Annotated in this window: 55 protein-coding genes, 3 tRNA genes and 1 pseudogene (1 of these 59 cut by a window edge); 17 read left to right on the forward strand and 42 right to left on the reverse strand. The window is 41.3% G+C overall.

The window, feature by feature from the left end; all coding sequences use genetic code 11:
- The 6 genes and pseudogenes from G327_RS27010 to G327_RS0101370 all read left to right on the forward strand — a co-directional run.
- A pseudogene (locus G327_RS27010) lies at positions 1–318 on the forward strand (hypothetical protein); the annotation flags it as partial.
- Positions 318–2015, forward strand: coding sequence for a BatD family protein (locus G327_RS0101350; RefSeq protein ID WP_019612964.1), 1698 nt, complete (start codon positions 318–320; stop codon positions 2013–2015). The pseudogene G327_RS27010 and the gene G327_RS0101350, both read left to right, overlap by 1 nt.
- Positions 2016–2248: 233 nt before the next feature.
- Positions 2249–3262, forward strand: a complete 1014-nt coding sequence (locus G327_RS0101355) for an amino acid ABC transporter substrate-binding protein (RefSeq protein WP_019612965.1) — start codon at positions 2249–2251, stop codon at positions 3260–3262.
- 42 nt (positions 3263–3304) lie between these two features.
- A complete protein-coding gene (locus G327_RS23830) occupies positions 3305–4489 on the forward strand; it encodes an amino acid ABC transporter permease (protein ID WP_019612966.1) in 1185 nt (394 codons plus the stop codon).
- A gap of 1 nt (position 4490) precedes the next feature.
- Positions 4491–5570 (forward strand): amino acid ABC transporter permease, encoded by a 1080-nt coding sequence (locus tag G327_RS0101365; RefSeq protein WP_019612967.1) that lies wholly within the window; start codon positions 4491–4493, stop codon positions 5568–5570.
- 11 nt (positions 5571–5581) lie between these two features.
- Entirely contained in the window at positions 5582–6328 is a 747-nt protein-coding gene (locus G327_RS0101370; protein ID WP_019612968.1) for an ATP-binding cassette domain-containing protein, read from the forward strand.
- Between the two features lie 70 nt (positions 6329–6398).
- Here G327_RS0101370 and G327_RS0101375 read toward each other — a convergent pair whose 3' ends face one another.
- From G327_RS0101375 to G327_RS0101395, 5 genes are all read right to left on the reverse strand, one after another.
- Complete coding sequence (locus G327_RS0101375) at positions 6399–6926, reverse strand: NADPH-dependent FMN reductase (RefSeq protein ID WP_019612969.1); 528 nt, start codon at positions 6924–6926, stop codon at positions 6399–6401.
- 137 nt (positions 6927–7063) lie between these two features.
- Positions 7064–7738: an ABC transporter permease gene (locus G327_RS0101380; RefSeq protein WP_019612970.1), complete on the reverse strand. Its 675-nt coding sequence runs from the start codon at positions 7736–7738 to the stop codon at positions 7064–7066.
- A gap of 2 nt (positions 7739–7740) precedes the next feature.
- Positions 7741–8481, reverse strand: a complete 741-nt coding sequence (locus tag G327_RS0101385; protein ID WP_019612971.1) for an ABC transporter permease — start codon at positions 8479–8481, stop codon at positions 7741–7743.
- A 72-nt stretch (positions 8482–8553) separates the two neighbouring features.
- A complete protein-coding gene (locus G327_RS0101390; RefSeq protein ID WP_019612972.1) occupies positions 8554–9330 on the reverse strand; it encodes an ABC transporter substrate-binding protein in 777 nt (258 codons plus the stop codon).
- Between the two features lie 43 nt (positions 9331–9373).
- Positions 9374–10141: an ABC transporter ATP-binding protein gene (locus tag G327_RS0101395; protein ID WP_019612973.1), complete on the reverse strand. Its 768-nt coding sequence runs from the start codon at positions 10139–10141 to the stop codon at positions 9374–9376.
- A 268-nt stretch (positions 10142–10409) separates the two neighbouring features.
- Here G327_RS0101395 and G327_RS0101400 point away from each other — a divergent pair, with 268 nt between their 5' ends.
- Positions 10410–10988, forward strand: a complete 579-nt coding sequence (locus G327_RS0101400; protein ID WP_019612974.1) for an acetate uptake transporter — start codon at positions 10410–10412, stop codon at positions 10986–10988.
- Between the two features lie 128 nt (positions 10989–11116).
- Here G327_RS0101400 and G327_RS0101405 read toward each other — a convergent pair whose 3' ends face one another.
- The 3 genes from G327_RS0101405 to rpsO all read right to left on the reverse strand — a co-directional run bounded on the left by G327_RS0101405 (position 11117) and on the right by rpsO (position 15853).
- Positions 11117–12574 carry a DUF3360 family protein gene (locus tag G327_RS0101405; RefSeq protein ID WP_019612975.1) on the reverse strand — a complete coding sequence of 486 codons (1458 nt, stop codon included), beginning with the start codon at positions 12572–12574 and terminating at the stop codon, positions 11117–11119.
- Between the two features lie 743 nt (positions 12575–13317).
- A complete protein-coding gene (gene pnp, locus G327_RS0101410; RefSeq protein WP_019612976.1) occupies positions 13318–15423 on the reverse strand; it encodes a polyribonucleotide nucleotidyltransferase in 2106 nt (701 codons plus the stop codon).
- Positions 15424–15583: 160 nt separating this feature from the next.
- Positions 15584–15853, reverse strand: coding sequence for a 30S ribosomal protein S15 (gene rpsO / locus G327_RS0101415; protein ID WP_019612977.1), 270 nt, complete (start codon positions 15851–15853; stop codon positions 15584–15586).
- A gap of 349 nt (positions 15854–16202) precedes the next feature.
- Here rpsO and G327_RS25870 point away from each other — a divergent pair, with 349 nt between their 5' ends.
- Together G327_RS25870 and G327_RS0101425 are read left to right on the forward strand one after the other, a co-directional pair.
- Complete coding sequence (locus G327_RS25870; RefSeq protein WP_019612978.1) at positions 16203–16907, forward strand: winged helix-turn-helix domain-containing protein; 705 nt, start codon at positions 16203–16205, stop codon at positions 16905–16907.
- A complete protein-coding gene (locus tag G327_RS0101425; protein ID WP_019612979.1) occupies positions 16897–17367 on the forward strand; it encodes a hypothetical protein in 471 nt (156 codons plus the stop codon). Before G327_RS25870 ends, G327_RS0101425 begins: the two co-directional genes overlap by 11 nt.
- 74 nt (positions 17368–17441) lie before the next feature.
- Here G327_RS0101425 and G327_RS0101430 read toward each other — a convergent pair whose 3' ends face one another.
- Positions 17442–18680 carry a TPM domain-containing protein gene (locus tag G327_RS0101430; protein WP_019612980.1) on the reverse strand — a complete coding sequence of 413 codons (1239 nt, stop codon included), beginning with the start codon at positions 18678–18680 and terminating at the stop codon, positions 17442–17444.
- Between the two features lie 335 nt (positions 18681–19015).
- On the opposite strand from G327_RS0101430, the gene G327_RS0101435 reads away from it, so the two are divergent.
- Complete coding sequence (locus G327_RS0101435) at positions 19016–20623, forward strand: putative bifunctional diguanylate cyclase/phosphodiesterase (protein ID WP_019612981.1); 1608 nt, start codon at positions 19016–19018, stop codon at positions 20621–20623.
- 49 nt (positions 20624–20672) lie between these two features.
- On the opposite strand, the gene G327_RS0101440 is transcribed toward G327_RS0101435, so the two are convergent.
- From G327_RS0101440 to rlmE, 14 genes are all read right to left on the reverse strand, one after another.
- Positions 20673–20882 carry a hypothetical protein gene (locus G327_RS0101440; protein ID WP_019612982.1) on the reverse strand — a complete coding sequence of 70 codons (210 nt, stop codon included), beginning with the start codon at positions 20880–20882 and terminating at the stop codon, positions 20673–20675.
- Between the two features lie 74 nt (positions 20883–20956).
- Positions 20957–21889, reverse strand: a complete 933-nt coding sequence (gene truB / locus G327_RS0101445) for a tRNA pseudouridine(55) synthase TruB (RefSeq protein WP_019612983.1) — start codon at positions 21887–21889, stop codon at positions 20957–20959.
- The gene (gene rbfA / locus G327_RS0101450) at positions 21889–22290 is read right to left on the reverse strand and encodes a 30S ribosome-binding factor RbfA (RefSeq protein ID WP_019612984.1); all 402 of its coding nucleotides are present in this window, start codon (positions 22288–22290) and stop codon (positions 21889–21891) included. Before rbfA ends, truB begins: the two co-directional genes overlap by 1 nt.
- A 93-nt stretch (positions 22291–22383) precedes the next feature.
- On the reverse strand, positions 22384–25020 hold the full coding sequence (gene infB / locus G327_RS0101455) for a translation initiation factor IF-2 (protein ID WP_019612985.1): 2637 nt from the start codon (positions 25018–25020) through the stop codon (positions 22384–22386).
- A gap of 22 nt (positions 25021–25042) precedes the next feature.
- A complete protein-coding gene (gene nusA, locus G327_RS0101460) occupies positions 25043–26542 on the reverse strand; it encodes a transcription termination factor NusA (RefSeq protein WP_019612986.1) in 1500 nt (499 codons plus the stop codon).
- A gap of 11 nt (positions 26543–26553) precedes the next feature.
- Positions 26554–27015 carry a ribosome maturation factor RimP gene (rimP, locus tag G327_RS0101465; RefSeq protein WP_019612987.1) on the reverse strand — a complete coding sequence of 154 codons (462 nt, stop codon included), beginning with the start codon at positions 27013–27015 and terminating at the stop codon, positions 26554–26556.
- Positions 27016–27396: 381 nt separating this feature from the next.
- Positions 27397–27473: transfer RNA gene (locus G327_RS0101470), tRNA-Met, on the reverse strand.
- A 35-nt stretch (positions 27474–27508) separates the two neighbouring features.
- Positions 27509–27585: transfer RNA gene (locus G327_RS0101475), tRNA-Met, on the reverse strand.
- 133 nt (positions 27586–27718) lie between these two features.
- Positions 27719–27803, reverse strand: a tRNA-Leu gene (locus G327_RS0101480).
- A gap of 8 nt (positions 27804–27811) precedes the next feature.
- A complete protein-coding gene (gene secG / locus G327_RS0101485) occupies positions 27812–28135 on the reverse strand; it encodes a preprotein translocase subunit SecG (protein WP_019612988.1) in 324 nt (107 codons plus the stop codon).
- A gap of 283 nt (positions 28136–28418) precedes the next feature.
- Positions 28419–29750 (reverse strand): phosphoglucosamine mutase, encoded by a 1332-nt coding sequence (gene glmM / locus G327_RS0101490; RefSeq protein WP_019612989.1) that lies wholly within the window; start codon positions 29748–29750, stop codon positions 28419–28421.
- Between the two features lie 26 nt (positions 29751–29776).
- A complete protein-coding gene (folP, locus tag G327_RS0101495) occupies positions 29777–30607 on the reverse strand; it encodes a dihydropteroate synthase (protein ID WP_019612990.1) in 831 nt (276 codons plus the stop codon).
- A gap of 69 nt (positions 30608–30676) precedes the next feature.
- The gene (gene ftsH / locus G327_RS0101500; protein ID WP_026339128.1) at positions 30677–32587 is read right to left on the reverse strand and encodes an ATP-dependent zinc metalloprotease FtsH; all 1911 of its coding nucleotides are present in this window, start codon (positions 32585–32587) and stop codon (positions 30677–30679) included.
- A gap of 178 nt (positions 32588–32765) precedes the next feature.
- Positions 32766–33419: a 23S rRNA (uridine(2552)-2'-O)-methyltransferase RlmE gene (rlmE, locus tag G327_RS0101505; RefSeq protein ID WP_019612992.1), complete on the reverse strand. Its 654-nt coding sequence runs from the start codon at positions 33417–33419 to the stop codon at positions 32766–32768.
- 215 nt (positions 33420–33634) lie between these two features.
- On the opposite strand from rlmE, the gene yhbY reads away from it, so the two are divergent.
- Positions 33635–33931 carry a ribosome assembly RNA-binding protein YhbY gene (gene yhbY / locus G327_RS0101510; RefSeq protein WP_019612993.1) on the forward strand — a complete coding sequence of 99 codons (297 nt, stop codon included), beginning with the start codon at positions 33635–33637 and terminating at the stop codon, positions 33929–33931.
- A 126-nt stretch (positions 33932–34057) separates the two neighbouring features.
- On the opposite strand, the gene greA is transcribed toward yhbY, so the two are convergent.
- The 3 genes from greA to prfC form a co-directional block, all read right to left on the reverse strand.
- Positions 34058–34537 (reverse strand): transcription elongation factor GreA, encoded by a 480-nt coding sequence (gene greA, locus G327_RS0101515; RefSeq protein ID WP_019612994.1) that lies wholly within the window; start codon positions 34535–34537, stop codon positions 34058–34060.
- Positions 34538–34603: 66 nt separating this feature from the next.
- Complete coding sequence (locus tag G327_RS0101520; RefSeq protein WP_019612995.1) at positions 34604–35434, reverse strand: TatD family hydrolase; 831 nt, start codon at positions 35432–35434, stop codon at positions 34604–34606.
- A 15-nt stretch (positions 35435–35449) separates the two neighbouring features.
- On the reverse strand, positions 35450–37036 hold the full coding sequence (gene prfC, locus G327_RS0101525; RefSeq protein WP_019612996.1) for a peptide chain release factor 3: 1587 nt from the start codon (positions 37034–37036) through the stop codon (positions 35450–35452).
- Between the two features lie 291 nt (positions 37037–37327).
- Here prfC and G327_RS0101535 point away from each other — a divergent pair, with 291 nt between their 5' ends.
- A complete protein-coding gene (locus G327_RS0101535) occupies positions 37328–37510 on the forward strand; it encodes a hypothetical protein (protein ID WP_019612998.1) in 183 nt (60 codons plus the stop codon).
- 92 nt (positions 37511–37602) lie between these two features.
- Here the strand turns inward: G327_RS0101535 and G327_RS0101540 are convergent, their stop codons facing one another.
- Together G327_RS0101540 and G327_RS0101545 are read right to left on the reverse strand one after the other, a co-directional pair.
- Positions 37603–37935, reverse strand: coding sequence for a hypothetical protein (locus tag G327_RS0101540; RefSeq protein WP_019612999.1), 333 nt, complete (start codon positions 37933–37935; stop codon positions 37603–37605).
- Between the two features lie 455 nt (positions 37936–38390).
- The gene (locus G327_RS0101545; RefSeq protein WP_019613000.1) at positions 38391–39866 is read right to left on the reverse strand and encodes a coiled-coil domain-containing protein; all 1476 of its coding nucleotides are present in this window, start codon (positions 39864–39866) and stop codon (positions 38391–38393) included.
- A gap of 469 nt (positions 39867–40335) precedes the next feature.
- Here G327_RS0101545 and G327_RS0101550 point away from each other — a divergent pair, with 469 nt between their 5' ends.
- A complete protein-coding gene (locus G327_RS0101550; protein WP_019613001.1) occupies positions 40336–40761 on the forward strand; it encodes an RNA recognition motif domain-containing protein in 426 nt (141 codons plus the stop codon).
- Between the two features lie 35 nt (positions 40762–40796).
- Here G327_RS0101550 and G327_RS0101555 read toward each other — a convergent pair whose 3' ends face one another.
- Both G327_RS0101555 and G327_RS0101560 read right to left on the reverse strand, forming a co-directional pair.
- Positions 40797–41162, reverse strand: a complete 366-nt coding sequence (locus G327_RS0101555; RefSeq protein WP_019613002.1) for a hypothetical protein — start codon at positions 41160–41162, stop codon at positions 40797–40799.
- A gap of 94 nt (positions 41163–41256) precedes the next feature.
- The gene (locus G327_RS0101560; protein ID WP_019613003.1) at positions 41257–42483 is read right to left on the reverse strand and encodes a cystathionine gamma-synthase family protein; all 1227 of its coding nucleotides are present in this window, start codon (positions 42481–42483) and stop codon (positions 41257–41259) included.
- Between the two features lie 377 nt (positions 42484–42860).
- On the opposite strand from G327_RS0101560, the gene G327_RS25875 reads away from it, so the two are divergent.
- Positions 42861–44447, forward strand: coding sequence for a sensor histidine kinase (locus G327_RS25875; RefSeq protein ID WP_019613004.1), 1587 nt, complete (start codon positions 42861–42863; stop codon positions 44445–44447).
- Positions 44448–44488: 41 nt separating this feature from the next.
- Here G327_RS25875 and dcd read toward each other — a convergent pair whose 3' ends face one another.
- Both dcd and cspE read right to left on the reverse strand, forming a co-directional pair.
- The gene (gene dcd, locus G327_RS0101570; RefSeq protein ID WP_019613005.1) at positions 44489–45073 is read right to left on the reverse strand and encodes a dCTP deaminase; all 585 of its coding nucleotides are present in this window, start codon (positions 45071–45073) and stop codon (positions 44489–44491) included.
- Positions 45074–45286: 213 nt separating this feature from the next.
- Entirely contained in the window at positions 45287–45493 is a 207-nt protein-coding gene (gene cspE / locus G327_RS0101575) for a transcription antiterminator/RNA stability regulator CspE (RefSeq protein ID WP_019613006.1), read from the reverse strand.
- A gap of 496 nt (positions 45494–45989) precedes the next feature.
- Between cspE and G327_RS0101580 the strand changes: the two genes are divergently transcribed.
- Positions 45990–46439, forward strand: coding sequence for a YaiI/YqxD family protein (locus G327_RS0101580; protein ID WP_019613007.1), 450 nt, complete (start codon positions 45990–45992; stop codon positions 46437–46439).
- Positions 46440–46482: 43 nt separating this feature from the next.
- On the opposite strand, the gene nqrM is transcribed toward G327_RS0101580, so the two are convergent.
- The 9 genes from nqrM to G327_RS0101625 all read right to left on the reverse strand — a co-directional run bounded on the left by nqrM (position 46483) and on the right by G327_RS0101625 (position 54237).
- Positions 46483–46707 (reverse strand): (Na+)-NQR maturation NqrM, encoded by a 225-nt coding sequence (nqrM, locus tag G327_RS0101585; RefSeq protein WP_019613008.1) that lies wholly within the window; start codon positions 46705–46707, stop codon positions 46483–46485.
- Complete coding sequence (locus G327_RS0101590) at positions 46707–47738, reverse strand: FAD:protein FMN transferase (RefSeq protein ID WP_019613009.1); 1032 nt, start codon at positions 47736–47738, stop codon at positions 46707–46709. Before G327_RS0101590 ends, nqrM begins: the two co-directional genes overlap by 1 nt.
- A 5-nt stretch (positions 47739–47743) precedes the next feature.
- Positions 47744–48964, reverse strand: coding sequence for an NADH:ubiquinone reductase (Na(+)-transporting) subunit F (gene nqrF, locus G327_RS0101595; RefSeq protein WP_019613010.1), 1221 nt, complete (start codon positions 48962–48964; stop codon positions 47744–47746).
- A gap of 66 nt (positions 48965–49030) precedes the next feature.
- Positions 49031–49639, reverse strand: coding sequence for an NADH:ubiquinone reductase (Na(+)-transporting) subunit E (nqrE, locus tag G327_RS0101600; protein ID WP_019613011.1), 609 nt, complete (start codon positions 49637–49639; stop codon positions 49031–49033).
- 4 nt (positions 49640–49643) lie between these two features.
- On the reverse strand, positions 49644–50276 hold the full coding sequence (locus G327_RS0101605) for an NADH:ubiquinone reductase (Na(+)-transporting) subunit D (RefSeq protein WP_019613012.1): 633 nt from the start codon (positions 50274–50276) through the stop codon (positions 49644–49646).
- A complete protein-coding gene (locus G327_RS0101610) occupies positions 50269–51048 on the reverse strand; it encodes a Na(+)-translocating NADH-quinone reductase subunit C (protein ID WP_019613013.1) in 780 nt (259 codons plus the stop codon). Before G327_RS0101610 ends, G327_RS0101605 begins: the two co-directional genes overlap by 8 nt.
- Positions 51041–52249: an NADH:ubiquinone reductase (Na(+)-transporting) subunit B gene (locus G327_RS0101615; protein WP_019613014.1), complete on the reverse strand. Its 1209-nt coding sequence runs from the start codon at positions 52247–52249 to the stop codon at positions 51041–51043. Before G327_RS0101615 ends, G327_RS0101610 begins: the two co-directional genes overlap by 8 nt.
- 2 nt (positions 52250–52251) lie before the next feature.
- Entirely contained in the window at positions 52252–53592 is a 1341-nt protein-coding gene (locus G327_RS0101620; protein WP_019613015.1) for a Na(+)-translocating NADH-quinone reductase subunit A, read from the reverse strand.
- Between the two features lie 333 nt (positions 53593–53925).
- Positions 53926–54237, reverse strand: coding sequence for a BolA family protein (locus tag G327_RS0101625; protein ID WP_019613016.1), 312 nt, complete (start codon positions 54235–54237; stop codon positions 53926–53928).
- A 143-nt stretch (positions 54238–54380) separates the two neighbouring features.
- On the opposite strand from G327_RS0101625, the gene G327_RS0101630 reads away from it, so the two are divergent.
- Both G327_RS0101630 and infA read left to right on the forward strand, forming a co-directional pair.
- The gene (locus G327_RS0101630; RefSeq protein WP_033297711.1) at positions 54381–55109 is read left to right on the forward strand and encodes an arginyltransferase; all 729 of its coding nucleotides are present in this window, start codon (positions 54381–54383) and stop codon (positions 55107–55109) included.
- Between the two features lie 121 nt (positions 55110–55230).
- Positions 55231–55449: a translation initiation factor IF-1 gene (infA, locus tag G327_RS0101635; protein ID WP_019613018.1), complete on the forward strand. Its 219-nt coding sequence runs from the start codon at positions 55231–55233 to the stop codon at positions 55447–55449.
- Between the two features lie 101 nt (positions 55450–55550).
- Here infA and clpA read toward each other — a convergent pair whose 3' ends face one another.
- A protein-coding gene (gene clpA / locus G327_RS0101640) for an ATP-dependent Clp protease ATP-binding subunit ClpA (protein ID WP_019613019.1) crosses the window boundary here: on the reverse strand, positions 55551–57671 show its 3' portion. It continues 141 nt past the right edge of the window; only the last 2121 of its 2262 coding nucleotides appear in the window; the start codon falls outside the window, past its right edge; the stop codon is at positions 55551–55553.

The raw sequence follows: 57671 nt of genomic DNA on the forward strand, positions 1-57671 counted from the left end.
GAACAGCAAAGCAGCGAACAGCAAAGCAGCGAACAGCAAAGCAGCGAACAAAAAAGCAGCGAACAGCAGGAAGCAAAAACACAGCAGGAGCTTTCACAAGCACAGGCTGAACAGGAAAAAGAACAGCAGGCGCAGCTGCAGAGTAGTCAGTTACAGGAAACAGATGAAGTTAACCAAGAATTAGAGCAGTTACCAAACTGGCTGAAAAATATGCCCGATGATCCCTCTTTATTACTTAAAAACAAAATGCGTGCTGAATATCGAAAAAGAGCTTTATCACAGCCGGTAGAACAAGAAAATAACGGAGTTACCTGGTAATGAAAATATTATTTACAATTATGACAAGTCTATTTTTATCACTATTTATTAATCAAAGTGTGTCAGCAGCGGCAGTGCAGGTGCAGACCTCTGTTAGTGATAACGTAGTATATTTAGGCGATATGTTTACCTTAACGATTGAAATCAATGACAGCAGTTCAGACTATCAGCTGGACACTCGCCCTTTAGAGAAAGACTTTACCGTTTATCGTCCCTCTAGAAGTCAAAAAAGTGAATTAATTAATGGTAAGTTTAGTCAGCGCACAGAATGGCAGGTCACCTTACAGGCAAAAGCCGTCGGCACCTTTACCATACCCGCGTTAAAAATCGGCTCACTAAACAGCAAAGCAATCGTGGTCAGCGTTGAGAAGCCTTCAGCAGAGGCCACAAAAAGTCAGGATAATGCCGTATTTATAGAAAACAGCGTCGATAGAGAGACGCTTTACCTAGGTCAGCCGCTGATATTTACCAGCAAGATTTTTCTGTCACAAAACAGCAATGAATTGAACCTGCTGGACCCGACCTTAAAGGGGGCTGATATTGAAGTTTACGGCGAAGATAAAAACGGCCAGACAATCCGTAACGGTATCCGTTATAAAACCATTACCCGCAAATACCAGATAAACGCAAATACAGCCGGCAATGTAACCATAAACTCGCCTCTTTTAACCGGCAGCTTACGTAAAACGGTTCGTATCAGTGACTGGCAGAACCGGGTTATTGCCGATCCCATTAATATTCGCGGTGACAGCCTGAAAGTGACCATTAAAGAAAAACCAGCCGACTACCAGGGAGAGTGGCTGATCAGCGATGATGTTCGCCTGATTGAAAATCAAAGTATTGACGGCCAGAGTTTTCGTGTAGGGGAGCCGATTACCCGAAGCATTTCGCTGCAGGTCGCTTCCATTAATAAAGACAAGCTGCCGGTGGTTAATTTCAATTATCCGAAAAGTCTGCGTTTTTACCCGGATCAGGATGAATTAATAGAGGGGCAGGCAAACGATCTTATTTATGCACAGCGCACCCTGCGTCATGCAATCATCCCTGATCAAGCAGGCAGCCTAACCCTGCCGGAAATTAAAATTCCATGGTGGAACAGCCTCACAGACAAACAGGAGTTTGCTGTTTTACCCGCACAGACATTAACCATTCTGGCAGCCGAAAAAACACATTCCAGTGCAGCAGACACGGAGGCGCCACAAACTATTCCTACTGCAGCAGCTCCACAAGAAGCACCTGCGGCAGCAGCCGCTGATAACAGTGCTTTAATTATGTGGCAGGTCATTTCCGCTATACTGTTATTTTCACTTATCGTATTAGCTGCTTACCATTACTCTTATCGACGAAAATCCGCTGCGGAGAAAATTTCATCCCCTCTTATTGCTCCCTTAAAACAGGAACTTGTGACTCTGAATAATGCGCTGCACAAGCAGGATGCAGGTCTCATTTACCAGGCACTGTTAAGCTATGCTCAGAGTGAATACCATCTGCTGAAAAGCTTGTCACAGCTGCCCGACTGCGTAAATTTAAATGAACAGGATAAACAGCTGTTAGCCGCTGAAATTAAAAAATTAGAAAACCGCTGCTGCAATCCGTCTAGTGCTTGGAATGCAGAGCAGTTAAGTCAGCTGATAAAAAAACATCAGCAGCATAACCCCGCCAGCAGCGGTAATAATATTATGGACATCAACCCGTAGTTATAAATATTTTCCAGCAGAACACATAATTTTGTATGTTTACTGCTGGAAAATCACACTTTTCGCTCATTTAGCGAACGATATTGTGAGAGAACTCTTGTAAACGTTAACAATCTCGTAACAAACCGGGTGTTTCATATATTCTTCTCTATGCTTGATTAATCAATGGAAAGTAAGGTTTTTACTTTCTACATATTGAAATTAATATCAATAACATAGACAAGGATACAAAAATGAAATTGACGAAAATAGCTTTAATACTAGGTATCGCTTCATTGGCTCCTAGCTTTGCTTCAGCATCAACACTAGACCAGGTTGTTAAAAAAGGTACATTAAACTGCGGCGTTTCAACGGGTATTCCTGGGTTCTCTGCAACCGATTCTAAAGGTGTCTGGAAAGGCATTGATGTTGATTTTTGTCAGTCTGTAGCAGCCGCTGTGTTAGGCGACCCTGCAAAAGTTAAATATATCCCACTAACCGCAAAAGAGCGTTTTACTGCATTACAAAGTGGTGAAATTGACCTTTTAGCCCGCTCTTCTACCTGGACCGCAACACGTGATACCTCTCTAGGGTTGAATTTTGCAGGTGTTAACTACTACGACGGCCAGGGGTTCTTAGTTAACAAAGAGCTCGGTATCACCTCAGCTAAAGAGCTAGACGGTGCAACTTTCTGTATTCAGGCGGGTACCACCACCGAGCTTAATTTAACCGACTACTTTAAAGCTAATAAAATGGCTTACAAAGCGGTCACTTACGATACATCCGGGCAGACTATTGATGGTTTCAAAAAAGGCCGCTGTGACGCAGTTACCTCTGATGCATCACAGTTATACGGCTTGAAACTTAAAATGGACGATCCTAACTCGGTTGTCGTTTTACCCGAAATAATTTCTAAAGAACCATTAGGACCCGTTGTACGCCAAGGTGATGACCAGTGGCTTAATATTGTCCGCTGGACTATGTTTGCTATTTTAGAAGCCGAAGAATTAGGCGTGAGCTCTGCTAATGTGGATTCACAGCTTAAATCACAAAATCCAAGTATTAAACGTTTATTAGGCACTTCCGGTAAAGCAGGTGAAAACTTAGGCCTGAATGCTGACTGGGCTTACAGCATAGTTAAAAAAGTCGGTAACTATGGTGAAATGTTTCACAGAAACGTGGGTAAAGGTTCGCCGCTTAATATTGATCGCGGACTTAATAATTTATGGAATCAAGGTGGGTTAATGTACTCAATGCCAATTCGATAAATTAATATTGGGGGAGCACGACTCCCCTTTTTAAGGTTTTTTATGAACAATTCTCAACTCCCCCCTTCCGCTAACGGATTTTTAAACAACCCGCAGAATCGAGCTGTTATTTTCCAAGTGCTCGCATTAATGTTTGTTGTTTTTCTCGCTTTTTACTTCGCTAACAACATGTTCGACAACGTCGAAAAAAGAGGTATTACGACTGGTTTCTCTTTCTTGGATGATGTTGCCGGTTTTGGGATCAGCCAGACCCTGATTGAATATGATGATGCCGGTTCAACCTATTACGATGTATTTATTGTTGGTTTATTGAATACGCTGTTAGTCTCAATTATCGGTATTTTCTTCGCGTCTGTTTTAGGATTGCTGATAGGTGTCGGTCGATTATCGTCAAACTACTTAATTTCACGTCTGTCTTTAGTTTATATTGAAACCTTCCGCAATATTCCGATCTTACTGCAGATTCTGTTTTGGTATAACGTAGTACTGGCGGCATTGCCAAGTCCGCGCAAAAGCTTCTCTTACCTGGACTCGGTATTTTTAAACAACCGCGGCCTGTTACTGCCGGAGCCAATTTTTGAAAGCGGCAGCAGTGCAATTTTAATCGCTTTGATACTCGCTATAACTGGTGTATTTTTTCTGGCCCGCTGGTCGAAAAAACGTCATGATTTAACCGGTGAAGAATTCCCGTTAATCAAGGTATCAATCGCTTTAGTTTTGCTAGCCCCCGTGCTGGTTTACTTTATTAGCGGTCAGCCTATTTCCGCTGAATACCCGCACCTCAAAGGTTTTAACTTTAAAGGCGGCTTGACGATTATTCCTGAACTACTGGCTTTAATGTTTGCACTGAGTATCTATACTGCCACCTATATCGCCGAAGCGGTGCGTGCTGGTATTGAAGCGGTGCCTAACGGCCAGAAAGAAGCAGCTAAATCCTTAGGTTTAAAAGATCACGTTATCTTAACTAAAGTGGTTTTACCGCAGGCATTACGCGTCATTATTCCTCCCGTTATTAACCAGTACCTTAACCTTGTTAAAAACTCGTCATTAGCCACAGCTATCGGTTATCCAGAAATTGTCACGCTGTTTTCAGGCACCACCCTTAATCAGGTCGGCCAGGCAATTGAGATTATTTTAATGACGATGGCCGTTTATTTAACATTCAGTATCGTTATTTCATTAATGCTGAACTGGGTAAATGCCAAGATGGCAATCAAAGGAAGATAAAATGGCGACTTATACTATGAAAGAAGCCAAACCAGCGCCCTCGACCAGTAAAGGACTGCTGTTTTGGTTAAGAGAAAACCTGTTTTCGGATATTAAAAACAGCCTGCTCACCTTAGTCGGTTTGTATTTTTTGTACACTATTATCCCGCCTCTGCTTAACTGGATGATCTTTGATGCCACTTGGAGCGGCACGAAGGATGAGGTCGTAAAAGAAGGTGCAAGGTGGATATTTATTGTCGAGAAATTCGACCAGTTTATTTACGGATTTTATCCCGAATCTCTACATTGGCGCCCTAACTTGGTGGCACTGATCTGTATCGCTTTTTTACTATCGATGAAATTCGTCAAAAATATCAACATAAAAATAGCCCTTATACTGTTGTTTCCGGTTGTATGTTTCGTTCTGATCAGCGGCGGCGGGTTCGGTCTAGAAGTCGTTGAAACAGAAAAATGGGGCGGACTAATGCTCACCGTACTGGTGGCGGCCGTTGGTATCATAGCGTCATTTCCTATCGGTATCATATTAGCCTTAGGCCGTCAGTCTCATATGCCGATTGTAAAAACCCTGTGTGTGGGTTTTATCGAATTTGTCCGCGGCGTACCTCTGATTACCATATTGTTTATGGCCTCCGTCGTCCTGCCGTTATTTTTCAGTGACGGTATTGATTTTGACAAGCTCCTGCGCGCGCTTATCGGTATCACTCTGTTCCAGGCGGCATATATTGCAGAAGTGGTGCGCGGCGGCCTGCAGGCGATACCCAGAGGACAGTATGAGGCGAGTGAGTCACTAGGGCTTAGTTACTGGCAGGGGATGATTTTAGTTATTCTGCCGCAGGCTTTGAAGATCTCCATCCCCAACTTAGTCGGCTCTTTTATCTCCCTGTTTAAAGATACTACCCTAGTTCTGATTATCGGCTTATTCGATATTCTCGCTATGGTAACACTCACTAACAGTGATACTAACTGGTTAGGTTATGAGGTGGAAGGATATGTTTTTGTCACCATGATCTACTGGGTTATCTGTTTCACTATGTCGCAATATTCTAAATCAATTGAACGCAAGTTTAATACCGAGCACTAAAAGGAATTACCATGTCTGAACACGAATTTATGATCACAATGCAGGATGTTAACAAGTGGTATGGTGACTTCCATGTACTCAAAGATGTTAACTTAAATATCAAAAAGGGTGAGAAACTGGTTATCTGCGGACCTTCCGGCTCAGGTAAGTCAACCACTATCCGCTGTTTAAACCACCTGGAGAAGTTTCAGGAAGGTAAAATCAGCATTAACGGCACAGACTTAATAGAAGATGTGAAGGTTGTTCGCCATATCCGCTCGCAGGTGGGTATGGTGTTCCAGCACTTTAACCTGTTCCCGCACCTTTCCGTATTAGAGAACCTGTTATTAGCACCGACCTGGGTACATAACAAACCGCGTAAAGAAGCGATTGAAACAGCCATGTATTATCTGGAGCGGGTTAAAATTGCCGACCAGGCGCATAAATATCCTAACCAGTTATCAGGCGGACAGCAGCAGCGTGTCGCCATCGCACGCTGTTTATGTATCAACCCGGAAATAATGCTGTTTGACGAGCCGACTTCCGCACTGGATCCAGAGATGGTTTCAGAGGTACTGGAGGTCATGGTGGAACTTGCTGAAGAAGGCATCACCATGATCTGTGTTACCCATGAAATGGGCTTTGCGAAAAAAGTTGCAGACAGAGTTATTTTTATGGATGCAGGACAGATTATTGAAGAAAACGAGCCCCATGAATTCTTTGATAACCCGCAGTCGGATCGTTTGAAACTGTTCTTAGATCAGATTTTATCGCACTAAAAAAGCTATATTAAAAAGCATGTCAGTTATTTTATCCAGCACCAGACATGCTTTTCTCACATGTAATAATTTACCGGTTTAACTTGATCATCAGCAGCTGCAGCTGTTCATTAACAGCACCGCTTTTCAGACAGCCGTTTTCCATATCAAAATTAACGTAAAAACTAGGAACAGATAAAAAACCTTTCAGATCTCCGGAAAAAAACGGCGCGGAGCCAACAGCCGTAGTTAAAACACAGGAAGCACCGCTAGGTCCGGGAGATGTCGCCAGTAAAATAAGTTTCTTACCTTGAAATACTTTGGCATTAATTCTTGAGCACCAGTCAAAAACATTCTTATAAGCGGCTGAATAAGCACCATTATGCTCAGCAAAAGAGATAACCAGCGCATCACACTGGCTGATTTTATTAAAGAACTCCTGAGCTAGAGAGGGGATGCCGGAATCATTTTCTCTATCTTCACTAAATATAGGCATTTCATAATCATTGAGATCTAATACCTCTGTGCTGCTGTTTTCGACTAAGCTGCAGGCATAAGTCACTAACTTTTTATTAATTGATCGAGTGCTGCTGCTTCCTGCAAATGCGAGTATTTTCATAATACATCCTTTTTGAAAAATGATGCTTTCAGTGTGCAGCATCAACTGTAATTGGTCAAACAGATCACAGGAAAACAGAATATAAAAAAACGCAGTAAAAACTGCGTTTTTTTAAAAGGGGCAGGCAGCAGAGAGCTTTACTGCTGCAAGTAAGAGGCCTCTAGTTTTTTAAACAGGTAAATAACGGAAAAAGTTAAGCACATATACAGCAGTCCGGCAGCAAAATAAGCTTCAAAAGGTGCATAATAACGAGCATTAACCACTCGTGCAGCCCCGGTGATATCAACAATAGTAACTACACCGGCAATGGCACTACCGTGAATCATAAAGATAATCTCATTACTGTAAGCCGGAAGCGCACGACGTAATGAGTTAGGCAGGGTAATACGGCGCAGAGTCTGCCAGGCACTCATACCATATGCCTTAGCGGCTTCCAGCTCACCTTTATCCATAGTGCCGATAACACCGCGTACAATCTCCGCAGTGTAGGCACCAGTATTTAAAGTAAAAGCTAACAGTGCGCAGAACCACGCTTCCTGGAAGTACTCCCATAACCAACTCTCACGTAAAGCGTCAAACTGTGCCGAACCGTAATAAATAATGAACAGCTGTATTAACAGCGGCGTACCACGGAAGAAATACATATAAAACCAGATTGGGCCTTTTACAAACCAGTTATTACTGCTGCGTAATATGCCGGCCGGGACCGCAATAAATAAACCTAACAGTAATGAAAGCGCCACCAGCCAGATAGTGGTCCATAAACCATTAAGGTAAAGTGAGTACTGATTAACGATAATTGATAAATCCATCTCTACCTCGTTTTAATTGTATATTTTTGTTCAGCCCACTTTAATAAAGTGGTGGACACTGTGGTAAAGAAAAGGAAAACTAAAGCCACGGCAAAATAAAAAGTAAAAGGCTGCTGCGTGGAGCCGGATGCATCACCGGCAATTTTAACCATATCCTGCAAACCGATAATCGAAACCAGTGCTGTAGTTTTTAATAAAACCAGCCAGTTATTACCAATGCCAGGAAGTGCATGACGCATCATCTGCGGAAACATAACACGGGTGAAAATTTTAAATTTGCTCATACCGTAGGCAGCAGCGGCTTCCAGCTGGCCTTTTTCAACGGACATAAAAGCGCCACGGAAAGTTTCCGCCATATAAGCACCAAAGATAAAACCAATAGTCATAATACCGGCAAAATAAGGGCTGATATCAATATAATCCGGTAAGAATGAATACCATTCATGTTCTGGATTATAAGTTGTAAACAATTCATTTAACCATTCATTGAGGCTGTAACTTAAATCATTTACCAGCATCTGTCCGCCGAAAAAAATAAGCAGCATTAAGATAAGATCAGGAATACCACGGATAACCGTCGTGTATATAGTGGCAATGCCTTTTAATACCGTTGAGTGCGATAACTTAGCTAACGCGCCTAACAGTCCTAAAAAGACTGCTAATACTAATGACAGCAATGCGACCTGAAGAGTTAACCAGGCGCCATCGAGTAATATTCCCTGATAACTTTGTAGTTCAGCCATATAAAATTTAATTTCCAGTCATAATAAAAAAGGATGGTCACCCATCCTTAGTTTTGTTCAGTTGCGCAATAATTACTGAGCCGCACCGTAAACATCAAAAGTAAAATATTTATCCTGGATAGTTTTATAAGTACCGTCTGCACGAATAGCTGCAATTGCACTGTCTAACTTCACTTTCAGTGCTTTATCCTGCTTACGCAGTGCAATACCAGCACCTTCACCAAACCATTTAGGATCGTTTAATTTAGGACCGATAAATTCATATTTATCACCGTCTTCTTTTGCTAATAAGCCGTCAGCAATAGCGGCAGAGTCTGCCATTACATAATCTAAACGGCCAGCTTTAAGATCCAGATATGCTTCGTCAGCTGAACCGTAACGTTTGATCTTGGCATTAGGGTAATTATCCGAGATGTACAGATCCATCGTTGTTGCACGCTGTACACCTACGCTTTTACCTGCCATAAACTCTTTGGTCGGCTGGAAATCAGTTCCTTTCAGAGCAACAAAACGCGCTGGAATATGCTGGTATTTATCCGAGAAAGCGACTTTCTTTTTACGCTCTTCAGTAATATCCATTGTGGCAATAATAGCATCAAATTTACGACCTAATAACGCCGGAATAATACCGTCCCAGTCCTGCTTTACTAAAGTACATTTGACTTCCATCTCGGCACACAAAGCATTAGCAATATCAATATCAAATCCGGTAACACTTCCGTCAGCTTCTGTTTTACTAAACGGAGGGTAGGCACCTTCCACTCCAAAACGGATATGCTTCCACTCTTTTGCCTGCGCGGCGTTAAATGACAAGGCGAATAGTGCAATTAACAAACTGATTTTTTTCATTATATATCCTTAATTGGGGTAAATTATTTAAACTATGTTCGGGTTAATAAACTGATGAAATAAATTGTTTAAAACGTTCTGATGACGGGTTTTCAAAAATAACTTCCGGCTTGCCCTGTTCCTCGACTAAACCTTCGTGCAGAAACAGTACCTTGTTTGAAACATCACGAGCAAATGCCATTTCGTGAGTAACAACCAGCATGGTTCTGCCCTCTTCTGCCAGGCCGCGCATCACACTCAGCACTTCTCCTACCAGTTCAGGATCAAGTGCAGAGGTCGGCTCATCAAAGAGCATCACTTCAGGCTCGACAGCAAGCGCACGCGCAATAGCTACCCGCTGCTGCTGACCGCCGGAAAGCTGTCCGGGAAAATTATTTTTTCTTTCATGCAAACCAACACGCTGCAGGATCGCTTCTGCTTTTACAATCGCCTCTTTTTTAGGCACACCTAAAACATGCACCGGCGCTTCAATAACATTTTCTAATACCGTCATATGCGACCACAGATTAAAGCTTTGAAAAACCATTGCTAAACGAGAACGAATACGTTCGACTTGTTTAATTGAAGCCGGTACTGCACCACGTTTTTTATCCTGTTTCATTTCTATCAGTTCACCATTAACTCGAATTTCTCCCGAGCTAGGTGTTTCAAGCAGGTTTACACAGCGCAGCAGAGTACTTTTGCCGGATCCCGAAGCACCTAATATAGAAATCACATCACCTTTATGTGCATCTAAATCAATACCTTTTAATACTTCATTGTCTGCAAATGATTTATGCAGATCTTTTATCGATAAAGTTGCTGATTTCATATTTCTCAAGTTCGTTTTATTAGCTGTTAGACTGACTGCATTAAATGACTTAACACAAAGTTATACTGTGAATCGAATATAAATAAAAATGCATAATTATGCAAATCATTAATACTCAAGATTTACGAGCTTGTATCTCATTTATAATTTAAATATCTACAAAAAGGTGAGGTAGATCTTATTTTTACAAATTTCTTTACAAAAAAATTAGTCATGATATTGTGCGCGCGATTATCTCCCATCCAACTAACATAAAAAGGTATATTGCGTGTCACAAACTATTAATTACGCTAATCCAGCACCACTCGGCCTAATGGGCTTTGGTATGACAACTGTTTTACTTAATATCCACAACGCTGGATTTTTTCCAATTAGCGCAATGATATTAGCAATGGGCCTATGTTACGGTGGTATAGCACAAATTATCGCCGGTATACTTGAGTTTAAAAAAGGTAACACATTTGGTCTAACCGCTTTCACATCTTACGGTTTTTTCTGGATCAGCTTAGTTGTACTACTAATCATGCCTGAAATGGGATTAGGCGGCGCAGCAGAAGCAACACCACATGCATACATGGCGTGGTACTTAGTTATGTGGGGCATCTTTACTGCGTTTATGTTTGTCGGTACGCTGCGCGGTAACAAATGTCTGCAGTTTATCTTCGGAAGCTTAACCGTTTTATTCTTTCTGTTAGCAGCACGTGACTTTACCGGTTCGGCATTGATCGGCAAAATTGCCGGATTTGAAGGTCTTATCTGTGGTTTAAGCGCAATTTACTTAGCAATGGCTGAAGTGATCAACGAACAGTACGGCCGTGAAATTCTGCCTATTGGCGAACCGAAGTAACAGTTCTATTTATTCGCTTAAAATAAAAAGCCGAGTTCTGAATTAGAACTCGGCTTTTTTGATCTTAGTATTCCCGTAGCAATCAAAATGCATTTATCAGCGGCACCTTAAATGATCACGGGTATATATTAAAGCAGTGCTGGAATACCCGGCAGCTGCCCTACTAATGCTAATGAACCGACACAAATAACAAATGCAATACCCGGAATCACTAAACGGTCGGCAAAAGTGAGCTGTTCACTACGCTCTTTGTCACCGATAAAGCCCATATTGTCTAATAGCATGGTTGTTGCCCAGCCGAATACCGGGTTAACCAGTGCACTTGCAAAGATACAGATACCTGCGCTTTGTGAGCTTTTATTATCATTAACCATCTGCATACCCGCTTCTAACAGCGGTAAAAATACCCCTACTAACAATGCCACACGCAATACAGGTTCCCACATTGCTAAATCCATCGGGAAACCTAATAACGCACAGGCTACACATAAAAGCCCCGTTAAAAGAGCACCGCCTGGTATAGGACGTTTCGCAATGGCGGCCGGGATCATGTAAGTCCCCCAGGATGATGCTAAGTTTGCCCCGCCTAATACTGAGCCGACAATCTGACGGATTGAAACAACCGTCATTGTATCATCGACATCCATCAGTACATTTCTAGCTTTTTTCGGGTAGTTTAACTCCTGGAATACACGGTGACCTAAGAAGTCAGGAGACCACATAGCAACCGCCAAGATGGCAAACGGAATAACCGCAATATAATGGCTAAGTGTAGGCCAGCCAAGCTTCCAGCCAGTATCTTCACCCCACCAGTAGAGCGGACTCATGTTTGGCAGACCAGGCTCGGTTACAAATTCAAACGGAGCACCTAATGCGTATGCGGCAACCCCGGCGATGACTGAACATAGCGGAATAGCCAGCCAGCGCTTTTTAACACGAGCCAGATATGCATAAACAACAACGGTGATTAAGATAACCACAAAAGCGACAAAGGGCATGCCGATATTACCTGCAGACCAGGCCTTTAGCTTAGCGATCTGACCAATAGTCCCCACCGCACCGAGGTAAATCAATAACCCCCCGCGTACCCCTTCACCGGTTAAGGTTACCAGCTTAGAGCCGCCTTTAGACATGCTCAACATAATACCAAATACCCCGACCATAATGCCGAGCGCAAGCGGATGACCACCAGCAGCAGCAATTAACGGGATAAGTGGAATCATCGGACCGTGCGTACCGGCAAGGTTAGTACGAGGGTTTAATATCGCAGCAAACAACACCACGAATAACACACCTGCAATTACCAGTTCAAAACGGACGTTTTCTGCAACAAAAGAGGCATCTAAACCAAACTGAGCGGCAAATGCCGTCGCCATAGCAGCTACCATTACAATTTTACCAATGGTAGCTGCTAATGCAGGTACCCAGTCTTCAATTTCAATACGGTAATCACGATAAGGTAAATTTATACCCCAGCGTTTAAACTTCATGATACTCAGTTCATTGTTTAAGTAGTCTTCACGGGAACCAAAATCACTCGCGGGTTTGTGTCGTTCACTATACGGTGTATTCTCTGCATCCTGCATAGAAATATCCTTTATATATTTAATCGTAGTTTTAAAAAAAGTTAAAATAACAACATAAATGAGATGTTTTTTGTCTTAAGACAATTTATGGCAGATCGTTATAAAATCTAATCAGATAATAAACAATAGTGCTAAACCCTGCACAAACCCAGAAAAAACAGTATATTTTTTATACTTAATTGATTGTATATTTCAACAAAAGAATAAAGATGAAAATTAAATAAGCAGCCCTTCCCATAGGAGATAGTATTTTAACCAAACTGAAAAACAGCCTTAAGAATGACCTTAAAAAGGAAAGGGAATTCACTTTTCAGTGACAACATCAAGAAACACAGAAGCAGGCGACGTAAGCCATAAGAAAGAAAAGCAAACTTTTCCACACATAAAACAAGTGATTATTTTGACTATTCGGGTACAAAAACTGAGGTGTATTTCTTGGGATGATAATATACAGCTGAAGCCACGCGTGAAAATATCTGATAGGCCTTTTATCCTGCATGAGAACGGGCCAGAAACTTTAAGTTTCGTCAGGCATATAAAGAGAGGCACATATTTACTATGCTGATGATGAACAACCGAAATGCAGTTTCGCAGTGTGAAGATGGTCTGAAACTTTCTGCAGACGCTCTTCACCGTTATTTGAGGGTTAGCTGTGAGATGTGAACTCGACCGTCTTTACCTTTCTACCGGCACAAAAAAAGCAAGCCGAAGCTTGCTTTAGTAATTAACGGTTAAGTTAAATATTATTCAGCAGCTGGAGCTTCTTTCTTTTCCATTGCTTCTTTGATGCTTAGACGTACACGGCCCTGGCGATCAACTTCTAGTACTTTAACTTTTACTTCTTGACCTTCTTTAAGATGGTCAGAAACTTTCTGTACACGCTCTTCACAGATTTGTGAGATGTGAACCAGACCGTCTTTACCAGGTAAGATGTTTACGAATGCGCCGAAATCAGCCAGACGTACAACTTTACCAGAGTAGATAGTACCTACTTCAACTTCTGCTGTAAGTGCTTTAATGCGGTTGATTGCATCGTCAGCCTGCTCACCAGAAGTGGCAGCAATTTTAACTGTACCATCATCTTCGATTTCAATCGTAGTACCCGTTTCTTCACAAAGCGCACGGATAACCGCACCACCTTTACCGATAACATCACGGATTTTATCAGTGCTGATTTTCAGTGTATGAATACGCGGAGCAAACTGAGAAATATCTTCACGACCTTGAGGCAGTGCTGCATCCATTACTGTTAAGATATGTAAACGTGCAGCTTTTGCCTGGTTTAAAGCAATCTGCATGATCTCTTTAGTGATACCTTCAATTTTGATATCCATCTGCAGTGCAGTGATACCAGCGTCAGTACCTGCTACTTTAAAGTCCATATCACCAAGATGATCTTCATCACCTAAGATATCAGAAAGAACAACGAACTCTTCGCCTTCTTTCACTAGGCCCATTGCGATACCCGCAACAGAAGCTTTAAGAGGAACACCCGCATCCATAAGTGCTAGAGATGAACCACAAACAGAAGCCATTGAAGATGAACCGTTAGATTCAGTGATTTCCGATACAACACGTACAGTGTACGGGAATTCTTCAACCGTAGGCATTACTGCTAATACACCACGTTTCGCTAGACGACCGTGACCGATTTCACGACGCTTAGGAGAACCAACAAAACCTGTTTCGCCTACACAGTATGGAGGGAAGTTGTAATGCAATAAGAAGTGATCTTTCTTCTCACCCATTAGGCTGTCGATGATTTGTGCATCACGTTGTGTACCAAGCGTAGCCGTCACTAACGCTTGAGTTTCACCACGTGTAAATAGTGAAGAACCGTGAGTACGTGGTAATACACCAGTACGAACGTCAAGTGCACGAACACTCTCTGGATCACGACCATCGATACGCGGCTCACCTTTGATGATGCGCGTACGTACAACCGTTTTTTCTAAATCGTGTAAGTATTCACCTACTTGTTTAGCTTCTAAAGACTCGTCAGCAGCTAATAACTTCTCTTTAACTTCAGAAGTGATCGCTTTGATTGCATCGTAACGATCGCCTTTGTCGCTGATTTGATAAGCTTGTTCAAAACGCGCCTGCGCTTCAGTCGCAATCGCAGCATCTAATGCTTCGTTACGTACAGGTGCTTTCCAATCCCAAGCAGGACGTGCAACTTCAGCAGCGAATTCTTTAATCGCGTTAACAACAACCTGCTGCTGATCGTGACCGTATACAACAGCGCCTAACATTACGTCTTCGCTTAAGATAGCAGCTTCAGATTCAACCATTAATACCGCGTTGTCTGTACCTGATACTACAAGGTTAAGATCACTTGTTTCTAATTCTGTTTTAGTCGGGTTAAGCAGGTATTGACCTTCTTTATAACCAACACGAGCACAACCGATAGGACCATTAAAAGGCATACCAGAGATAGAAAGTGCCGCAGATGTTGCAATCATAGCAACGATATCCGGGTTAACTTCTGGGTTAATTGAAACAACAGTTGCAATCACTTGTACTTCGTTTTTGAAACCTTCTGGGAAAAGAGGACGAACTGGACGGTCAATAAGACGTGCAATTAACGTTTCTTCTTCAGATGGACGGCCTTCACGTTTGAAGAAACCACCTGGGATTTTACCGGCAGCGTATGTTTTTTCCTGGTAGTTAACAGTAAGAGGGAAGAAGTCACGCTCTTGATCATCTGCATTTTTACCAACAACAGAAACGAATACACAAGTATCGTCCATGCTGCACATAACAGCAGCTGTTGCTTGACGTGCAATTACGCCAGTTTCTAGGGTTACAGTATGTTCGCCATACTGAAAACTTTTAACAATAGGAGTCATTTTTTTTCCTTTAATAAATTTATAGTCTTTATGCTTTTTATCGCGCCGATAGTATACGTCAAACTGCCTGCTTTAAAACGTTTTAAACATGTTTTTTTGTGTTTTAGAAACAAAAAAAGAGCCCTATAGGCTCTTTTTGAAATCAGTTTTTAACTCAGAATTAACGACGTAGGCCTAATTCAGAGATAAGTGCTGTGTATGCAGCTACGTTTTTACGCTTTAGGTAGTCAAGTAATTTACGACGCTGAGCAACCATGCGTAATAGACCACGACGGCTGTGGTGATCATGGATGTGCTCTTTGAAGTGACCCTGAAGGTGGTTGATTTGTGCTGTGTACAAAGCAACTTGAACTTCAGATGAACCAGTATCGCCTTCTGAACGACCAAATTTTGCTACGATTTCAGCTTTCTGTTGTGCACTTAGTGACATAACATACTCCGATATTTTATGGTTATGTGAATAACCTATTTAAATTATTACCGCCGATCACTAATTCAGCGATAAAGTGAACCGCGGATTTTACGGAGTATTAAGCAACTAAGCAATAGTTATCGAAGAGATAATTACATTTTCAACAGCCCTACTCTATAACAGCCCCCTGCAAAGACAAACAGCAGCTGGTTATCACTATCAGATATAATACCTTCAGTAAATCGTACAGATTTTATTATTCAGAAATAAATACAATATGTGTATTTACAACAGCATCGCCTATAAGAGAAACTCTGAATATCTCGAACAAATATTTATCGAAAATGCTATAAATCAGGGGAATAAAATGATTAACAGCAATGCAGAAACTGTAAAAATCAATGATCTTATTGTCATTGATTTTAAAGCAGCAAGTATAAGCTACCTTAACAGCGGCCATAAAATACAAGTGCCTGCCAATGAAATTCTGTTATTACGCTATTTCTGTACTCTGAGTAATCAAACCCTGACAAAAGAAGATATCATTGATTTTGTCTGGACGTCTCGAGGCATTGTGGTTGATGACGGCAGTCTGCTGCAGTGTATTTCAAACTGTCGAAAACTACTTAATAATAAAGAAACACAATTAATCAAAACTGAAAGACGGATTGGTTATCTGTTCACCGGCAGGGTTACTCCCTTAGATGAACCTCACAGTGAAAGCAGTGACATTATAATTGACACTGTAACAGAGCCCGCCTGCACAAGTGACAGCAAAAACAGGATACGCATCCGTTACCGCTGTATATCTATTTATTTTCTGTTGTTTGTTGTATCTGCAGCGATAGGCGCAGGTACCGGTTTGCTTTTCTCCTCCGAAAGTCAGGAAACGGTTTATAGCACCGCAAAAATACAGTCAAATTGTTTTATCGCTTCCCACGGAACGGAATCTGCCTTAACGATAACGAATATCGGAGTATACAACTTTAAAAATGTACAGATGCTAGTACCTGAGACGGGTGAAATCATCAGCATATCTTCCGAATATCAAGGAGTTACATGTGAAGACTAAATATCTGCTAAGCTGCATTATCAGTGGATTACTGTGCGGTTTTATTGCTTACCAATGCTTTCTTTACTTCAACGGTTCTGGCCTGCCTCAAGGAACTTACCAGTCATCAATGATTATGAAAATTGAAAGAAACGGCCGGCACTTCACCCTGCCCGTTGAAAGCCGTATTGAGATTAATGATGAGCAGTTTAACCTGTTATTTATTACCGATGGAGACTCTGGATTTTCATCGACCGGTACTGTGGAAAAAGATGCTGACAGTATTCGTTTTATTCATGCACAGCGACATCTGATTGCCCCTGAAAAAGCAGCCACAGTATTAGAGCAGACGCTGATAAGACCAGGAAGCTTGTCGGGTAAACTTCGTTTACAGGTTATTGATCAACACTCATTTGCCATTATCGGAGAATCAATTGCACTTTATTACACCAGTAAAAATCAGCCTGATGAGCCGGATTAGAGTGTCAAAAACAAATTAAAGCTGTATATCAAGCATATCAAACTGCTCTAAAAGCATATTCCGCACAGAGATTTCTAATCAGCCGTCAACTGGGATTTTAGCAGTATAAGGCGGCCGTCGCGCCGAACTAAAACCTCATATCCCGATTCTTCTGTCAGCGTATTCAACAGATTAAAAAAAGAGGCTTTATCCGATACTTTACCCCCGTTAACACTGACTACCTGATCTCCTTTACGGATATCAAACACGGCAAAGGGCATGTCTTCAAGCACATAAGTGACCAGTACTTTTTTATCAACATCTTCAAGACCGAGCCCCCAGCGCACCTGCCCGGTTGGAAAGCCGGTACGGTTAATATTCCAGTCTAAAAATGCAAACCAGTAATTATGATCCGCCCCCATCTCGAAGTACCAGTTATTATTATGATTAAAGCGGATAACTTTTTCAGTCATGGTTAAATCTAGCTTCCAGCCCTGTTCATTAATAAAAAACCAGGGAGCGCATAAACGTGCCTCGAGCGGATAACGCAATACAGCATAGCTGTTGTTTTCCGCTGTTTTTAACTGCGGCTCAGGACAACTATTATACGTTTTCATCACATTATCCATCTGTGCAGCTGTTACTTGCCACTGTTTCAGCATTCCTTTACTGGCCGATGAATAAATACCTAGAGCAGGACTATTGTTGTGGCTTTTCAGCACTTTAAAATAGCGGTTCAAAATTACTTGCGGGGTGTTTTTCTGCGAGTAAGTGCTTACCCTCTTTTCCTGTAATAATGTTTCTGAATTTTGAATTTCGCTTCCGGCAGCTAAGGTGTCTGTTTTGTGATATTGCAGCCAGGCAGCATCAGCCGGACGCAGGGCCTGCTTTACAATTAAGTCAACACCTGCAGTAATACCTTCTGTAATATTACCTTCACTGAAAAACGGCACCATATGATGTAGTTGCAGATAAGCAGTAAAACCACCACCATAAGTACTATCTAGGGCGCTAGCAGTTTTAAGGCGAAGCAGCTTACTGTGCGGATTAATAATAAATAACAAACCCAGGTCTTTATCGCTTAACTCCCCCGCATCCAGTTCAGTAAACAATAGCTTCGCGGCTTCGTCTATCTCCTGAGCCTCAGTAATAACAATGCGCATATCTATATCATTCGAAGCTAACAGCGCATTATGGTAGCTGACAAGAATTGCTGACTCACCTTTATTGAGCAGATTAACTTTATCTGTGACAATTTCACTAGCGAAAAGGCTAGCGGATAAAAACAGACAGCTGCATAATAATAATGTGCTGAACAAAGGGCGTAACAACATCAAGTCTTCCTTATACTTCAATGAAAAATTAATCCTAATCAATAAAACTATATCGGCTTTAGATACTTTTACAATCACTTTTGCATTTAGACTGCCTGAAGGTACGTTTTCAAAGATATAGAGCATACATGCTGCTAAGTATATACCACTGAAAAACTCCGGCCTTTCAACAAAAGCTTGTATGACAAAGTGAGCAAGTATTAATCACAACATAAATATCAAAATAACAGACATTTATTTATCATTATCTACTTTTTCTATCTAGAATAATAAAGGCACATTTGTAATAAAACTTACCGTAATGTGAAAGGATTGTATGCAGGAAATTAAATAATATGGCTGTGCTAGCAATGCTTTTAGTCGCTGCCGGAGTATCGTTTTTACTTTTCAGCCTTAAACCCGCGGTCACTATCTGCAGGCAGGATAATAATGCCGGCTGGAAAATCCTACTAATGCTGATTATCTGCTTCCTATTCGGATATCTACTTTTTCTTTATTACCTGTACGGCATAGATTCAACCTCCTTTATTGAAAACAGCCTCGCTATCATTCTTTTTGGCGGCAGTATTTTTGTAATGATGGTCATTAATCTAAGCCTGAAAAGTATCAGAAAAATTCAGTCTATTGCCCGCCAGGAGAGGCATAATTCACTACACGACTCACTGACTGGGCTCGCCAATCGAAAACATTTTTTAACAGCAATCAGTGATAAGGTAGAACAATCAGCTCCTTTTTCAGTATTTATTTTAGACCTTAATGGTTTCAAGCAGATTAATGATATGCTCGGACACTACTATGCCGATCAAGTACTTATTAAAGCAGCAGCCGTTATTAAGCGGCAGCTGCCGGAAGAGTGCTTTTTTTCCCGAATAGGCGGCGATCAGTTCACCCTGATATCCAGTGCAGTTACAGACGAAAATATTCGAAATCTAATGACCTGCATTCACCTTGCCTTAAAAACACCATTTAATATTAACAGCTATAACCTTAAAATAAGCATGTGCTGCGGCGGCAGTGTATTTCCAGAAAATAGTAACCAGATTGTCACCCTGTTACAGCAGGCTGACAATGCAATGAGCGAAGCTAAAAAGAGGCAAGTAGGGTACATTACTTATAATGACAGCTTAGATAATGACGCTAAATATCGGCTGGAGATATCCAGCAGACTACATAACGCACTTGCAGAAAATCAATTCCAAGTACATTATCAGCCACTGATTAATGTCAAAGCTGGCCGGATTCATCATTTTGAAGCTCTAATTCGCTGGCCAGCCGCGGAAGGCGGGTTTATCCCTCCAGATAAATTTATCCCCATTGCAGAGCAGAATAACTTAATCAGGCAGATAACTATCTGCGTATTAAATAATATTTGTGACCATCTGCAGGAACTTAAACAGGCCGGTTTAAGTTCCTGCATTCATATCAATTTATCAACACGCGATCTGCAGGATGATCATATTTCAGTGCGGCTTGCAGAGCTGATTAATCAGGGCCGGATCTTAGCAAAAGAACTGGTCTTAGAAGTTACTGAAACGGCGGTGATGAATGATATTTCTGCTACTAAGACGGTATTAATGCAGCTAAGTAGGCAGGGTTTTTTAATTAGTCTGGATGATTTTGGTACAGGGTATTCATCATTATCAATACTGCTGGAGCTGCCTATTCATCAGATAAAGATTGACCGTTCTTTTGTTACTTCGATGCAGGAAAAAAGAAACAGCCGCTCAATTGTTCAGTCTATTATTTTACTGGCCCATAATTTAGGCTGTACAGTAGTCGCAGAAGGGGTTGAAACAAAAGTGCTTGTTGATGAATTAACAAATTTGAAATGTGATTATCTGCAGGGATATTATTACAGTAAGCCTTTACCGGTCACGGCACTTATTGAATACTGCCGAGATACAGATAAAATGCAGCCTGTCTGTGCCGATTTCAGCATCTAACCAATAACAGAGCAGCCTACTTTGTACACTCAGAAAACAGCCTGAATCTTTAATCTTCCAGCTCTAAAGCGATGCTTGTACAGCCCTTGGCGCAGCTTACACCGGGCTGACCTTCACTGCTGACACTTAATTTAAGCGGCTGGCCGCAGACAGTGCAGAGCACCGTTTCACCCCGACCAATTTTCTTAATCAGATTACGCTGATCGTTGAATGATTTTGATGCAGATTTATTAACTGCAGAAAAGTCTAATTTTGCCATGAGTATCACTTCATTTCAGATGATAAAAAGCCCTGCAGAGCAACTCTGCAAGGCTAATAAATTTGCTTAACAGACTACAAGTTTGCTAAACGCTTAGGTGCAATTAAACCATCATCGTTCATCTGGCCGACACCGATAAAGGTACGGTTTTCACCGACCGTAATACGCACAATCGTATCATCTGGCGCGCCGAAGACCTGCACAGGCTGACCATGTAAAACATACTCGCCCATCTCTTCAGTAATATTGACTTCCGGATAGTTTTTTACCGCCGTGTCCATATCTAATAAAAGCGGATCCAGCAGCTCATAAGGGCTGATATCCGTTTCTTTAGCCTGTTCGATTAACGCATCTAACTGCTCAATAGTAACCATTCGCTGATAAGGGTAATCGGCCACCTGGGTACGGCGAAGCATAGATACGTGAGCACCGCAGCCTAATAACTCGCCGAGATCATCAACGATAGTGCGGATATAAGTGCCTTTACTAACGTGAATATCTAAATCGACTTCGTTATCTTCAAAACGCAGCTGATTGATTTCATAAACGGTGATCGGACGTGCTTCACGTTCAATCGTAATACCTTCACGCGCATATTTATAAAGGGGCTGGCCTTTATGTTTTAATGCCGAGAACATCGAAGGCACCTGCATTATATCGCCGCGGAATGTATCCAGTGCATCATCAAGCTGCTGCTGTGTAACTGCAACCGGGCGCTCTTCAACCACATCACCTTGAGAGTCACTGGTTGTTGTACGCACACCTAATGTCGCTGTTACGGTATAACGTTTATCGGAATCGAGTAAAAACTGAGAAAATTTGGTGGCTTCACCTAAACAGACCGGCAGCATCCCCGTTGCAAGCGGATCTAACGCGCCCGTATGTCCTGCTTTATTAGCAAAGAAAATACGTTTAACGCGCTGTAGTGCATGGTTGGAACTGATGTCTGTTGGTTTATCTAATAAAACGATACCGTTTATTGAACGACCCTTTCCTCGTCTTGCCATTACTCTTCGTCCTCGTCGCTGCGGCCTGCCTGATCGAATTTCACTTTATCGTTTTTAACCGCGCCGCTAACCAGTTCAGAAATACGTAAACCTTCTGTTAGTGTTTCATCGAAACAGAAGCGCACTTCCGGCACAATACGTAAACGCATCGCTTTACCCAGCAGCTTACGAATGTAACCTGACGCGGCATTCAGCCCTTCAAGAGATTCATCGTTAGTCTGGTCGCCAATGGTTAAAAAGGTAACAAATACCTTTGCGTAAGCGAGGTCACGAGTGATATCAACACCTGAAATCGTCACCATGCCGATACGCGGATCTTTTACTTCCTGCTGCAGTATACGCGCTAGCTCTTTTTGAACCTGCTGCGATACACGAGAAGTACGGCTATATTCTTTGGCCATTTTTTACTCCTTGAACACTTGCGTGATCTTATTTCTTTATAAATGAGAATGGAGGCTATAGCCTCCATTCTTTAATTAAAAGCGAATCTAAAATTATAAAGTACGTTTAACTTCAATAATTTCAAATACTTCAATTTGGTCGCCTACGCGTACATCGTTGTAGTTCTTAACACCGATACCACATTCAACACCGTTACGTACTTCTTCTGCGTCGTCTTTAAAGCGACGTAGAGACTCAAGCACACCTTCGTAAATCACCACGTTTTCACGCAGTACACGGATAGGGTTGTTACGTTTGATCTTGCCTTCCGTCACCATACAACCAGCGATTAAACCGATTTTTGGAGATTTGAAGACTTCACGTACATCAGCAATACCTGTGATCTCTTGTTTGAACTCAGGTGCTAATAAACCGCCCATTGCAGAACGAACTTCGTCGATTAGATCGTAGATGATGCTGTAGTAATGCAGATCAACTGCTTCGTTATCAATAAGTTTACGTGCAGATGCATCTGCACGTACATTAAAGCCGATAACGATTGCACCGGAAGCAGAAGCAAGAGATGCGTCAGTTTCAGTAATACCACCAACACCGCGACCGATAATGTTAACTTTAACTTCGTCGGTAGAAAGTTTGTTGAGTGAATCACAGATTGCTTCAAGTGAACCTTGAACGTCTGCTTTAAGTACGATGTTAAGTTCAGAAACCTCACCCGCTTCCATGTTAGTAAACATGTTATCAAGTTTAGCCTTCTGTTGACGAGCCAGTTTAATATCACGGAATTTACCCTGACGGTATAATGCAACTTCACGTGCTTTTTTCTCATCACGTACTACAGTAGCTTCATCACCCGCCTGCGGTACACCAGATAAACCTAATACTTCTACAGGAATAGAAGGACCAGCAGTCTCAATCGGCTTACCATCTTCATCGCGCATCGCACGAACACGGCCGTATTCAAGACCACAAAGTACAATATCACCCTGCTTCAGTTCACCCTGCTGTACAAGGATAGAAGCAACTGGACCACGACCTTTATCAAGGCGAGATTCGATTACCACACCTGATGCAGGACCTGTAGCAACCGCTTCTAAATCAAGCATTTCTGCCTGTAGAAGAATGCTGTCAAGTAACTCTTGAACACCGGTACCTACTTTAGCTGAAACGTGTGCAAAGATGTTCTCACCGCCCCACTCTTCAGAAATAATGTCATGCTGAGAAAGCTCAGTTTTAACACGATCCGGATCCGCGGCTTCTTTATCAATTTTGTTTACTGCAACAATCAGAGGAACACCAGCTGCTTTAGCATGCTGAATCGCTTCAATTGTCTGAGGCATTACACCGTCATCGGCAGCAACAACAAGTACTACGATATCCGTAGATTTAGCACCACGAGAACGCATAGATGTAAAGGCAGCGTGTCCTGGAGTATCTAGGAATGAAATCATACCTTTTGGAGTATTTACATGGTAAGCACCGATATGCTGGGTAATACCACCGGCTTCTCCATCAGCAACTTTTGCACGACGAATGTAATCCAGTAATGACGTTTTACCGTGGTCAACGTGACCCATGATAGTAACAACAGGTGCACGTGAAGTTTTCTCACCGCCTTCCTGTGCTTCAGCCAGTACTGCTTCTTCTAATTCATTTTCTTTAGTAAGAATAACCTTGTGACCCATCTCTTCAGCAACAATCGTCGCTGTTTCCTGATCAATCACCTGGTTGATAGTTGCCATAGCACCCATCTTCATCATCACTTTGATAACTTCAGTCGCTTTAACAGCCATTTTATTAGCCAGTTCAGCAACAGAAATTGTTTCACCAATTTTTACATCACGCTCAACAGGTGCAGCCGGTTTCTCAAATGCCTGCTGTAATGCAGAAGGAGTCGCAGGTCCCGATTTCTTACCGCGACGACCACGACGGCCTTGTGGTGCAGGAGCAGCTGCTGCTGCTTTTTTCTTTTTCTTACGGCGAGAAGGACCTTCCGCTTTAGAATCCGATGCATCTTCAGCAGCCTGAGCTTCTTTAGAAGAAGTGACATGGTAATCCACGCCTTCAGCCGCTTTTTTACGCGCGGCTTCTTCAGCAGCCCAGCGAGCTGAGTTTTCTTCAGCTAATTTTTTAGCAGCTTCTGCCTGTTTAGCCGCTTCCTGCTCAGCTTTACTAAGTGCTTCAGCTTCTGCTTTTTTCAGAATATCTGCAGCTTCTTTTTCCTGCTGAATCTGTTCAGCTGTTTTATCTGATTTCACAGCAACTTGTTTTTCTTTATTAGCCGCAGCTGCTTTTTTAGCTTTCTCGTCAGCTTCTTTTTTAACTGCTAATTTTTCAGCCAGAGCTTTTTCTGCAGCTGCTTTCTTAGCGTCAATTTCAGCTTGAACTTTTGCGTCTTCAGCTGCTTGTTCTGCTAATTCAGCTTCTTTCGATGCTTGAATTTCACTGTCAGTACGTTTAACGTAAGTACGTTTTTTACGCACTTCAACATTTACCGCATTTGCCTGACCTTTAACGTTTAATGTGCTTTTAGTTTTACGCTGCAGTGTCATTTTCTTTTTAGTTTCGCCGCCGTGCTGCTTTTGTAAAAAAATCGTTAACGTTTCTTTCTCTTTTAAGCTCACTTTATCTGATGCTGACTTCTCAATACCTGCATCTGCAAACTGTTTAACCAAAACTTCTTCCGATTTATTTAAATCTTTAGCAAGGTCTTTTAATAAAATATCTGACATAATTTTTTCTCCTATCTGATGCTTATTCAGCGTCTTCGCTGAACCAACAGATGTTACGAGCAGCCATAATCAGCTCCCCTGCTTTTGTTTCGTTCAGTTCTTCAATTTCAAGTAGATCATCAACCGCCTGTTCAGCGAGATCTTCCAGTGTAATAATACCTTTACTTGCAAGTACAAATGCCAAGTGGCCTTCCAAACCTTCAAGAGCTAACAGGTCGTCAGCAGGTTTAGCGCCTTCAAGACTTTCTTCTTGTGCAAGTGCTTTTGTAGCAAGTACATTTTTAGCGCGGGTACGTAACTCTTCAATAATCTCTTCATCAAGACCATCAATTTCTAACAGCTCATTCATTGGAACATATGCAACTTCTTCCAGCGAACTGAAACCTTCTTCAACTAAAACGCCGGCAAACTCTTCATCAATTTCAAGCGATTCGGTGAATAGGGTAATAACACTGTCTGCTTCAGCCTGATGTTTTTCTTTTAATTCAGCTACTGTCATTACGTTTAATTCCCAGCCGGTAAGCTGAGACGCTAAACGAATATTTTGACCGTTACGGCCGATTGCCTGTGCTAAATTATCTTCTTCAACAGCAATATCCATACTGTGTGAATCTTCATCAACAACAATAGAGGCAACTTCAGCCGGAGACATTGCATTGATTGCAAATTGTGCAGGATTCTCATCCCAGACAATAATATCAACACGCTCACCGCCTAGTTCACCAGATACCGCCTGAACACGCGCACCACGCATACCTACGCAAGCACCAACAGGATCAATTCGCTGGTCATTTGATTTAACAGCAATTTTTGCACGAGAACCAGGATCACGAGCAGCGCCCATAAGATCAATCATCTCTTCTGCAATTTCAGGCACTTCCAGACGGAATAACTCAGTCAGCATCTCTGGTTGAGTACGAGTCATAAATAACTGTGCACCGCGCGCTTCAGGACGAACTGCAAACAGAAGACCGCGTAAACGGTCACCCGGACGAAAGTTTTCGCGCGGCAGCATTTCGTCACGGAAAATAACAGCTTCAGCGTTGCCGCCTAAATCAAGCAGGATATTGTCACGGTTCATGCGTTTTACCACACCTGTGATTAATTCACCTTCCTGCTCAGCATATTGTTCTACAACTTGTGCACGCTCAGCTTCACGTACTTTCTGCACAATAACTTGTTTCGCAGTCTGTGTTGTAATTCGGTCAAACTTTACTGATTCAATTTCATCTTCAATGAACTCGCCAGGCTGAATTTCAGGGGAGTCATATTCAGCAGCTTCAAAAGTTATTTCCTGACATGGGTTTTCCATTTCAGCATCTTTTTCAAGCACTAACCAGCGTCGGAAAGTTTCAAATTGTCCAGATTCACGGTCAATTACTACACGAACATCGATTTCTTGTTCATATTTCTTTTTAGTCGCAATTGCTAATGCACTTTCCAGTGCTTCGAAAATAGCTTCACGCGGAAGACCTTTTTCGTTAGATACTGCCTCTACGACAAGTAAAATTTCTTTATTCATCTGTAATCGCCTTAATTATCAAATTTTGGAACAATATTCGCTTTCTGAATATTACTTAGTGCAAAACGTTCTTCTGTACCGTCAACATTTACACAAATTATTTCACCTTCGACAGAGGCGATAACACCTTTCCATCTACGGCGGTTCTGGATCGGCATTCTTAACTGCACTTTTACTTCTGCACCTATAAATTCGGCATACTGCTCAGCAGAAAACAGAGGACGCTCTAAACCCGGCGATGAAACTTCAAGAGTGTATTCATTGGTAATCGGATCTTCGACATCCATCAACGCACTGATTTCCCGGCTTACAGCCGCGCAGTCATCAACTAAGATTCCCGCTTCCTGATCAATATAAACACGCAGTGTTGAGTGCTTACCTGCACGAATATATTCAATACCGACTAATTCATAGCCGAGATCTTCTACATTTGGTTTAAACATTGCTGTTAAACGTTCTTCTAAACTTGCCAAATCTATCCCCTTTCAGAAACAAAAAAAGGGCATATAGCCCTATTTAATTAACAACTTATGTTTATTTAAAACAAACATAAGTTGTCATGTCACGCGGCTGAAAGACAAATTTCAACAGCGCAAATAACAAAAAAGCCCCAATAAATTGGAGCTTTTCATAGGAAACTATCGAAATACAATAGTTTATGAAAAATCGCATTAACAGGAAATTAATCAACTGCCTCTGCTAGTGTTTTTTAAGAGCGGAGCCCGATGAGCCGGCTTCTTAATACATAACACTAAATGTGGTTGCGAGAGCAAGATTTGAATCTACTACTTTCGCCAGTATTTATAAGAGCTGAGCCCGATGAGCCGATTTCTTAATACATCAATACTAGAATGTGGTTGCGAGAGCAGGATTTGAACCTACGACCTTCGGGTTATGAGCCCGACGAGCTACCAAGCTGCTCCATCTCGCGTCCGTAATTGCTGTTTCATTTTACAACTGAAAAGTTGGTTGCGAGAGCAGGATTTGAACCTACGACCTTCGGGTTATGAGCCCGACGAGCTACCAAGCTGCTCCATCTCGCGTCTGTACTTTATGATTCAGATTATAACATCGAACCATTTTAAACTTTCTTTCTAACTTGTCATTAGAAAACGCCGACATTATATAGACAATGTGAATTTGAGGCAATCACTATTCGTCGACATTATAAATATTTGGTGCGGATAGAGAGACTTGAACTCTCACGACCGAAGTCATAGCCCCCTCAAGGCTACGTGTCTACCAATTCCACCATATCCGCTTAATCTATTACTCTGGAATCTGAGTTGAAGTATCTATTTCTGCAGGTGCTTCAACAGGCTGTTCAACAGTTAGGTCTGAAAAGGCTTCATCCGCTGTTACTTTATTTGTTGAAAGGTTACCTAATACCAGGCTTAATGCAAAAAAAGCTACGGCAAGAATAGCTGTTGTACGAGTCATAAAGTTACCAGCACCGCTAGCACCAAACACTGTATTTGAAGCTCCAGAGCCAAAAGAAGCCCCCATACCTGCACCTTTACCCTGTTGAATTAATACAAATCCAATTAAGATAATTGCAACAATTAAATAAACAACTAACAGCATCTCATACATAAAATATACCTATTTTTTCCAGAAAAACTTCTTGATGCTCCACCAGAGAAGCGGGCGAATATTACCCAAAAAACTATAAAACCACAAGCGAATAACGACACTATTTCATTCTTTTAAACAAAGCCTGCCTTAACTGCCCAAATTTCAAACAAAGCGTTGAAATATCAGACCAAAAAACAACAAATCACAAGCAGTTGAAATGAATTTTTAATTCTTTTTATAATCAGCCGGGCTGATAAAGGTAAAAAAACGCATTTCACTTCTACTTGTGACTTCTTTATAGCTATGCTTTTACTTTATCAGCAATGGCCTGTGCATAACCGCGAACTACTTCTTCTTTATCATCTGCTTCTACCATCACCCTGAATACCGGCTCAGTACCTGATTTACGTAATAATACACGGCCGCGCTCGCCTAATAAGTCTTCAATACGCTTCTGCTCTGCAAGAATATCTTTATCTTGTAGAGGGTCGATTTCATTATTGAAACGTACATTGAGCAAAACCTGCGGGTATTTTTTCATGCCCTGACGCAGTTCATGCAGTGTCATACGGCTGCCCTGCATCGCGCTCATCACCTGTAGACCTGAAACAATACCGTCTCCTGTCGGAAGAAGATCTGAACAAATAACATGCCCTGAGTTCTCAGCACCAATACACCAGTTGTTTTTATTCATTAATTCCATTACATGACGATCACCAACATCTGAGCGTTCAAACGGAATGCCTAACGTTTTTAGCGCCTGCTCTAAACCTAGATTAGACATTTTAGTGCCGACCGCACCGCCTTTCAGCGTGCCGGTGCGCAGTTTATCGCGGGCAATAATATAAAGTAACTCATCACCATCAAGAATATAACCGGTATGATCAACCATCATCACGCGGTCACCGTCACCGTCAAATGCAATACCGTAATCCGCTTTTTCTTTAACAACACGCTCAGATAATGCCTGCATGCTGGTTGCACCGCAGTTAAGGTTGATGTTCACCCCGTTCGGCTCAACTCCCATAGAGATAACTTTAGCGCCAAGCTCATTAATAACTAAAGGCGCAATATGGTAAGTAGCACCATTGGCACAATCCACCACTATTTTTAAACCGCTGAGATCGTATTTAGTCGGAAAAGTACTTTTACAAAATTCAATATAGCGCCCGGCAGCATCTTCAATACGGTAGGCTTTACCTAACTGGCTTGAATCAACACATTTAAGCTCTTTATCAATTTCAGCTTCTATTTCCAGCTCAACTTTCTCTGATAACTTAGTGCCTTTATCTGAGAAAAACTTAATACCATTATCATAATAAGGGTTATGTGACGCACTAATCACAATACCTGCAGTTGCACGGAAGGTATGAGTTAAATAAGCGACAGCAGGAGTCGGCATAGGTCCCATTAGTACAGGACGCAGCCCGGCAGCCGTTAAACCGGCCTGTAATGCAGCTTCCAGCATATAACCGGAAATACGAGGATCTTTACCTATTAATACTTTTTTTGAACCTGATTTAGCTAAAACACGACCGGCAGCCCAGCCCAGCTTTAAAGCAAACTCAGGCGTAATTAAAGAGGCGCCGACTTTACCGCGAATGCCGTCAGTACCAAAATATTTTTTTTTCATAGGTTTCTCTTCTTGTTAAAAATGTATTATTTAAATGAATTAACTGCTTGTAAAACTTTGATAGCATCAGCGGTTTCTGCGACATCATGCACTCGAATTATCTGCGAGCCCTGCTGCAATGCAATAATCGCGCCCGCAAGACTGCCTGCCAGGCGTGTATTTATATCACGATTTAATAATTGACCAAACATTGATTTTCTAGAAACTCCCGTGAGAATAGGAAACCCTAACTTCACAAAGTCCCCGGTAGCGCCCAGCAGCTCAAAATTATGCTCAAGCTGCTTGCCGAATCCGAATCCTAAATCAAGTATGATATTGTCTTTATACAGACCGTTTTCGATGCACAGCTGCACGCGTTCTAATAAAAAACGTTTCACCTGCTCAACCACATTCTCGTATTGAGGCGCACTCTGCATAGAGCGAGGCTGTCCCTGCATATGCATCAGACAAACCGGCACATTAGCTTCGACAGCGACCTGCAGCGCGCCTTCTTCACGTAATGCGCGTACATCGTTAATCAGATCGGCTCCCGCTTTTACCGCTTCCTGCATCACCTGTGCTTTACTAGTATCAATTGAAATCCAGCAGTCTAAATTTTCATTTATTTTCTCGATAACCGGTATAACGCGGTCTAACTCCTGCTCAAGACCGACATCAGAAGCACCTGGACGCGTCGATTCACCACCGATATCAATAATAGCGGCGCCCTGTTCGACCATCTCTGCGGCTTTTTTCAAAGCACTATCATTATCAGCAAAACGCCCGCCGTCGGAAAAGGAGTCAGGTGTTACATTTAAAATGCCCATCACCTTAGGCACTCTCAAATCTAGTATTTTATTTCTACTCTGCAGCTGCATTTTATTCTCCATAAAAAAAACCTAAGCAAGCTTAGGTTTTTTATTAACTCATATCACACCGTTTAGCGTTTACTGATCGTCTTTTTTCTCTTCACTTTCAACAATAACCGCTTCTTCAGTGTCTGCTGATTGTGCTTCTTCAACAGGTTCAGCTTTAGCATTCACCTCAACCTCATCAGTCCAGTCTGACGGTGCACGCACTTCTACACGTGCCATTAAATCATCTACTTGTGCAGTATCAATGGTTTCAAACTTCATTAATGCGTCTTTCATAGCATGCAGAATATCAATATTCTCGGTCAATATTTTTTCTGCTCGCTCATAATTACTCTCAATGATAGATTTAACTTCATCATCGATAATTTTACCCGTTTCATGAGAGACAACGTTCGAACGTAATGTATTTGAATCCGCAGTTAATAGAATCGGCCCTAATTTTTCAGAGAAGCCCCATTCCGTTACCATCGCACGGGCAATAGATGACGCCTGTTTAATATCCTGAGATGCACCGGTAGAAACTTTACCTTTACCATAAATTAATTCTTCTGCAATTCGTCCGCCGTACGCCACTGAAATACTACTTTCTAATTCAGTACGGTTCTGGCTGATCTGATCACCTTCTGGTAAAAACTGCGTTACACCTAATGCACGCCCGCGAGGGATAATCGTCACTTTATGAATAGGGTGATGCTGAGGTACCAGCTTAGCAACAATTGCGTGCCCTGCTTCATGATAAGCTGTTGACTCTTTATCTTCTTCACGCATTACTAGACTGCGGCGTTCTGCCCCCATTAGGATTTTATCACGTGCCTGCTCAAAATCTTCTTTAGTTACTGTGCGTTTATTGCCGCGAGCGGCAAAAAGTGCAGCTTCATTAACTAGATTCGCAAGATCTGCACCAGAGAAACCAGGCGTACCACGCGCTAGAACATTCGCTTTCACATCTTCACATAGCGGCACTTTACGCATATGAACATTTAAAATCTGTTCACGGCCGCGTACATCCGGTAAACCAACAACAACCTGACGGTCAAAACGTCCAGGACGTAATAAAGCGGCATCAAGTACATCAGGACGGTTAGTTGCGGCAATAACGATAATACCTTCATTACCTTCAAAACCATCCATTTCAACTAACAGCTGATTCAATGTCTGCTCACGCTCATCATTACCGCCGCCGACACCAGCGCCACGCTGACGACCAACAGCATCAATCTCATCGATAAAAACGATACACGGCGCTGATTTTTTTGCCTGTTCGAACATATCACGTACACGGGATGCACCAACACCAACAAACATCTCCACAAAATCAGAGCCTGAAATGGCAAAGAACGGTACTTTGGCTTCACCGGCAATTGCTTTTGCCAGTAAGGTCTTACCCGTTCCCGGAGGACCTACTAACAAGACACCTGTCGGAATACGTCCGCCCAGTTTCTGGAATTTTGAAGAGTCTTTTAAATAATCAACTAATTCTTTTACATCTTCTTTGGCTTCATCACAGCCGGCTACATCGGTAAAAGTTGTTTTGATCTGATCTTCACCCATCAGTTTGGCTTTACTCTTACCAAACGACATTGCACCGCCTTTGCCGCCGCCCTGCATATTACGCATAAAGAACACCCACACGCCGATCAAGAGCAGCATAGGGAACCAGGAAACAAATATTGAAGCTAAGAAACTGGTTTCTTCCGGCGGAATACCTTCAACCTGAACATTGTGTTTGATTAAATCATTTAACAGATCCAGATCTGGTGCTGGGATATAAGTAACAAAAGGTGTCTGATTACTTTTCAGCCCTTTAATTACCTGCCCGTCAATCTTAACCTGCTGAATCTGTCCCTGGCTGACTTCTTTGACGAATGTTGTGTAGTCCATTTGGGAACTTTTCCCTTCCTCTGCCCCAAACCCCTGGAATAGAGACATCAATACTACTGCGATGACTAGCCACAATATCAGGTTTTTTGCCATGTCGTTCAAGATGTAAACCTCATGTTAATTAATATAAATTTCTTAGTAGACTACTACAGTTTAAAAAGCGTCGCTACTAAATATGTTTAGTACAGATAAGCCGGATCACTAATAGTTTCTCCAGTCTGTAAATATCTGCTTATTACAGCTAAAAATTATCTTTTCTACGGACTGCCGCATACATTTTCTACGCTTTAAATCCAGTCGCAACTAAATAGACTTCACGCGAGCGTGAACGTGAAGAGTCAGGCTTACGTGTTTTGACCGTTTTAAACACTTTACGCACTTCTCCCATAAACGCTTCGAAATCAGCGCCCATAAATACTTTTACAATAAAACTGCCGTCTTTAACCAGTACATCACGACACATATCTAATGCCAACTCAACTAAATACATTGATTTAGGCTGATCGATAGCGGCGCTGCCGGTCATATTAGGCGCCATATCAGAAAGAACAACATCAACTTTATTGTCACCGATACGGGTTAACAGTGCATTTAAAACACTCTCCTCGCGGAAATCTCCCTGCAAAAAATCAACTCCGGCAATTGAATCCATCGATAAAATATCACAGGCAATCACTTTACCATTTAAACCAACCGTATCAACAGCCCACTGCGACCAGCTGCCGGGGGCGGCTCCAAGATCAACAACCGTCATGCCGGAACGAATTAACTTGTCTTTTTTATTGATCTCATCAAGTTTAAAAACCGCCCGTGAACGTAAACCTTTTTTATTGGCCTCTTTAACATAAAAGTCATTTACGTGTTCCTGCATCCAGCGTTTTGAGCTCGCAGATGCCGTTTTTTTAAGACGATTTGAATTCTCGCTTTTAGACATTAGTGTGTTCCTTAAAATTTTATCGTAACTGTATTATCAATATAGCTGATACAGCATAGTAAAACAGCCGGGTAGAGACCCTCTTAGCGTCCCTGAAACGTCATTTTATTAATACAGTTATTCTTCTAATTGGTGATAAATAACAATCCAAATAGTAAAGGTTAATATTTAAGGGTAGAATGAACTGTTTTCAACCCTTAATGAAAGAAATTTGCATGAAATTATCCAATAAACAAAAGAAGCACCTGAAAGGTCTTGCTCACAGTTTAAAACCTGTTGTTCTACTTGGCCAGAACGGCCTGACTGAAGGCGTATTAGCAGAAATAGAGAATGCTCTTAACTTTCACGAATTAATCAAAGTAAAAATTGCTACTGATGATCGTGAAGTTAAACAGTTAATTATTGATGCAATTGTTCGCGAGACAGGAGCACTTAATATTGCCAAAATAGGCCATATAGTGGTTTTATTCCGCCAAAGCGACGATAAAAAGATAGAATTACCGCGTAAATAATTTTATTCCGAGCAGTTAATGCAGAGAATATAAATATAGAACTGAAACGGAAATAATAATCCGCTGTTTAGTTTATAAAAAGCCCAGTTTTCACTGGGCTTTTTTGTATTCCACGCTTAATGAAGTTTATGCCACATACTGCACGTTGATAATTTCATATTCAATTGTGCCGCCTGGGGTTTCGATAGCAATTTCATCATCCAGCATTTTTCCAATTAATCCGCGTGCGATCGGTGAACTAACTGAAATTAAATTTTTCTTGATATCGGCTTCATCATCACCAACGATACGGTATGTTACTTCATCATCGGTATCAATATTAACAATCGTTACTGTTGTACCAAAAATAACCTTACCGTTATTAGTCAGCTTACTAACATCAATAACTTGTGCGTTAGATAATTTTGCTTCGATATCTTGAATTCGGCCTTCACAAAATCCCTGTTGTTCACGCGCAGCATGATACTCAGCATTTTCTTTTAAATCACCGTGTTCGCGGGCTTCGGCAATCGCATTCACTATTTCTGGACGCGTCACAGTTTTTAACTGTTCTAATTCGGTGCGTAAATTCGCAGCACCAGTGGCCGTCATTGGATATTGAACCATTAAAAATCACCTTATTTAAACTTTACAGTATCTGAAAAGGCAGACATTTTACGGTAATTTTCTGATTTAGTCATTGTCTAACGAGAAAATAGAGACGCTATTTTTATAAATTTGCGCTGCTAAACAATTTTTTGATTCACTGCGCAGTGCCGCAAGTGATTCAAAAACAGAAATAACATTAAGTGGCGAGTTATAGCGTTCCGCCTGCTGGTAAAGCGCCATATCCGGTGCGTCAGTCTCTAATACCAGAGATTCAACGGGCAGCTGACTGATGGTTGTTTTTGTTCGCGTTGAATTAGGGTAAGTAATCACTGCCCCTACGCCTATTTTAAAACCTAAAGCTATAAATGCGCATGCAACATCAAAACTGCCGGAAAACGCATGATAGACACCACCGCAGGTAAACTTCTGCTCCTTTAATATTTCTAACACTCTACCCTGCTTTTTAACAACATGTAAAATCACAGGCAGCTGCAGTTTTTGCGCAAGCTGCACCTGACGGATAAATACCTGCTCCTGCAGCTGCATATCTGCATCGGCAAATTTATCTAACCCAATTTCTCCCAGCGCAACACACTGCGTACCGCTGTTTTGCAATAGTTTTTCCAGGTACTGAAAATCACTTTCTTGAAAAGTAGTAATAAAATGCGGATGGCAGCCGAGTCCGTAATAAAGCTGTTTATGAACGGCGCATAATTCGATGATATCAGACCAGCTGCCCGGCGCTGTTCCGGGAATAACTAACCGCTTTATATCCTGTTCCTGCAGCTGTTTTAATAATGCTTCCCGCTGCTCATTAAAGCAGGAAAAATTTAAATGGCAGTGACTGTCAATAAACATATTTTTTCCGTTTGCAGGTACAAAAAAAGCGTCCGGAGACGCTTTAATTAATAGCATAATTAACAAAGCCTGTTAATGTTCGCGTGTTTTTCTAAAGTTAACTGCAGGATAACGTTCAATAGCAAGATTCAAGTTAACCATAGTCGGGGCAACATAAGTTAAATTGTTACTACCGTCTAGTGCTAAATTATCATAGGCTTTTTTCTCAAATTCAGCCATCTTCTGCGGATCTTCACTATCTACCCATAATGCAGTTGCAACACTGATACCTTCGTAAATTGCTTCTACTTTATATTCAGATTTAAGGCGTTGTACAACCACTTCAAACTGCAGTACACCTACCGCGCCTACAATTAAATCATTGCTGCGTAATGGTCGAAAAACCTGTACCGCACCTTCTTCTGAAAGCTGCATCAAACCTTTTAGCAGCTGCTTTTGTTTGAGCGGATCTTTTAAACGAATACGACGGAACATTTCCGGCGCAAAGTTGGGAATACCGGTAAATTTGAGTTCTTCATTAGTAGTAAAGGCATCACCGATTTGAATCGTACCGTGATTATGTAAACCGATAATATCACCCGGATAAGCCTCTTCAGCAGCAGCGCGATCCCCGGCCATAAAAGTAACCGCATCGGAAATGCTGACCATTTTACCGGTACGCACATGGCGCATTTTCATGCCTTTTTCATACTTGCCTGAACAAACACGCATAAATGCAATACGGTCACGATGTTTAGGATCCATATTTGCCTGAATTTTAAAAATAAATCCTGAAAATTCTTTTTCAGTCGGCTCAACAACACGCTGCTTTGCAATTCTAGAAAGCGGTTTTGGCGCCCATTCAACCAGCCCGTCTAATACATGGTCTACACCAAAGTTACCTAATGCGGTACCAAAATAAACCGGAGTTAATTCACCTTTTAAGAATAACTCATGGTCAAACTCATGAGAGGCGCCTACAACCAGCTCCATTTCTTCACGCAGATCTTCTGCATATAACGGCAGCGCTTCATCAAGCTCAGGATTATCTAAGCCTTTAATTATTCGGCTCTCTTGAATGGTATGCCCCTGACCCGTTGAATATAAGATCACTTCATCACGCAGCAGGTGGTATACACCTTTAAACTCTTTGCCCATACCAATAGGCCAGGTAATTGGAGCACAGGCAATATTTAAAACCTCTTCAACTTCATCCATTAACTCGATCGGATCACGAATATCACGGTCACATTTATTCATAAATGTAATGATCGGCGTATCACGCAGGCGTGTAACCTCCATTAATTTAATCGTACGCTGCTCAACACCTTTTGCAGAGTCAATGACCATTAAACATGAATCTACAGCGGTTAATGTACGATAAGTATCTTCCGAGAAGTCTTCGTGTCCGGGAGTATCAAGCAGATTCACTAAACCGTTATTATACGGAAACTGCATCACAGAAGTGGTAATCGATATACCGCGATCTTTTTCCATCTCCATCCAGTCAGATTTTGCATGCTGCCCCGATTTTTTACCTTTTACTGTACCGGCTTTCTGCAGCGCGTTACCAAACAAAAGTACTTTTTCAGTGATGGTTGTTTTACCCGCATCGGGGTGTGAGATGATAGCAAAAGTCCTTCTTTTCCTTACATTCTCTATGATGTCTTTGTTTGGCATTTATTTATTTCTCTAATTATGTACACAGCAATGTACGTTTTAATCACGTTAATTTAACCGCGTTAAACTGATATTTGGGATAATTTTCGCGATTATAGCAAATTCGTACGACGGTTTCCTTTTGTAATTTAAATAAAAAGAAAGCACAACAGAGGTATTTAATATCAATGCTGTTCACTTTGTTTTTTACCTGTGCAAACTCTTTACTATACTTAATTCGTGTTCGGGTTGTTTTTGCGGACATACAATAGTTTTATCAATGGTCTCCATTACCACAGAGAGGTTCATTTCATGAGAGCTTTCCTTTTAATTTTGTTTTGCGGAACGGTAGGTGGTTTAGTTGTATCGGCGATAAACAGTATTACGCCATTTGGCATGGTACTGGTATCACTAGTTATTTTGTGGGGGGCAACTAAAGCACTGGATCTAATTGAGCATTCTTATCATGGCACAAAGAATGAAAAAAAAGAGTGACGGGTGATTTATGTCTTAGCGCAGAAAAACGATTAAAGGGACCAAACGGCCCCTTTAATAATTCGAACTTACAACAATTTTGTTTGTGAGGTTTATAAGTCGTAATGCCATTCAGGGGATTTTGGATAGACACACTCACCACAATTATCACAGGCTCTGAGCAGATCATCGATCAGTGGTTCAGGAATAGACCAGGAATCCAGCTCTGCAACAACATTATCTAAAGAATTTACTGAACCGGTCACGGTCAGTGCAATATCGTGAGTTCGCTGAGCTCGCTCCAACCCTTCTTTAAGCACAGCTTTAGCTGTTGATATTTTATTCTCATTGCCCATCGCACAAACAACTGATTTTGAAAAAACGGTATAAATCTTACTTACCTGTACAAAAAATGCATCGTCTATAGCCTGTTGGATAATATTCACACTGACTCTCCTTACTGGTAACGATATTATAGATTTGCTCAAACAACAGGGACAATGCTTTAAAAGCAACACTGCAAACAACGAACGAGTAACAGGAGTACTGCGTTGCGCCCTGTTAAAATGGTGGCTGTCTATCCCTACATTGATTAAATGTAGCTCCCTTTTCCAGTATTTCTATTACACCTTATTACCCCGCAACGAAATACGAAAATCAAAGAGGGCCAGCAGCTACATTATCTAAGAAACAAGCAACCACAAAGCAATAAGCCATTGATTGAATAAAACTAAACATATAGTCTTCTTATTTTGGATACAATCATAAGGTAATAATTGATAAACAAGTTTTTATAAGAAGTTGAAGTTCATCTTAGGCGGGGTTAGTAAAGCTTACAGTGGTTTAAAATTACACTGCAGATTTAAACCCGCAGTGCATACTTTAGTCTCTATTACAGCAGTTACTTCAAGTGATACTGTCTGCCGTTTTTTTCGCTTTCGGCATTCGCTTTCTTATTGTGCTTGGCTGACAGACTACTTAAATGCAGTCCCGATAAGGTTAATGCGATACCGGTAATAGAGCCTATCAAGGCTAATGAGCCAAACCAGATAAGCCCAACAAGCGTTAATGTCTCATTTTTGATCTCTTTGTAATGGCTGACATTATCAACATATGACGCCATACGATAAACCTGATTAGACAAGGCCATTGTATTCGCTTCAATTTCAATCACACGAATATCGTAACGCAGCTTCGTGTTCTCCAGCTTCAGCTCTTTGATGTAAGCATTTTCATTAGAAAATTCACTGTTAACCCGCTCAAGTTTGTTCTCTAAATTACGCAGTGACTGCTGTTTTTCTTTAGACAACTGACGCTGTGTTTTTGCCAGATTCTGACTACTGGCATTAGCGGCCTGCTTATAACTGCGCGACAACGACTCTACCTGCTGACTTTTATGTTTGATCATGTCGTCTTTCAGTGCCAATAGTTCAGCATAATAATCGTCTAAAAACTTAACTGATTCCAGATTAGGTTTTTTACTTTTCCCGGTAATGGTTCTGTTATTAATACTGTTCAACTGGTTTTCTGCGTAACGGATCTTTTCATCATAATCTTTCTTCACAGTCGCTGAAGTAAAGAAGTTGGAATCATCCAGGGCTTGTTTCTTTTCCGCTGTCAGGGCATTGATCTGCCCAAGCAGACGCGCACGTTCCTGTTTAATGGTGTCCGTACTACCCTGGAAATTCTGCATACTCGACTGAAAGCGCTGTTCTTTTTTAGCGGACAGCTCCTGTAGTAAGGCTGATTTTTCAACTTTAAGCTGATTCAGTTCTTTTCTTGCTTTAGCAAGTGAGCTTCGCAGCGGCTGCACATTTTTGGATAAACGTTCGTTACGCTTAACAGCACTGCTGTACTGCGTCTTATAGCTGCTGTAAACATTGTTTTTATCAGATGCTATTTTTTCAGTTTTATCACTGAAATTCTGGAATGCAATGAGAATATTTTCTTTATTAACTTCGATCTGGTTTTCAATACGGCTGATTTCAATTTCGCTTAAATTTATCTGACTGTTAATTGATGAAAATGCTCTTTCAAAACCATTAAGCAAGGTTTCAAAGGTAATCAATGACAAAAAACAGATGATAAACAGATACATAATAAATGATTTTCTAGAGTGCCATAATCCGATTACAAAAGGGATTTTGGTCAGCTCAACCAGGGAGATCATGACAAATGGTGCAGATAAAGTAAAAGAACTGACCATATTGTCACCGCCGGCAACGAGTGAAATTGAAATACAAAGACCAATAAAAACAACAATAATTTCAACAATCCAGGCTATTTTACGTAAAAATCGACTGTGTCTGTGAAGTTCATGTGCACCGTTATCCATAACACTGCCGGTATTAATACCAGCTCCAATAATATTGCTCATCTGCTTAATGACTACCTCATAATTAATAAAATGATACTTTCAATACAACATCTCTGCTTAAAAAGCATAAAAAAACAGAGCCTTATCGATTATTAAAAGTACTGTTCGCACCTATTTCCTACTTTACATGTACGAAATTCCAGCACTAAAGCAGATATAATAACTCATGTACTGAAGTTCGTATACTAACTCAAGCAGGTTATAACTTTCAGACTCTCCTATACATATCTGAGATGTATCATCATATATTCTGCCGTTTCAGCAGCCGTAATACTGCATAAGAAGCCGATGTCACAGCTAATTATCACTTTAAGTAATGACCTTTTGCCAAGTTAGCGCAATGACATATAACTAGAAGTAAACAGACAACCTTTTATAATTTTTCACATCAAAGAGATAACAGACAGAATTAAGGTTCAATACCTGTTAAGATAGCGGATTAAATAATTGTTCAATAAAATGGTGTCCCATGAAATTACTAGTACGCAACCTTGCTGCCGCAACAACCGAAGAAAAACTAAAAAGCTTATTTGTCGAACACGGCACTGTGCAGTCGTGTACCCTGGTTTTAGACAAAGTAACCGGGAAATCTAAGGGTTTTGGTTTTGTTGAAATGCCTAAAGCCGGTGAAGCTAAAGCAGCTATGAAAACATTAAATGGTTATAAATTAGCGGGCAATCTAATTCGCGTAAAAAAATCTGAAGCAAAGAAAGAAGAAACGCCGCTAACAACTGAAACAGTAAAAACCGCAGAACCTACACCTGTAAAAGCGAAGAAAGCGCCAGTAAAAAAAGAAACATCAGTAAAAGAAGAAATATCAGTAGAAGCGCACAGCAATGAAAATAATGCGATGAATATTTACGGTACCATCAAAAAATCTGACGACCAGTTTTAGGCACCCTATTCACTAAATAGCAGAGCCGTTAAGCTTTAACGGCTCTGCTTAGCTGCCAGCTTATTTTCCTGCATTTTTCTCGATAAAAGATCAAAACGACTTAAACATAACCCGCCTAAACTTTTCCTGTCAATTTTAGCAAGCTTAAGCATGCTTCTTTGCTGTTCTTCACTAACGATCTCAGCGTCATTATGAGAGTAAGTACTAACTTGAAGTAAGCTGTATTTATACATTTCACTGTAATAATTAAACATAGCTTTATCATCTAACTCTACAGAAATATCACTGCATAGCTGATAATTAGCTAGCGCGCGCCCTAATATTTTTAAATCCTGTTCATTAACAGTGGCTGCCGCTAATGGAATATTAAACAGCAGGATAAAAATCAGTAATCTATTCATAAGCATCTGTATATTTAAAATTCAGAAACAAGCTGCGGCAAATTTATGCACAAAAAAGAGGCACCAGGCCTCTTTCTGCTCAAATTGACTTTAATTAAGCAAGTGCTTGTTTGAAGTCTGCTAACAGATCTGCAGTGTTTTCAATACCGATTGAACAACGAATCATATTTTCGCTAATGCCCATCTCCTGACGAGTATCTAATCCCATTTCATGGTAAATAGTCGGCGCAACCGGTAATGCTAAAGTTCGATTATCACCAAGATGCGTTGCACTGATAACAACATTGAGTTTATTTAACAACTCGCAGCAGTCTTCACCTTCAACCAGATCAAAGCTTAAAATTGCACCAAACTTTTTAAACAGACGCTTTGCAGTTTTATGCTGCGGATGACTTTCCAAACCAGGATAATAAACTTTAGCAACCTTAGGATGCTGCTCAAGAAACTCGGCCAGTGCAAAAGCGTTATCACACTGACGTTCCATACGCAGCTCCATGGTTTCACTGCCGACAGAAATCAAATGCGCCGTTTGTGAACTGACACAAGCCCCCATATCACGCAGGCCTTTTTTCTTAATCTGGCTGATTCCCCACATTCTGCTGTCACCCTGACGATAAGCTTCAAATATATTCGGATAGCTTGCCCAGTCATATAAACCACTGTCTGTAACAGAGCCGCCTAACGCGTTACCGTGTCCGGCAACATATTTTGAAAGCGAGGTCACAATCAGGCTTACTTTAGCTTTCCGAGCATCAAACAGGTAACTTGAAGTTAATGTATTATCAATAACATAAACAAGTTTTTCAGCTTCACAGAAATCACCTATTTCCTCAAGCGCACTAATTTGTGTAACCGGGTTAGCGATTGTTTCAACGAATACCATACGCGTATTTTCTCGGCGGGCTGCTTTTACCTGTTCTATATCCGTTGCATCCACCAAAGAAATTTCAATACCGTAACCTTCAAGTGTGCCTATCAAACTGCTGGTATTGCCAAATAAGTAACGGCTGCAGATCAGGTGATCACCAGACTTTAACAGTGATAAAAATGTCGTAACAATAGCAGCCATACCCGATGAAAAAACTAAGGACGCAATGCCGTTATCCATCTGCTTGATTTTGTGCTGCAGGGCATCGTTGGTCGGCGTAGATGAGCGTGCGTAAGCGTGGCCGGGGTGGCCTTGAAAAACATCAATTAAGCCTTGAACATCATCAAAGCCGAAAGGTACCGAGTTATGAATAGGCGCATGCACGGCACCGAACTCTAAATTTAATAAACGATCTGAATGCACTATCTTTGTTGTAAAACCTTGCTCTGACATCTCAATTCCTTCGGTTATTTTATTAAAACGTTAGGGCCTGGTTATCTTTGCTCTTTGTTCCTGCTGGAGGCTATTTTTATGCTCAGCAAGGCAGAAATCATGCAGTGTAATCACTCTACATTAATGACGGATAACGAAATTGAGTGTAAAAATAGCCCCAGCCCTTCGGGTTGAGGCTGAAAATTCCTCACTCTGCGTTGCTCATCACTCATTTAGAACAACTAAACTTCACTCTTCGCGCCTTGATTGATAAACTTTCAGGCTCAACAGGGGCAATTTTCAAAGATAAACAGGCCCTAGTCTGCAATAAATAATTAATTGTTTTTTAAAGTATTATGCTTAGTCGGTTAAGCATTATACAGAGATAAGGAACTAAGTTGAAATCGAATCTATATAGTATTTTCGTCTTTCTTATTGGTTTATTGGTAACTTATATCGGCAGTAATTACTATCAAAAAACAGAGCTTGCAGCTCACAAACAGGAAGTTATCAGTGAAAGCCAGGCAATAAGCCACAATATCCAGCAGCAGATTTCAAAGTATGCTCAGCAGCTGCAGTTAACAGCTCAGAGCTGGTCTACAGCTGCAGAAATCAACCTTCACTGGACACAGCAGATCAGTACCCTAAAAAATTTTAACCCGCATATCATAGATATAAAAATATATGATTTTACAGGCAATCAAAATTTAAACATCGGCACTGCTGATTACGTCCATTTTGACAGTGACTTACAAAAAGCCCAACAAGCTAAACATCGTGAATATCTACCCAAACGTCTACCGGTTTCAAATCAAAACAGAATATTTATGAGTCCAGTCTTTGTATTAGCTAACAATGACACAGCAGCTTATATACAAATCCCAATTTTTATAAAAAACAAACTGTTTGCTTATTTAGAAACGGCGATCAATATCAGTAAGTTACTGGAGCAGCAGAAACAGACATTTCAATTAACCAGCCCCTTTTCAATATCTGAAAATGGACGGACAATTTTTTCTGTACTGCCTGAAGCCTCACATATAAATGATGTTCATGAGCAGATGAGTTTTCCAATTTTTGGTCATCAGTGGAAATTAATGGTGTGGTTGAACCATCAGCCTGTTATCTACTTGTATCTGCCTTATATCGGAGGTTCAACAGCACTACTACTGGCACTGTTAACTTATTTAATTCTGTTAAATAGGGACTACAGGAATAAAATACTCAGGCATAAAAAGCGTTTAATAAAAATAAATAACGACTTTACTGCCAGTAAATCAAGATTAGTACACTCTAATAAACTCTCTTCACTGGGTGAGATTGCGGCCGGTATTGCTCACGAAATTAACCAGCCGCTGCAGGTTATCTGTATTCACGCAGATTTATGTAATGAAAATTTAATTAAACAGGAATATCACTTAGTCGATAAAAGTTTCAGAACGATATTAGCGCAGGTGGAGCGCATCGAAAAAATAGTAAAACAGGTAGGAAGTTTTGCGCGAGACAGTGAATTAGATAACTACCACGACCAGACACCAGCTGATATTTTTTCCAGTGTTATTAATATTGTCAGTAACCAGTATCAGCAGGAACAGGTTGAATTAAGACAGGTCCTGCCAGGATCTCTTCCAGCAGTTTTCTGCAATAAAACGCAGATTGAACAAGTGCTAGTCAACTTATTGATTAATGCTAAAGATGCAGTGGAACACAGTGATAGAAAAGTCGTTTTTATTAAGGCACACAGCAAAGAGAACAGATTATATATCGAAGTATCCGACAGCGGCTCTGGTATCGAAGCAGATAAACTCGAACAGATCTTCACCCCGTTCTACACCACAAAAACCCTAGGTAAGGGCACCGGCTTAGGTTTATCTATCAGTTACTCAATCATTCTACAGCATAACGGTGAACTAAAAGTATCCAGTGAAATAGGTAAAGGCAGTACCTTTTCTGTCAGCCTTCCTCTACAGAAAAGCCCGGACTAATCAAGTCAGGGCTTTTATTTAAAAGCATGCAGCAGTAAAATTTAACCGTCCTGATTAATTCTGCTTGCAACAGCCCCCTGCTGATCTTTATATTTTGCATCACTGCGTTTATTATATGGTCTGGTAGCCGGTGCAGACAAAACTTCAAAGTTTAACGCCCCAATAGTCATTTTAGGACGCAGCGCCAGAGGCAGCTTGCCGCTGTTATAAAACTCTAAAACAATTTTTCCAGACCAGCCCGGATCGATTCGATGTGCTGTCACGTGCACCATCAGCCCTAAGCGGGCAAGTGAAGAGCGCCCGTCTAACCAGCCGACAACATCGGAAGGTAAAGTGACTTCTTCATAAGTAACGGCTAACGCCAGCTCACCAGGATGCAGAAAGAAAGCATCATCTTCTTTAATTACAATCGCTTCACTCATCACTCTGTCCAGTGATGCCGCCACTTCTTCTTTAGGTCCAGACAGATCGATATAAGGTGTCGTATGCTCACTGAACACTCTGAATTCATCACCTAAACGAATATCAACACTGACGCCTGAAATAGCAGACTGCGGCGGGCGAGGATCTATTATTATTTTCCCGGCATCTAAATATTCTTCGATATGGGTATCACACAAACGCATTTGTTTCTCCAGACAGCTAAAGTCATTCATTAATTTAATGCATTATACACAATAATGCGAATTACATTAAATAAGAGCTACTTAGGATTTTTCAAAGGGGATAGAGTTGAAGTGAAACTATGGAGGATTTTCTTACACGCATAAAAAAGGTAAGTCATTGACTTACCTTTCTATTCAATCAGAATGAGCTAATTAAAGCTCATCGAAGCAATATTAAAGAGCTACGATGTTTTCTGCTTGAGGACCTTTTTGACCTTGAGTTACAGTGAACTGTACTTTTTGGCCTTCAGCAAGAGTTTTGAAACCAGTGCTTGCGATTGCAGAGAAATGTGCGAAAACGTCAGGACCGTTTTCTTGCTCGATGAAACCAAAACCTTTAGATTCGTTGAACCATTTTACTGTACCAGTAGTTGTAGACATAATAATATCCTATTTAATTTTTGAGTAATTAACCTTGTGAATCAAGGCATTTGGCTAGAAGTGTTGCTATTACTTATGAAGTATAGGATTCGGTACATAATACGGAACATTGAACATAAATATCAAACGAACTTTCAAGCTGGGAAAGAGTATATAGGTCTTTAAAAAACAGTACAACACCTATTTAGGAATTAAATGGGAAAATATAAAAAAAAAAACATTCGAGTTTGACCACAAAATATATAATCAATAAAATCAACAACTTCACAACCAATACATGTTAACAATATGTTAAAAGCACAGTTTATATGCCCTGTCAGATTTGCTCCTATCAGCTTCCCACAGTAAATATGATTTACAGATCCAACAGTTATCCGTAATTCAACCGCTTTAATTGTCCTCTTTACAAAACTTGTCACGGCTTCCTAGCTAAACAGAACTTCTTTTTGCTATATTGGCAGCTTATATACTCATGATATTTCAAATAGGAACAGTAATGACAATATGGATTGATGCAGATGCCTGCCCGGTACCTGTCAGAGATATGGTTCTACGGGCTGGTCAAAGGACCTCTACCGCACTGGTCTTTGTGGCTAATTCGCCTTTACCGATCCCAAGGCGCCCTTTAGTAAAAACCGTACAGGTTTCACAGGGTTTCGATGTGGCTGACAACTATATCAGCCAGCATGTTGAATTAAACGACTTAGTGATAACTCAAGATATTCCGTTAGCGGCAGAAATAGTCGAAAAAGGTATTACTGCGCTTAACCCCAGGGGAGAGCTTTATACGGTTGAGAATATCCGTCAGCGTTTAGCGATGCGCAATTTTGCAGAGGAGTTACGCAGTACAGGACAGATCAGCGGCGGGCCGAATAAATTTGGCGACAAAGAAAAACAGACATTTGCAAATGCCCTGGATCGCTGGTTACAAAAAAACAGGAAATAAAAAATGGGGAAGTATTCCCCATTTTATTCAGCCTTAAGAAGCTTTATAGAATACGATCCGCATCATTAAGCTTAGCGGCACGCTCTGCTTCGAGGTTCTTTTTTTTACGGTTTTCACAGGGCTCAGGGCAGTCACATTCTTTTTCAATGCCTACTGACGCTAATCCCCCGCAGCTGCCGCCAATTGTTTTTTTATTAAAAATATAACCAATAGCCATAGCTGCGATCACCAGTAAAAAAACGATAAATGTTGCAATAAAATATATCATTATTTTTCTTCAATAAAATAAGTTTCAAATTCCGGGGTGTAATATTCTATAAAATCATCCCCGTTTTTCACCAGCATAAAAACTGCTAGCTGCTGTGCTTCCGCAAAAGCCAGACCTTTTTCAGGCCCTAGTACCGTAATAACAGTTGCGAGTCCGTCGGCATACATGCTGCTTGGATGGATCACAGTAACAGACGCCAATTTATGTTTAATCGGTTTACCTGTCGCAGGATCAATTGTATGCGAATAACGAACATCGTCAAACTCGTAATAATTGCGGTAATCCCCCGAAGTAGCAATGGCATTATCACCGATATTTATTAAGCGCTGTACATTCTGCCCTGCTGACGGCCGTTCAATCGCCAGCGTCCAGTTTTCACTGCCGGGTTTTTCACCGCGAACACGAAGCTCACCGCCGATATCAACCAGATAATTATTAATACCTAAAGACTGCAGGTATTCAGCAATATCATCAACGCCATAACCCTTTGCAATCGAAGAAAGATCCACATACAGCTCAGGGATATCTTTATTAAGTGTATTGCCACTGACCGATAAATGCTGACTGCCGACAACCTGATTTTTCTGTTCAATCACTGACTGAGCAGGCACTTTTTCCGGACGTTTATCCGGACCGAATCCCCACAAGTTCACTAACGGCCCAACCGTTACATCAAATGCGCCGTTACTCTTTTCGAAAAGTTCTAATGATGCTTCAACAACGTGACGTGTTGCGTCTGACACCGCTAAAGACTTCTCAGCCTGGTTAAAACGCGACAGTTCAGAATCAGGGCGATAAGTTGACATCTGATCATTAACTAATTCAAGTCTTATATCTATTTGTGATTGTAAAGTTTCAGCAGCTAAAGCTGCACTTTTACTCTGCTCACCATCTAACACATAGGTTATATGGTAATACGTTCCCATCGTTTTCCCCTGGATTTTCAGGAGTTCCGGCTCATTTTTAGAGCACGATGAAAGAAAAAAGGCCAGCCCGATTAAGGCCAGCCATTTAGTTGAAAGCTTAATCATTACGATTAACCAAAATCATCAAGCATGATGTTCTCGTCTTCAACACCTAAATCTTTAAGCATTGCAATAACAGCTGCATTCATCACCGGTGGACCACACATGTAGAATTCACAATCTTCTGGTGCTTCATGATCCTTCAGGTATTCTTCAAGTAATACATTATGAATGAAACCCGTATAACCATCCCAGTTATCTTCCGGCTGCGGATCACTTAAGGCAACATGCCATTCAAAGTTATCATTTTCAGCAGCTATGCTGTCAAAATCTTCAACATAGAACATCTCACGCTTTGAGCGCGCACCGTACCAGAAGCTGCACTTACGTTTAGTATGCAAGCGGCGGAACTGATCAAAGATGTGTGAACGCATCGGCGCCATACCGGCACCACCACCAACAAATACCATCTCATTCTCAGTTTCTTTGGCAAAGAACTCACCAAACGGACCGGAAATAGTTACTTTATCACCCGCTTTTAAGCTGAAGATGTAAGATGACATTTTACCACACGGCAGAGTCAAATCACGCGGCGGCGGCGTAGCGATACGCACGTTAAGCATGATAATCCCTTCTTCACCTGGGTAGTTCGCCATAGAATACGCACGAATAGTGTCATCATTAACTTTAGATTCTAAATCAAAGAATTTAAAGTGCTCCCAGTCACCACGGTACTGCTCTTCAATGTCAAAGTCTTTATATTTAATATGATGTGCAGGCGCTTCAATCTGAATATAACCACCGGCTTTAAACGGAACAGATTCACCATCAGGAATCTGCAGTTTAAGCTCTTTAATAAATGTCGCTTCGTTACCATTAGAGATAACTGTACATTCCCATTTCTTCACACCGAAGATCTCTTCAGGTAATTCAATGTCCATGTTTTCTTTAACACTTACCTGACAAGCTAAACGTTCACCTTCTTTGGCTTCTCGTTTATTAATATGATCCAGCTCAGTCGGCAGAATATCTCCGCCTCCTGATTTAACTTTAACCTTACACTGACCGCATGTACCGCCGCCGCCGCAGGCAGAAGAGACAAAGACCCCGGAGTTTGCAAGGGCACCAAGCAGTTTGCCGCCGGCCTGTGTGGTAATGCTTTTATCTGCATCATCATTTACAGAAATTGTGATATCGCCTGTGCTTACCAGTTTTGATTTGGCCGCTAAAATAATAACAACCAAGGCTAAAACGATAATAGTAAACATGGCAACGCCGAGAAAGATTTCCATCGACTTTTTCCTTGTTCTAAGGGAGGCCTAAGCCTCCGTTAATTCGAATAGATTAAACACTAACAATTACAGTTGAATACCAGAGAACGACATAAACCCTAATGCCATCAACCCTGCAGTAACAAAAGTAATACCTAAACCACGTAAACCGTCTGGTACATCAGCGTATTTCATTTTTTCACGAATACCCGCTAATGCAACAATTGCCAATGTAAAGCCCACACCACTACCAACACCATAAACAGCCGACTCTAATAAGTTATATTCACGCTGCACCATAAATGATACACCGCCGAATATTGCACAGTTAACAGTAATAAGCGGTAGGAAAATACCTAATGCCTGATACAAAGCCGGAAAATGTTTATCTAATACCATCTCTAGAATCTGCACTAAGGCTGCAATAACACCGATAAAAGTGACAAAGCCTAAAAAACTAAGATCGGCATCTGGTAAACCAGCCCACGCCAGTGCACCAGGCGCTAGCAGGTTAAAGTAGATAAGCTGATTAACCGGTACTGCGATACCCAGTACCACGATAACCGCCACGCCTAAACCCATAGATGTTTTAACTTTCTTAGAAACAGCAAGAAAAGTACACATGCCTAGGAAGAAAGCTAACGCCATATTTTCTATAAAAATAGAACGAACAAAAATACTTAAATAATGTTCCATTTTATTACTCCTTTGGCTCTACTTGGTCTGGTTTAATCGTACGAATCACCCAGATAATGCCGCCAATAATAAAGAAAGCACTTGGAGGAAGCAGTAATAGACCATTACTTTGATACCAGCCGCCGTTTGAAGTTAATGGTAAAATTTCAATTCCAAATAACGCACCTGAACCAAACAGCTCACGGAAACCACCAACCAGAATAAGAATGAAACCGTAACCTAGACCGTTACCGATACCATCCATAAAGCTTGGGAAGGGTTTATTTTTCATCGCAAATGCTTCTGCACGCCCCATCACAATACAGTTAGTAATGATCAGACCAACATAAACAGATAACTGTTTAGAAATAGCAAAAGCATATGCTTTTAATACCTGATCAACCAGGATAACCAGTGATGCAATAATCGCCATCTGTACAATAATTCGCACACTATTTGGAATGTAATTACGAATCGTTGAGATAAACAGATTTGAAAATGACGTTACAAATATCACCGCCATGGTCATAACAACCGCTGTTTCTAACGTGCTGGTCACCGCTAACGCGGAACAAACACCCAATATCTGCAGTGCAATCGGATTATTATTAACAACCGGAGAGGTTAATACTGCTTTCAACTCATTTGAATTAGCCATTGTTTAGTGCTCCTTGACGAACTTTGCTAAGAAACGGACCAAAACCTTGCTCGCCTAACCAGAATGTAAAGGTATTTTGAACCCCAACTGCCGTTAACGTCGCGCCGGAAAGACCATCAACTTCATGTTTTGAACCTGCATGAGCCTGACCTTTAACCACTTTAATGGCAGGTTTCCCCTGAGTATCAAACAGCTGCTTGCCGACCCAAAGTGAACGCCAGCGAGGGTTTTGAACTTCGCCGCCTAGCCCGGGAGTTTCGCCATGATCGTAATAAGTTAAAGCTTCAATGGTATTACCATCTGCTTTAACTGCTACAAATGCATACATAGTTGACCATAAACCGGCACCATGCACAGGTAAAATGATACGCTGCAGCTGCCCGTTATCGTCAGATACCAGATAAACAGTCGCTAGATTAGCACGACGACCAATTTTAGCGACATTCTGCTCTGCGCTCAGTTTTATGCTTTGTGCAGGATCTTTAGCAGCTTTACGCTGGTCATAACCTGCAGCATCTACATTTTCAACAAATTCACCCGTTGATAAATCAACCAGTTTTGTCTGAATGTTAGAGCTAAAAACTTCAGAAATTGTTTTATCTGTTTCTAACCCGGCTACAGCAAGGATGTTGTTCTGCTTATCTTTTTCTTTATTAGCAAGCTGCGTTGAGCGTAAGCCGACCGCCGCGCCTGCAACAATGATTGAACAGACTAGACAGACTGCCAGTACAACCGTCATTGTTTTGCCGAATGTTTCATGTTGATTAGACATTACGAGACAACCTCCGTTTGATATTTCCCTGCACAACAAAGTAGTCAAATAGTGGTGCAAACAGGTTAGCAAATAGAATTGCTAACATCATACCTTCAGGGAAGGCTGGATTAACAACACGGATAAGTACAACCATCACACCGATCAAAATACCGTAGGACCATTTGCCTTTATCGGTAAATGATGCAGAAACCGGGTCGGTTGCCATAAATACCATACCAAATGTAAAGCCGCCCATCACTAGATGCCAGTACCAAGGCAGTTCAAACATATAGTTGGTATCGCTTCCGATAATATTAAACAGGGTTGAAACCGCTACCATGCCGATCATTACACCGGCAATGATGCGCCATGATGCAATACCGGTAATAACAATAAACGCACCACCGATTAAAATAGCTAATGTAGAAACTTCACCGATACTGCCCTGCATATTACCCAGAAAAGCATCCATCCAGGTTAATCCTGACTGTGCAACCGCATCCAGACCACCTTGTGAAGCAACACTTAAAGAAGTTGCACCGGAGAAACCGTCTACTGCAGTCCAGACCGCATCACCAGAAATATCAGTCGGGTATGCAAAGAATAAAAATGCACGACCGGCTAACGCAGGATTTAAGAAGTTACGCCCGGTTCCGCCGAAAATTTCTTTAGCGACAACAACACCGAAGGTAATACCTAATGCGACCTGCCATAACGGGATAGTAGCAGGAACAATTAATGCGAATAAAACAGATGAAACGAAGAATCCTTCGTTTACTTCGTGTTTACGCACACTGGCAAAAAGAACTTCCCAGAAACCGCCGACAATAAAAGTGACTGCATAGATAGGTACAAAGTACATAGCACCGAATAACAGGTTATCCAATAAGCCTGCGCCGGGTCCCATGGTCACACCAAGGATATCTAGAATTGCTACGCGCCAGTCATCTAATGCGCTAAATCCGCCGATAATAGCTTCATTTGCCTGGATGCCAGTATTGTACATACCGAAAAACATCGCTGGGAATGTGGCTAACCAGACAAAAATCATCATACGTTTAAGGTCGATACCGTCACGTACATGGGTAATGCCTTTAGTTACCAGCCCGGGAGTATAGAAAAATGTAGCAGTTGCTTCGAACAGGGCATACCATTTTTCATAACGGCCTCCTGCTTCGAAATGCGGCTCCATTTTCTCAAGTATATGCTTAAGATTCATTCTTAGCCTTCCTTCTCAATTTTGCTTAGGTTGCTGCGTAAGATTGAACCGTAATCATATTTACCTGGGCAAACATAAGTACATAATGCCAAATCTTCTTCGTCTAATTCTAAACAGCCTAATGTCTGCGCCCCGTCGCTGTCGCCGACAATCAGATCACGCAGTAACATAGTCGGTAAAATATCCAGCGGCATAATGCGCTCATACTGACCGATTGGTACCATCGCACGCTTACTGCCGCCTGTTGTGGTTGTGAAAGCAAAACGTTTAGCTTTATTCAGTGCAGAAAGGAATACGTTAGCAACAGAGTGTTTATTAAAGCCGGGAGCTCCCCAGCCGAATAACTCTTTTTCATAACCTTCAACAAGTGCTGATACCTGATTATGGTAACGGCCGAGGAAAGCATGGGGACCAAAAGCACTAACACCGCATAATACAGAGCCTGAAATAACTCGGACCTCACCTTGAAGCAGTTCACCAGCAGTTAATTCAGCAATTGATGCGCCCATGTTCGTTCGCAGCAGTCGAGGTTTTTTAACCGCAGGGCCCGCTAAAGAGATAACTTTATCGGTATACAGCTCACCGCTGGTAAACAGCAGACCAAATGCAATCACATCCTGGTAATTAATTGACCAGACCTGCTTAGTCAGCGAAACCGGATCAATAAGGTGGATATGTGTACCGGCTAATCCGGCAGGATGAACACCTGAGAAGACTTTCTCATGAACATTTTTCAGCGGCGATTTCGGCAGGCTGCTTTCACCTTTACAGACATAAACATTACCGCCTGTTAATTGTGATAATAACGCCAAACCGTCTGTAAATGCCTGCTGATTTTCATTGATTATCAGCTCGGCATCAGGCGCTAGCGGGTTGGTATCCATTGCGGTTACAAAGATCGAAGCCGGGATTGCCTCTATTTCAGGCACTTTGCTGAACGGGCGAGTGCGAAGTGCAGTCCAGGCCCCTGATTCAACCAGATTTTCAACAATTTTACCGCGCTCTATATCCGCTAATTGTGTGCTTGCAAAAGTCGGAAAAGTAATACTGTCCTGACCTGAAACTGAAATAACAACTGACTGCAAAACACGCTTTGCGCCACGATTAATCTCTTTAACTACACCAGATGCTGGAGCGGTAAACTTAACGCCGGCATTCTTTTTATCACTAAAAAGAACCTGACCTTTTTTTACAGTGTCACCGGCTTTAACAGCCATTGACGGACGCATGCCAACATATTCTTCACCCAGTATAGCAACTTCAGTAACGGCGGGACCATTCTGAATTATCTGCTCTGGCGCTCCTGATATAGGGAGGTCCAGTCCTTTTTTTATAGTAATCATATTCTCTTGCACTATGTTTACGGGAAGAAAAGTTAGATGCCTTGCGGCATAAAAACATTACCAGTTATGTGATTAAAATATTTAAATTAACAACCAATTAACAAGTAGACGAAAAAATTCCGGCACATAATACCACTATAGCGAGAGCGATTGCTATTAGTAATGACGAGCTTACTGACTCTAGTTCAAACTTTCATGTGAAATAAATTTACATAAATAAATGTTTTTTAACATTTTATGTTAATTAATGTTATCAACGGACATAAAACGTCTGATTTAAGCTTTATTTGCCCGTTTAATTCACTCTTGAAGAACCTCCCCCCTGATATGTAGTTATTTTCCTCCGCCTAAACAGTCGGCAGAATCGGGTGCTATTTTGTGTTTTTCATCCCATTGAAAGGGAGTATAAGTATGCAGAGCCAGTGCGTGAACCGGACCGGCCAGCTCATCTTTTAAGAGCTTATTCACTAAACGATGACGCTGCAGCAGTGACAATGAATCAAACATTTCACTTACAATCACGATTTTAAAATGGGTTTCTGAATTATCAGGTACAGCGTGGCGATAACTTTCGTTTTCAATCTCTAAAAATTCAGCAGTAATGCCTGCAGTTATTTTTTTTTCGATTGTTGTTTGTACATTCATTTTTGCTACCCTTTTGGAACAGTTAGTAGTAACGATAACAAAGACCTAGTAAATTAGTAATAGTTAATTTACATGCCGGCAGCTTGGAGATAGACCTTCAGCAGCAGGAGAATTCACTTAATTAAATCATCAATAGGTATATTTTGACTTCACCAACAGCGTCATTAAATGTAGGTATCACAAAATCTTTCCCCTGCTCTTATTTAAAGGATCAGAAGGAACGACTTATTATGCTTATCGACCCGCAGTTAAATGCCAGAAGCTTTTACCCTACTTTGCTGGCCAATGGTTTTCGGCGCAGCGGTGATCAGGTCTACCGTCCACACTGTGAACACTGTCAAGCATGCCAGTCATTGCGGATTCCAGTCACTAAGTTTAAAAAATCACGCAGTCAGAAACGCCTGTTAAATAAAAACAAAAACCTGCAGGTTAAAATCAGTCACAGCGTCAAAGAAGAGTATTTTCATTTATACCAGCGTTATATCCAGCAGACACACTCTGACGGCCCGATGTTTCCCGCATCGCAAGAACAGTATGAGGATTTTATTAAATCTTCCTGGAATAAAAGCATTTTTATTGAAATTTACGATCAAAACAAACTTATTTCCGTGAGTGTTACCGATCTGATAAAGCATCCCGACAGCACTGCCTGGAGCGCTTTTTACTGTTTTTATGACCCAGATTACAGCGCCTGCTCTCTAGGAAAATTTGCTGTCTTAAAACAGTTAGATTTAGCTAAAAAGCATGCTGTAGACTGGTTATATCTGGGATATTACATAGAAGACTGTCAGAAGATGAACTACAAAACACAGTTTAATCCACATCAGCGTTTCATTGACGGCCAGTGGTTTGATTTTGATAAATCAATATAGTTAATATAATTACGTAAAGTGGTTCAATAAATAAGCAACAATCCTTTACCCTACCGCATAATTCTGGCATTATGCGCCGATTGAAATTAGCACAATATAAAATACAAAGGATCCATCGCCAATGGCAAAAGAAGACAGTATTGAAATGCAGGGCACAATCTTAGATACACTGCCTAACACAATGTTCCGTGTAGAATTAGAAAACGGCCACATGGTTACAGCACATATCTCAGGTAAAATGCGTAAAAACTACATCCGTATTCTTACTGGTGATAAAGTAACAGTACAGCTTACACCTTACGATTTATCTAAAGGTCGTATCGTATTCCGTGCGCGTTAATTATTAACAGCAGCGAATATCCGGTTTTTGACAACAGTTCAAAAGCCTAATAAAAAACCAGCATAAGCTGGTTTTTTATTACCTGAAATACCTCTGTTAGATCAGCTGCTCAACTCTAATGTTTTCGCATATTCAAATTTTACACTTTTACCATTTTCCCCAAGAGATACCGTGACACTGCCGCCGTCCTGCAGTTCACCAAATAAGATCTCGTTCGCAAGAGGTTTCTTAAGTTTCTCCTGAATCAGCCTTGCCATAGGACGAGCGCCCATAGCACGATCATAACCATGTTCTGCCAGCCATTTACGGGCAGGCTCAGTCACTTCCATGGAAATCTGTTTTTTATCAAGCTGCGCCTGCAGCTGTACAATAAATTTATCAACAACCTGATAGATAACATCCAGCTCAAGATGATTAAACCAGATAACATTATCAAGACGGTTTCTAAATTCAGGGGAAAACAGTTTATTAATTTCGTCGACGGCTTTATGTGAATCTTTCTGATCTTTAAAACCAATACTCTTCTTCTCTGTTTCACGTACGCCGGCATTGGTTGTCATCACCAGAATGATATTTCTGAAATCCGCTTTACGGCCGTTATTATCCGTTAATGTACCGTGATCCATTACCTGTAATAAGATGTTATAGATATCGCTGTGTGCTTTTTCTATCTCATCTAACAGCAGTACCGCATAGGGGTGCTTAACAACCGCATCGGTTAACAAACCGGCCTGCTCATAACCTACGTAGCCTGGAGGTGCGCCTAATAAGCGGGAAACCGTATGTTTCTCCATATATTCCGACATATCAAAACGTAAAAGTTCTACCCCCATCGCTTTAGCAAGCTGCTGCGTCACTTCAGTTTTACCGACACCGGTAGGCCCGGCAAACAGGAAGGAGCCAATGGGTTTTAACTCTTCAGACAAACCTGAACGGTTGAGGTGTATCGCATCAGTTAACACATCAATGGCATTATCCTGACCAAATACGGTCATTTTTAAACGTTCCGGTAATTTAGCCAGCTGATCTTTATCCGAACTAGTCACTGATTTTTGCGGAATTCGGGCAATTTTGGCAATAATTGTTTCTATTTCTAATACACCAATGGTTTTTTTACGTTTACTCGCAGGCAATAAACGCATCTGCGATCCGGCTTCATCAATAACATCAATCGCTTTATCAGGAAGATGGCGATCATTAATATATTTTGCACTGAGCTCAGCGGCCGCCATCAATGCCTTAGTGGTATAACGAATACTATGGTGATCTTCATAACGGGAGCGTAAACCTAACAGGATCTGCCCGGTCTCTTTTATTGAAGGTTCAAGTACATCCACTTTCTGAAAACGGCGTGATAAAGCATGCTCTTTTTCAAAAATCTGCCCGAACTCTTTATAAGTCGTTGAGCCCATACAGCGCAGTTTACCGCCGCTTAATAATGGTTTTAATAAATTAGCCGCGTCAAGCTGTCCACCGGTGGCAGCCCCGGCTCCGATAATAGTATGAATTTCATCAATAAATAAAATCGCATTTTCCTGTGTTTCAAGCTGCGTTAATACGGTTTTAAAGCGCTGCTCAAATTCTCCGCGGTATTTAGTGCCCGCCAGTAACGCGCCCATATCAAGTGAGTAGATAATATTATCTTCAATAACATCCGGTACATTTTTATTAACAATCCGGTAAGCCAGGCCTTCAGCAATCGCTGTTTTCCCCACTCCGGCCTCACCAACCAGCAGTGGGTTGTTTTTACGGCGGCGGCATAATATCTGTACACAGCGTTCAACTTCTTTGTCACGCCCGATTAAGGGGTCGATAACACCAGCTTCAACCTGTTCATTAAGATTAATAGTGAACGGCATATCATCATTTTGTTCAACCGCAGTTTCACTGGTTTCCTGCTCTTCGAAAACATCAGGAGCTGAATCTGCTGACTTGCTGATACCATGGGAAATATAATTAACTACATCCAGACGAGAAAGGTGCGCTTTTTTCAAGAAGTACACGGCTTGTGATTCCTGCTCGCTAAAAATAGCAACCAGCACACTGCCTGCTGAGACTTCACTGCTGCCCGATGACTGCACATGAAAGATAGCCCGCTGCAGCACACGTTCAAATGCAATGGTCGGCTGAATTTCAATTTCCTGGTTACGGACTTCCGGTATGGCCGGGGTTGTTTCTAAAAAGGTCATGATTTCTAAATGCAGAGAAACAATATCAACGGA

It is taken from the genome of Psychromonas ossibalaenae ATCC BAA-1528 (genome assembly GCF_000381745.1).
GTDB classification, from domain to species: domain Bacteria; phylum Pseudomonadota; class Gammaproteobacteria; order Enterobacterales; family Psychromonadaceae; genus Psychromonas; species Psychromonas ossibalaenae.

What these genes read in the sequence shown, in the direction of transcription:
- cspE (WP_019613006.1), bottom strand. Translation starts at nt 45,493, where the DNA reads ATGTCTACAACTACTGGTACAGTAAAATGGTTCAACGAATCTAAAGGT.
- G327_RS0101355 (WP_019612965.1), top strand. Translation starts at nt 2,249, where the DNA reads ATGAAATTGACGAAAATAGCTTTAATACTAGGTATCGCTTCATTGGCT.
- G327_RS0101380 (WP_019612970.1), bottom strand. Translation starts at nt 7,738, where the DNA reads ATGGATTTATCAATTATCGTTAATCAGTACTCACTTTACCTTAATGGT.
- secG (WP_019612988.1), bottom strand. Translation starts at nt 28,135, where the DNA reads ATGTATGAGATGCTGTTAGTTGTTTATTTAATTGTTGCAATTATCTTA.
- G327_RS0101435 (WP_019612981.1), top strand. Translation starts at nt 19,016, where the DNA reads ATGGCTGTGCTAGCAATGCTTTTAGTCGCTGCCGGAGTATCGTTTTTA.
- G327_RS0101390 (WP_019612972.1), bottom strand. Translation starts at nt 9,330, where the DNA reads ATGAAAAAAATCAGTTTGTTAATTGCACTATTCGCCTTGTCATTTAAC.
- G327_RS0101520 (WP_019612995.1), bottom strand. Translation starts at nt 35,434, where the DNA reads ATGCTATTAATTAAAGCGTCTCCGGACGCTTTTTTTGTACCTGCAAAC.
- G327_RS0101545 (WP_019613000.1), bottom strand. Translation starts at nt 39,866, where the DNA reads ATGAGCAATATTATTGGAGCTGGTATTAATACCGGCAGTGTTATGGAT.
- yhbY (WP_019612993.1), top strand. Translation starts at nt 33,635, where the DNA reads ATGAAATTATCCAATAAACAAAAGAAGCACCTGAAAGGTCTTGCTCAC.
- infA (WP_019613018.1), top strand. Translation starts at nt 55,231, where the DNA reads ATGGCAAAAGAAGACAGTATTGAAATGCAGGGCACAATCTTAGATACA.
- rpsO (WP_019612977.1), bottom strand. Translation starts at nt 15,853, where the DNA reads ATGTCACTAAGTGCACAACAGAAAGCTGAAATCGTAGCAAAATTTGGT.
- G327_RS0101625 (WP_019613016.1), bottom strand. Translation starts at nt 54,237, where the DNA reads ATGAATGTACAAACAACAATCGAAAAAAAAATAACTGCAGGCATTACT.
- G327_RS0101385 (WP_019612971.1), bottom strand. Translation starts at nt 8,481, where the DNA reads ATGGCTGAACTACAAAGTTATCAGGGAATATTACTCGATGGCGCCTGG.
- G327_RS25870 (WP_019612978.1), top strand. Translation starts at nt 16,203, where the DNA reads ATGATTAACAGCAATGCAGAAACTGTAAAAATCAATGATCTTATTGTC.
- greA (WP_019612994.1), bottom strand. Translation starts at nt 34,537, where the DNA reads ATGGTTCAATATCCAATGACGGCCACTGGTGCTGCGAATTTACGCACC.
- G327_RS0101430 (WP_019612980.1), bottom strand. Translation starts at nt 18,680, where the DNA reads ATGTTGTTACGCCCTTTGTTCAGCACATTATTATTATGCAGCTGTCTG.
- nqrE (WP_019613011.1), bottom strand. Translation starts at nt 49,639, where the DNA reads ATGGAACATTATTTAAGTATTTTTGTTCGTTCTATTTTTATAGAAAAT.
- truB (WP_019612983.1), bottom strand. Translation starts at nt 21,889, where the DNA reads ATGGCAAGACGAGGAAAGGGTCGTTCAATAAACGGTATCGTTTTATTA.
- nqrM (WP_019613008.1), bottom strand. Translation starts at nt 46,707, where the DNA reads ATGATATATTTTATTGCAACATTTATCGTTTTTTTACTGGTGATCGCA.
- G327_RS0101370 (WP_019612968.1), top strand. Translation starts at nt 5,582, where the DNA reads ATGTCTGAACACGAATTTATGATCACAATGCAGGATGTTAACAAGTGG.
- pnp (WP_019612976.1), bottom strand. Translation starts at nt 15,423, where the DNA reads ATGACTCCTATTGTTAAAAGTTTTCAGTATGGCGAACATACTGTAACC.
- G327_RS0101440 (WP_019612982.1), bottom strand. Translation starts at nt 20,882, where the DNA reads ATGGCAAAATTAGACTTTTCTGCAGTTAATAAATCTGCATCAAAATCA.
- G327_RS0101620 (WP_019613015.1), bottom strand. Translation starts at nt 53,592, where the DNA reads ATGATTACTATAAAAAAAGGACTGGACCTCCCTATATCAGGAGCGCCA.
- dcd (WP_019613005.1), bottom strand. Translation starts at nt 45,073, where the DNA reads ATGCGTTTGTGTGATACCCATATCGAAGAATATTTAGATGCCGGGAAA.
- G327_RS0101350 (WP_019612964.1), top strand. Translation starts at nt 318, where the DNA reads ATGAAAATATTATTTACAATTATGACAAGTCTATTTTTATCACTATTT.
- G327_RS0101550 (WP_019613001.1), top strand. Translation starts at nt 40,336, where the DNA reads ATGAAATTACTAGTACGCAACCTTGCTGCCGCAACAACCGAAGAAAAA.
- G327_RS0101590 (WP_019613009.1), bottom strand. Translation starts at nt 47,738, where the DNA reads ATGATTAAGCTTTCAACTAAATGGCTGGCCTTAATCGGGCTGGCCTTT.
- G327_RS0101615 (WP_019613014.1), bottom strand. Translation starts at nt 52,249, where the DNA reads ATGAATCTTAAGCATATACTTGAGAAAATGGAGCCGCATTTCGAAGCA.
- nqrF (WP_019613010.1), bottom strand. Translation starts at nt 48,964, where the DNA reads ATGGAAATCTTTCTCGGCGTTGCCATGTTTACTATTATCGTTTTAGCC.
- rbfA (WP_019612984.1), bottom strand. Translation starts at nt 22,290, where the DNA reads ATGGCCAAAGAATATAGCCGTACTTCTCGTGTATCGCAGCAGGTTCAA.
- G327_RS0101580 (WP_019613007.1), top strand. Translation starts at nt 45,990, where the DNA reads ATGACAATATGGATTGATGCAGATGCCTGCCCGGTACCTGTCAGAGAT.
- G327_RS0101375 (WP_019612969.1), bottom strand. Translation starts at nt 6,926, where the DNA reads ATGAAAATACTCGCATTTGCAGGAAGCAGCAGCACTCGATCAATTAAT.
- G327_RS0101610 (WP_019613013.1), bottom strand. Translation starts at nt 51,048, where the DNA reads ATGTCTAATCAACATGAAACATTCGGCAAAACAATGACGGTTGTACTG.
- infB (WP_019612985.1), bottom strand. Translation starts at nt 25,020, where the DNA reads ATGTCAGATATTTTATTAAAAGACCTTGCTAAAGATTTAAATAAATCG.
- folP (WP_019612990.1), bottom strand. Translation starts at nt 30,607, where the DNA reads ATGCAGCTGCAGAGTAGAAATAAAATACTAGATTTGAGAGTGCCTAAG.
- G327_RS0101555 (WP_019613002.1), bottom strand. Translation starts at nt 41,162, where the DNA reads ATGAATAGATTACTGATTTTTATCCTGCTGTTTAATATTCCATTAGCG.
- G327_RS0101535 (WP_019612998.1), top strand. Translation starts at nt 37,328, where the DNA reads ATGAGAGCTTTCCTTTTAATTTTGTTTTGCGGAACGGTAGGTGGTTTA.
- glmM (WP_019612989.1), bottom strand. Translation starts at nt 29,750, where the DNA reads ATGAAAAAAAAATATTTTGGTACTGACGGCATTCGCGGTAAAGTCGGC.
- G327_RS0101395 (WP_019612973.1), bottom strand. Translation starts at nt 10,141, where the DNA reads ATGAAATCAGCAACTTTATCGATAAAAGATCTGCATAAATCATTTGCA.
- G327_RS0101405 (WP_019612975.1), bottom strand. Translation starts at nt 12,574, where the DNA reads ATGCAGGATGCAGAGAATACACCGTATAGTGAACGACACAAACCCGCG.
- G327_RS0101560 (WP_019613003.1), bottom strand. Translation starts at nt 42,483, where the DNA reads ATGTCAGAGCAAGGTTTTACAACAAAGATAGTGCATTCAGATCGTTTA.
- G327_RS0101605 (WP_019613012.1), bottom strand. Translation starts at nt 50,276, where the DNA reads ATGGCTAATTCAAATGAGTTGAAAGCAGTATTAACCTCTCCGGTTGTT.
- rlmE (WP_019612992.1), bottom strand. Translation starts at nt 33,419, where the DNA reads ATGTCTAAAAGCGAGAATTCAAATCGTCTTAAAAAAACGGCATCTGCG.
- prfC (WP_019612996.1), bottom strand. Translation starts at nt 37,036, where the DNA reads ATGCCAAACAAAGACATCATAGAGAATGTAAGGAAAAGAAGGACTTTT.
- G327_RS0101365 (WP_019612967.1), top strand. Translation starts at nt 4,491, where the DNA reads ATGGCGACTTATACTATGAAAGAAGCCAAACCAGCGCCCTCGACCAGT.
- G327_RS23830 (WP_019612966.1), top strand. Translation starts at nt 3,305, where the DNA reads ATGAACAATTCTCAACTCCCCCCTTCCGCTAACGGATTTTTAAACAAC.
- nusA (WP_019612986.1), bottom strand. Translation starts at nt 26,542, where the DNA reads ATGAATAAAGAAATTTTACTTGTCGTAGAGGCAGTATCTAACGAAAAA.